This is a genomic window from Falsiroseomonas ponticola, assembly GCF_016805305.1.
Classification (GTDB): Bacteria; Pseudomonadota; Alphaproteobacteria; order Acetobacterales; family Acetobacteraceae; genus Falsiroseomonas; species Falsiroseomonas ponticola.
The window spans coordinates 165,697-221,846 of sequence record NZ_JAERQN010000008.1 but is presented as its reverse complement, the minus strand read 5'-3'; the positions used below and the strand labels follow the sequence as shown (position 1 = coordinate 221,846).

At 71.7% G+C, this 56,150-nt stretch carries 50 protein-coding genes, 1 tRNA gene, 1 pseudogene and 1 riboswitch (2 of these 53 only partly in view); of the genes and pseudogenes, 24 read left to right on the top strand and 28 right to left on the bottom strand.

The genetic code is table 11. The features are described 5' to 3' along the window. The 5 genes in view from JJI54_RS22045 to JJI54_RS22025 are tightly spaced (at most 32 nt apart) and all read left to right on the top strand, a layout consistent with a single transcriptional unit that may run on beyond the window. A protein-coding gene (locus JJI54_RS22045) for a Gfo/Idh/MocA family protein (RefSeq protein ID WP_203075215.1) crosses the window boundary here: on the top strand, window positions 1–863 show its 3' portion. It extends 292 nt beyond the left edge of the window; only the last 863 of its 1,155 coding nucleotides appear in the window; its start codon lies off the left edge, out of view; the stop codon is at window positions 861–863. 4 nt (window positions 864–867) lie between these two features. Beyond that, window positions 868–2,028, top strand: coding sequence for a dihydrodipicolinate synthase family protein (locus JJI54_RS22040; RefSeq protein ID WP_203075214.1), 1,161 nt, complete (start codon window positions 868–870; stop codon window positions 2,026–2,028). Further along, the gene (locus JJI54_RS22035) at window positions 2,028–2,837 is read left to right on the top strand and encodes a sugar phosphate isomerase/epimerase family protein (RefSeq protein WP_203075213.1); all 810 of its coding nucleotides are present in this window, start codon (window positions 2,028–2,030) and stop codon (window positions 2,835–2,837) included. Before JJI54_RS22040 ends, JJI54_RS22035 begins: the two co-directional genes overlap by 1 nt. 32 nt (window positions 2,838–2,869) lie before the next feature. Next, on the top strand, window positions 2,870–3,850 hold the full coding sequence (locus JJI54_RS22030) for a Bug family tripartite tricarboxylate transporter substrate binding protein (protein WP_203075212.1): 981 nt from the start codon (window positions 2,870–2,872) through the stop codon (window positions 3,848–3,850). Between the two features lie 8 nt (window positions 3,851–3,858). Next, complete coding sequence (locus JJI54_RS22025; RefSeq protein WP_203075211.1) at window positions 3,859–4,422, top strand: DUF2585 domain-containing protein; 564 nt, start codon at window positions 3,859–3,861, stop codon at window positions 4,420–4,422. Window position 4,423: 1 nt separating this feature from the next. Here the strand turns inward: JJI54_RS22025 and JJI54_RS22020 are convergent, their stop codons facing one another. From JJI54_RS22020 to JJI54_RS22010, 3 genes are read right to left on the bottom strand one after another with little or no spacing between them, the layout of a single operon-like run. Beyond that, entirely contained in the window at window positions 4,424–5,005 is a 582-nt protein-coding gene (locus JJI54_RS22020; RefSeq protein WP_203075210.1) for a hypothetical protein, read from the bottom strand. After that, complete coding sequence (locus JJI54_RS22015; RefSeq protein ID WP_203075209.1) at window positions 5,002–6,429, bottom strand: enolase-like domain-containing protein; 1,428 nt, start codon at window positions 6,427–6,429, stop codon at window positions 5,002–5,004. Before JJI54_RS22015 ends, JJI54_RS22020 begins: the two co-directional genes overlap by 4 nt. After that, complete coding sequence (locus JJI54_RS22010; protein WP_203075208.1) at window positions 6,426–7,247, bottom strand: sugar phosphate isomerase/epimerase family protein; 822 nt, start codon at window positions 7,245–7,247, stop codon at window positions 6,426–6,428. The genes JJI54_RS22015 and JJI54_RS22010 overlap by 4 nt, the downstream gene beginning before the upstream one ends. A 98-nt stretch (window positions 7,248–7,345) precedes the next feature. On the opposite strand from JJI54_RS22010, the gene JJI54_RS22005 reads away from it, so the two are divergent. The 4 genes from JJI54_RS22005 to JJI54_RS21990 all read left to right on the top strand — a co-directional run bounded on the left by JJI54_RS22005 (window position 7,346) and on the right by JJI54_RS21990 (window position 11,476). Beyond that, window positions 7,346–8,164: a GNAT family N-acetyltransferase gene (locus JJI54_RS22005; protein WP_203075207.1), complete on the top strand. Its 819-nt coding sequence runs from the start codon at window positions 7,346–7,348 to the stop codon at window positions 8,162–8,164. Window positions 8,165–8,240: 76 nt separating this feature from the next. Further along, window positions 8,241–9,254 (top strand): Bug family tripartite tricarboxylate transporter substrate binding protein, encoded by a 1,014-nt coding sequence (locus JJI54_RS22000; protein WP_203075206.1) that lies wholly within the window; start codon window positions 8,241–8,243, stop codon window positions 9,252–9,254. 148 nt (window positions 9,255–9,402) lie between these two features. Next, window positions 9,403–9,957 (top strand): tripartite tricarboxylate transporter TctB family protein, encoded by a 555-nt coding sequence (locus JJI54_RS21995; protein WP_203075205.1) that lies wholly within the window; start codon window positions 9,403–9,405, stop codon window positions 9,955–9,957. 10 nt (window positions 9,958–9,967) lie between these two features. After that, the gene (locus JJI54_RS21990; protein ID WP_318987554.1) at window positions 9,968–11,476 is read left to right on the top strand and encodes a tripartite tricarboxylate transporter permease; all 1,509 of its coding nucleotides are present in this window, start codon (window positions 9,968–9,970) and stop codon (window positions 11,474–11,476) included. Window positions 11,477–11,545: 69 nt separating this feature from the next. Here the strand turns inward: JJI54_RS21990 and JJI54_RS21985 are convergent, their stop codons facing one another. From JJI54_RS21985 to JJI54_RS21970, 4 genes are all read right to left on the bottom strand, one after another. Further along, window positions 11,546–12,526: a Bug family tripartite tricarboxylate transporter substrate binding protein gene (locus tag JJI54_RS21985; protein WP_203075204.1), complete on the bottom strand. Its 981-nt coding sequence runs from the start codon at window positions 12,524–12,526 to the stop codon at window positions 11,546–11,548. A gap of 68 nt (window positions 12,527–12,594) precedes the next feature. Continuing rightward, complete coding sequence (locus JJI54_RS21980) at window positions 12,595–13,629, bottom strand: alpha/beta fold hydrolase (RefSeq protein ID WP_203075203.1); 1,035 nt, start codon at window positions 13,627–13,629, stop codon at window positions 12,595–12,597. A 54-nt stretch (window positions 13,630–13,683) separates the two neighbouring features. Continuing rightward, window positions 13,684–14,706: an alpha/beta fold hydrolase gene (locus tag JJI54_RS21975; protein WP_203075202.1), complete on the bottom strand. Its 1,023-nt coding sequence runs from the start codon at window positions 14,704–14,706 to the stop codon at window positions 13,684–13,686. Between the two features lie 61 nt (window positions 14,707–14,767). Then, window positions 14,768–15,817, bottom strand: coding sequence for an alpha/beta fold hydrolase (locus JJI54_RS21970; protein ID WP_203075201.1), 1,050 nt, complete (start codon window positions 15,815–15,817; stop codon window positions 14,768–14,770). Between the two features lie 178 nt (window positions 15,818–15,995). Between JJI54_RS21970 and JJI54_RS21965 the strand changes: the two genes are divergently transcribed. Further along, window positions 15,996–17,231: an argininosuccinate synthase gene (locus tag JJI54_RS21965; protein ID WP_203075200.1), complete on the top strand. Its 1,236-nt coding sequence runs from the start codon at window positions 15,996–15,998 to the stop codon at window positions 17,229–17,231. Window positions 17,232–17,480: 249 nt separating this feature from the next. Then, a complete protein-coding gene (locus tag JJI54_RS21960; protein ID WP_226381982.1) occupies window positions 17,481–19,154 on the top strand; it encodes a leucine-rich repeat domain-containing protein in 1,674 nt (557 codons plus the stop codon). Window positions 19,155–19,855: 701 nt separating this feature from the next. On the opposite strand, the gene JJI54_RS21955 is transcribed toward JJI54_RS21960, so the two are convergent. The 14 genes from JJI54_RS21955 to JJI54_RS21890 all read right to left on the bottom strand — a co-directional run bounded on the left by JJI54_RS21955 (window position 19,856) and on the right by JJI54_RS21890 (window position 35,831). Next, window positions 19,856–20,758: a lipid A biosynthesis lauroyl acyltransferase gene (locus tag JJI54_RS21955; protein ID WP_318987553.1), complete on the bottom strand. Its 903-nt coding sequence runs from the start codon at window positions 20,756–20,758 to the stop codon at window positions 19,856–19,858. Then, window positions 20,755–21,777 (bottom strand): zinc-binding dehydrogenase, encoded by a 1,023-nt coding sequence (locus JJI54_RS21950; protein ID WP_203075199.1) that lies wholly within the window; start codon window positions 21,775–21,777, stop codon window positions 20,755–20,757. Before JJI54_RS21950 ends, JJI54_RS21955 begins: the two co-directional genes overlap by 4 nt. After that, window positions 21,777–23,057, bottom strand: coding sequence for a beta-ketoacyl-ACP synthase (locus JJI54_RS21945; protein WP_226381981.1), 1,281 nt, complete (start codon window positions 23,055–23,057; stop codon window positions 21,777–21,779). Before JJI54_RS21945 ends, JJI54_RS21950 begins: the two co-directional genes overlap by 1 nt. Further along, window positions 23,054–24,256, bottom strand: a complete 1,203-nt coding sequence (locus tag JJI54_RS21940; RefSeq protein WP_203075198.1) for a beta-ketoacyl-ACP synthase — start codon at window positions 24,254–24,256, stop codon at window positions 23,054–23,056. Before JJI54_RS21940 ends, JJI54_RS21945 begins: the two co-directional genes overlap by 4 nt. 1 nt (window position 24,257) lies before the next feature. After that, window positions 24,258–24,713: a 3-hydroxyacyl-ACP dehydratase FabZ family protein gene (locus JJI54_RS21935; RefSeq protein ID WP_203075197.1), complete on the bottom strand. Its 456-nt coding sequence runs from the start codon at window positions 24,711–24,713 to the stop codon at window positions 24,258–24,260. A gap of 30 nt (window positions 24,714–24,743) precedes the next feature. Next, entirely contained in the window at window positions 24,744–25,034 is a 291-nt protein-coding gene (locus JJI54_RS21930) for an acyl carrier protein (protein ID WP_203075196.1), read from the bottom strand. Window positions 25,035–25,212: 178 nt separating this feature from the next. Then, on the bottom strand, window positions 25,213–26,544 hold the full coding sequence (locus JJI54_RS21925; RefSeq protein WP_203075195.1) for an LLM class flavin-dependent oxidoreductase: 1,332 nt from the start codon (window positions 26,542–26,544) through the stop codon (window positions 25,213–25,215). Window positions 26,545–26,549: 5 nt separating this feature from the next. Further along, window positions 26,550–28,577, bottom strand: coding sequence for a hydantoinase/oxoprolinase family protein (locus tag JJI54_RS21920; protein ID WP_203075194.1), 2,028 nt, complete (start codon window positions 28,575–28,577; stop codon window positions 26,550–26,552). Next, window positions 28,564–30,330, bottom strand: a complete 1,767-nt coding sequence (locus tag JJI54_RS21915) for a hydantoinase B/oxoprolinase family protein (RefSeq protein WP_203075193.1) — start codon at window positions 30,328–30,330, stop codon at window positions 28,564–28,566. Before JJI54_RS21915 ends, JJI54_RS21920 begins: the two co-directional genes overlap by 14 nt. Before the next feature lie 5 nt (window positions 30,331–30,335). Continuing rightward, window positions 30,336–31,310 (bottom strand): ABC transporter ATP-binding protein, encoded by a 975-nt coding sequence (locus JJI54_RS21910; RefSeq protein WP_203075192.1) that lies wholly within the window; start codon window positions 31,308–31,310, stop codon window positions 30,336–30,338. Then, a complete protein-coding gene (locus JJI54_RS21905) occupies window positions 31,307–32,320 on the bottom strand; it encodes an ABC transporter ATP-binding protein (protein ID WP_203075191.1) in 1,014 nt (337 codons plus the stop codon). Before JJI54_RS21905 ends, JJI54_RS21910 begins: the two co-directional genes overlap by 4 nt. Further along, window positions 32,320–33,180 (bottom strand): ABC transporter permease, encoded by an 861-nt coding sequence (locus JJI54_RS33005; RefSeq protein ID WP_203075190.1) that lies wholly within the window; start codon window positions 33,178–33,180, stop codon window positions 32,320–32,322. Before JJI54_RS33005 ends, JJI54_RS21905 begins: the two co-directional genes overlap by 1 nt. Further along, window positions 33,167–34,144, bottom strand: coding sequence for an ABC transporter permease (locus JJI54_RS21895; protein ID WP_164697220.1), 978 nt, complete (start codon window positions 34,142–34,144; stop codon window positions 33,167–33,169). The genes JJI54_RS33005 and JJI54_RS21895 overlap by 14 nt, the downstream gene beginning before the upstream one ends. Window positions 34,145–34,151: 7 nt before the next feature. Beyond that, window positions 34,152–35,831 (bottom strand): ABC transporter substrate-binding protein, encoded by a 1,680-nt coding sequence (locus tag JJI54_RS21890; RefSeq protein WP_203075189.1) that lies wholly within the window; start codon window positions 35,829–35,831, stop codon window positions 34,152–34,154. 184 nt (window positions 35,832–36,015) lie between these two features. Here JJI54_RS21890 and JJI54_RS21885 point away from each other — a divergent pair, with 184 nt between their 5' ends. Both JJI54_RS21885 and JJI54_RS21880 read left to right on the top strand, forming a co-directional pair. Beyond that, window positions 36,016–37,755, top strand: a complete 1,740-nt coding sequence (locus tag JJI54_RS21885) for a M28 family metallopeptidase (protein WP_203075188.1) — start codon at window positions 36,016–36,018, stop codon at window positions 37,753–37,755. Further along, on the top strand, window positions 37,752–39,143 hold the full coding sequence (locus JJI54_RS21880) for a M20 family metallopeptidase (protein WP_203075187.1): 1,392 nt from the start codon (window positions 37,752–37,754) through the stop codon (window positions 39,141–39,143). Before JJI54_RS21885 ends, JJI54_RS21880 begins: the two co-directional genes overlap by 4 nt. A 3-nt stretch (window positions 39,144–39,146) precedes the next feature. Here JJI54_RS21880 and JJI54_RS21875 read toward each other — a convergent pair whose 3' ends face one another. Beyond that, the gene (locus JJI54_RS21875; protein ID WP_203075186.1) at window positions 39,147–39,734 is read right to left on the bottom strand and encodes a carboxymuconolactone decarboxylase family protein; all 588 of its coding nucleotides are present in this window, start codon (window positions 39,732–39,734) and stop codon (window positions 39,147–39,149) included. Between the two features lie 121 nt (window positions 39,735–39,855). On the opposite strand from JJI54_RS21875, the gene JJI54_RS21870 reads away from it, so the two are divergent. From JJI54_RS21870 to JJI54_RS21860, 3 genes and pseudogenes are all read left to right on the top strand, one after another. Next, window positions 39,856–40,758, top strand: a complete 903-nt coding sequence (locus tag JJI54_RS21870; protein ID WP_203075185.1) for a dienelactone hydrolase family protein — start codon at window positions 39,856–39,858, stop codon at window positions 40,756–40,758. A 123-nt stretch (window positions 40,759–40,881) separates the two neighbouring features. Then, window positions 40,882–41,847 (top strand): annotated as a pseudogene (locus tag JJI54_RS21865) (GGDEF domain-containing protein); the annotation flags it as partial. 116 nt (window positions 41,848–41,963) lie between these two features. Next, window positions 41,964–42,731, top strand: a complete 768-nt coding sequence (locus tag JJI54_RS21860; RefSeq protein WP_318987552.1) for an EAL domain-containing protein — start codon at window positions 41,964–41,966, stop codon at window positions 42,729–42,731. A gap of 21 nt (window positions 42,732–42,752) precedes the next feature. Here the strand turns inward: JJI54_RS21860 and yghU are convergent, their stop codons facing one another. Beyond that, on the bottom strand, window positions 42,753–43,628 hold the full coding sequence (gene yghU, locus JJI54_RS21855; RefSeq protein WP_203075183.1) for a glutathione-dependent disulfide-bond oxidoreductase: 876 nt from the start codon (window positions 43,626–43,628) through the stop codon (window positions 42,753–42,755). Between the two features lie 125 nt (window positions 43,629–43,753). Here yghU and mbfA point away from each other — a divergent pair, with 125 nt between their 5' ends. From mbfA to JJI54_RS21825, 6 genes are all read left to right on the top strand, one after another. Beyond that, window positions 43,754–44,743, top strand: a complete 990-nt coding sequence (mbfA, locus tag JJI54_RS21850) for an iron exporter MbfA (protein ID WP_203075182.1) — start codon at window positions 43,754–43,756, stop codon at window positions 44,741–44,743. A gap of 61 nt (window positions 44,744–44,804) precedes the next feature. Continuing rightward, a tRNA-Leu gene (locus JJI54_RS21845) sits at window positions 44,805–44,890 on the top strand. 174 nt (window positions 44,891–45,064) lie between these two features. Beyond that, a complete protein-coding gene (locus tag JJI54_RS21840; protein ID WP_203075181.1) occupies window positions 45,065–45,286 on the top strand; it encodes a hypothetical protein in 222 nt (73 codons plus the stop codon). A 75-nt stretch (window positions 45,287–45,361) separates the two neighbouring features. Then, window positions 45,362–46,081 carry a trehalose-phosphatase gene (otsB, locus tag JJI54_RS21835; RefSeq protein WP_203075180.1) on the top strand — a complete coding sequence of 240 codons (720 nt, stop codon included), beginning with the start codon at window positions 45,362–45,364 and terminating at the stop codon, window positions 46,079–46,081. Then, window positions 46,078–47,487 carry an alpha,alpha-trehalose-phosphate synthase (UDP-forming) gene (locus tag JJI54_RS21830; protein WP_203075179.1) on the top strand — a complete coding sequence of 470 codons (1,410 nt, stop codon included), beginning with the start codon at window positions 46,078–46,080 and terminating at the stop codon, window positions 47,485–47,487. Before otsB ends, JJI54_RS21830 begins: the two co-directional genes overlap by 4 nt. A gap of 51 nt (window positions 47,488–47,538) precedes the next feature. Then, on the top strand, window positions 47,539–48,768 hold the full coding sequence (locus tag JJI54_RS21825; RefSeq protein WP_203075178.1) for an MFS transporter: 1,230 nt from the start codon (window positions 47,539–47,541) through the stop codon (window positions 48,766–48,768). A 21-nt stretch (window positions 48,769–48,789) separates the two neighbouring features. On the opposite strand, the gene JJI54_RS21820 is transcribed toward JJI54_RS21825, so the two are convergent. From JJI54_RS21820 to JJI54_RS21800, 5 genes are all read right to left on the bottom strand, one after another. After that, on the bottom strand, window positions 48,790–50,775 hold the full coding sequence (locus JJI54_RS21820; protein WP_203075177.1) for a TonB-dependent receptor plug domain-containing protein: 1,986 nt from the start codon (window positions 50,773–50,775) through the stop codon (window positions 48,790–48,792). A 157-nt stretch (window positions 50,776–50,932) separates the two neighbouring features. Continuing rightward, window positions 50,933–51,166: riboswitch (cobalamin riboswitch) on the bottom strand. Window positions 51,167–51,218: 52 nt separating this feature from the next. Further along, complete coding sequence (locus JJI54_RS21815; RefSeq protein ID WP_203075176.1) at window positions 51,219–51,842, bottom strand: exopolysaccharide biosynthesis protein; 624 nt, start codon at window positions 51,840–51,842, stop codon at window positions 51,219–51,221. Window positions 51,843–51,924: 82 nt separating this feature from the next. Continuing rightward, window positions 51,925–52,533 (bottom strand): exopolysaccharide biosynthesis protein, encoded by a 609-nt coding sequence (locus JJI54_RS21810; protein ID WP_203075175.1) that lies wholly within the window; start codon window positions 52,531–52,533, stop codon window positions 51,925–51,927. Window positions 52,534–52,706: 173 nt separating this feature from the next. Beyond that, entirely contained in the window at window positions 52,707–53,522 is an 816-nt protein-coding gene (locus JJI54_RS21805) for an enoyl-CoA hydratase (protein WP_203075174.1), read from the bottom strand. A 78-nt stretch (window positions 53,523–53,600) separates the two neighbouring features. Further along, on the bottom strand, window positions 53,601–54,581 hold the full coding sequence (locus JJI54_RS21800; protein WP_203075173.1) for a Bug family tripartite tricarboxylate transporter substrate binding protein: 981 nt from the start codon (window positions 54,579–54,581) through the stop codon (window positions 53,601–53,603). 89 nt (window positions 54,582–54,670) lie between these two features. On the opposite strand from JJI54_RS21800, the gene JJI54_RS21795 reads away from it, so the two are divergent. Next, window positions 54,671–55,294, top strand: coding sequence for a DUF1194 domain-containing protein (locus tag JJI54_RS21795; protein WP_203075172.1), 624 nt, complete (start codon window positions 54,671–54,673; stop codon window positions 55,292–55,294). A gap of 54 nt (window positions 55,295–55,348) precedes the next feature. Continuing rightward, a protein-coding gene (locus JJI54_RS21790; protein ID WP_203075171.1) for a 2-aminoethylphosphonate--pyruvate transaminase crosses the window boundary here: on the top strand, window positions 55,349–56,150 show its 5' portion. Its footprint extends 314 nt past the window's final position; 802 of the gene's 1,116 nt are visible here — the first part of the coding sequence; its start codon is at window positions 55,349–55,351; the stop codon falls past the right edge of the window.

Below are 56,150 nucleotides of genomic sequence, written 5' to 3'. Positions count from 1 at the left end.
TGCTGACCCGCGCGATCGAGGCCGGCAAGGACATCTATTGCGAGAAGCCGACCGCGGACAATTTGGCCGACGCCATGGCCGTCGCGCGCTTGGCGAAGGCGAAGGGCATCAAGGCCGGCGTGGTGCAGGACAAGCTGTTCCTGCCGGGCCTGCGCAAGCTGAAGATGGTGATCGACAGCGGCTTCCTCGGCCGCATCTGCTCCGTGAAGGGCGAGTTCGGCTATTGGGTGTTCGAGGGTGACCTCCAGCCCACGCAGCGCCCCTCCTGGAACTACAAGAAGGCCGAGGGCGGCGGCATCATCCTCGACATGCTCTGCCACTGGCGCTACGTGCTGGACAACCTCTTCGGTGAGGTCGAGGCCGTCTCCTGCCTCGGCGCCACGCATATCCCGACGCGCATCGACGAAAGCGGCAAGCCCTATACCGCCGACACCGACGATGCCGCCTACGCCACCTTCCAGCTTGCCGGCGGCGTCGTCGCGCACATCAATTCCAGCTGGGTGACGCGCGTGCGCCGCGACGACCTCGTGACCTTCCAGGTCGATGGCACGCATGGCTCCGCCGTGGCCGGGTTGCAGAAGTGCTGGACGCAGAGCCGCGTGAACACGCCGAAGCCCGTCTGGAACCCCGACATCCCGCAGCCCATCAATTTCTACGAGGGCTGGCAGGAAGTCCCCGACGTCGAGCCCTATCCCAATGGCTTCCGCGTGCAGTGGGAGCTGTTCTTCAAGTACCTGGCGGGCGAGGTCGCGACCTATCCCTGGGATCTGCTGGCCGGCGCCAAGGGCGTGCAGCTGGCGGAAGCCGGGCTGCAATCCTGGGCCGAACGCCGCTGGATCGACCTGCCGAAGCTGGAGGTCTGAGACCATGCCGACCATAACGCTTCCCGATGAGAAGGGCGGCCTGAGCCCCTTCACCCTCAGCGCCCCGCGCGATTTCCCCAAGGCCACGCCGCCCTTCCCGCGCGTGGCCCTCGCCGCCGCGCATGTCGTCGCCGATACGCGCGCGGAGCAGGACCCCTGGCTCGACGCCAAGATCGACTGGGACCGCACCATCGCCTTCCGCAAGCATCTCTGGTCGCTCGGCCTCGGCGTGGCGGAGGCGATGGACACCGCCCAGCGCGGCATGGGCCTGGACTGGGTCGCCGCGCAGGAACTCATCCGCCGCTCGCTCGACGCGATGAAGGATGTGCCGGGCGCGGTGATGGCGAGTGGCGCCGGCACCGACCACCTCGCCCCCGGCCCCGACGTCACGGTGGACGACGTCATCCGCGCCTATGAGGAACAATGCGAGGCGGTGGAGGCCATGGGCGGCCGCATCATCCTCATGGCGTCTCGCGCGCTGGCCAAGGCCGCGAAGTCCCCCGCCGACTATGAACGCGTCTATGCCCGCGTGCTGTCGCAGGTCCGGCAGCCCGTCATCATCCATTGGCTGGGGGAGATGTTCGACCCCGCCCTCGAAGGCTATTGGGGCAACCACGACCACATGCAGGCGATGGAGACGGCGCTCGCCGTCATCCACGCCCATGCCGACAAGGTCGATGGCGTGAAGATCTCGCTCCTGGACGACAGGAAGGAGATCACCATGCGCCGCCGCCTCCCCAAGGGCGTGCGCATGTACACCGGCGACGACTTCAACTACGCCGAACTCATCGCGGGCGATGACCAGGGCTATTCCGACGCGCTGCTCGGCATCTTCGACCCTATCGCCCCCGCGGTCGGCGGCGCGCTGGCCTCCCTGTCCCGCAACGACCTCGCCACCTTCCACGACATCCTGGCGCCGACCGTCCCGCTGTCGCGCCACATCTTCAAGGCACCGACACGCTTCTACAAGACGGGCGTCGTCTTCATGGCCTGGCTGAACGGCCACCAGGACCATTTCGTCATGGTCGGCGGCCAGCAATCCACGCGCTCCATCCGCCATTTCTCCGAACTCTTCCGCCTGGCCGACAAGGCCGGCCTGCTGCGGGACCCGGAAATGGCGGCTGCCCGCATGCGCACGCTGCTCGCCCTGCACGGTGTCGCGTGATGGAACTCTCGCTCAACACCGTCACGGTGAAGGAGAAATGGGGCCTCGCCGACTGCATCGAGGGCTGCGCCCGCCACGGCATCCCCGGCATCGCCCCCTGGCGTGACGTGCTGCACGCCATGGGCGTGGAGGCCGCCGCGCGCCAGATCCGCGATGCGGGCCTGACGGTCACGGGCCTCTGCCGCGGCGGCATGTTCCCCGCCGCCGATGCCGCCGGCCGCGCCGCCGCCATCGAGGACAACCGCCGCGCCATCGCCGAAGCACACGCGCTCGGCGCGCGCTGCCTCGTCATGGTCTGCGGCGGCCTGCCGCCGGGATCGAAGGACCTGCCCGGCGCCCGCGCCCAGGTGCGGGATGGGCTGCACGCCATCATGGCCGATGCCCGCGCCGCCGGCGTCACCATCGCGCTGGAGCCGCTGCACCCCATGACCTGCGCCGATCGCAGCGTGCTCTCCACCCTCGGCCAGGCGCTCGACCTCTGCGACGAATTGGGCGAGGGCACGGGCGTCGCGCTCGATGTCTATCATGTCTGGTGGGACCCCGACCTGGCGCGCCAGGTCGCCCGCGCCGGCAGCCGCATCGCCGCCTTCCATGTCTGCGACTGGAAGGCGCCGACCACCGACCTGGTCTTCGACCGCGGCATCCCCGGCGAGGGCGTGATCGACATCCCCGCCATCCGCGCCATGGTCGTGGAGGCCGGCTACAGCGGCAACTACGCGGAGGTCGAGATCCTCTCCAAGGTCTGGTGGGCCAGGGACCCGGAAGAGGTCCTGCCCCTGCTGAAGGAGCGCAACCTCAGCGCCGTCTGACCACCAACGAAAACCCGGGAGAAGAAACAGCCATGAACCGCCTCACGCGCCGCCACATCCTGGCCGCCAGCCTCGCCGCGCCCCTCATCCCGGGCGCGGCGCGCGCCCAGGCCTGGGCGCCCACGCGCCCGGTCCGCTTCGTGGTTCCCTTCCCCCCGGGCGGCGCGACCGATGTCGTCGCGCGCGTGCTGGGCGAGCGTCTGCAGGACCGCCTCGGCCAGCCCGTGACGGTGGAGAACCGCACCGGCGCCGGCGGCAACCTCGGCGTGGAGAATGTGGTGCGCAGCGCGCCCGATGGCCTCACCATCCTGATGGGCACCACGGGCACGCTGACCATCAACCCCCACCTCTACAGCAACATGGCCTTCAACCCCGCGACGGATCTGGCGCCCATCGCCATGGCCTTCGCGACGGACCATGTGCTGATCGTCCATCCCTCCGTCCCCGCCCAGACCGCGCAGGAATTCATCGCGCTGCTGCGCGCGCGGCCCAACGCGCTCTCCTACGGCTCCGGCGGCAGCGGCAGCTCCACGCATCTCGTGCCGGAGCTCTTCAAGCTGGTCGCGCGCGTGGAGATGCAGCACGTCCCCTATCGCGGCAGCGCACCCGCGCTGAACGACACCGTCGCGGGCACGGTGCAGGTGATGCTGGACCAGCTTCCCTCCGCGCTCGGCATGATCCAGGGCGGCCGCGTCCGCGCCCTCGCCGTGACCGGCCCGCGCCGTTCCTCCCTGCTGCCCGATGTGCCGACGCTGGCGGAAATCGGCCTGCCGGAGGCGCAGGCCACGAGCTGGGGCGCCGTCATGGCCCCCGCCGGCACGCCCGCCCCGATCGTCGATCGCTACAACAGCGCGCTGCGGGAGATCCTGGCCGACGCCACCGTGCAGCAGCGCCTGGCCGCCGCCGGGGCGGATGCCGTCTTCTCCACGCCCGCCGACCTGGCCGCCACCATGCGGGCTGAGTCGGAGAAATGGAGCCGCGTGATCCGCGAGGCCCGGATCACGGTGAACTGAGCCGGCCCATGCAAGCGCGCCCCTGGCCCTGGATCATTGCCCTGGCCGCCATCGTCGCGGCCACGGCGGGCATCCTGCTGGCCATGGGGCGCGTGCCCATCTGCACCTGCGGCACGGTGAAGCTGTGGCACGGCGTCGTCGTCAGCAGCGAGAATTCGCAGCACATCACGGATTGGTACACGCCGTCCCACATCGTGCACGGCATCCTGTTCTACGGCGCGACGCACCTGCTGATGCGCCGCGCGGGCCTGCTGCCGCGCCTTGTCCTCTCCACCATCGTGGAGGCGGCGTGGGAGATCGCGGAGAACACGGAGACGGTGATCCAGCGCTACCGCGAGGCCACCATCGCGCTCGACTATTTCGGCGACAGCGTCATCAACTCCGTCAGCGACATCGGCGCGATGTGGCTCGGCTTCCTGGTCGCGTCGCGCCTGCCCGTGCCCGCCACCATCGCCCTGGCCCTGGCCTTCGAGATCGGCGTGGCGCTCGTCATCCGCGACAACCTGACGCTCAACGTGCTGATGCTGCTCTGGCCGCTAGAGAGTGTGAAGGCCTGGCAGGCCGGCGCCTGACTCACGTCCGCGTCGCGTTGTCCCGCCGCACCGTGGCCAGCAGGATCAGCGCCGGCCGCGTGGCATGCGGCAGATTCGTGCGGATGCTGACATCGATCACCAGCGGCCCGTTGCGCGGGCGGATCTGGTAGCGGTCCTCCCGCGCGCCATCGGCCAGCGGCTCGGCAGCCGGCGCCACCAGCGGCGCCACCGGCGCGCCCTCATCCACCAGGCGCTGCATGGCCTGGCCCAGCAGCGCCATCGCATGCGCCGTATCCGCCCGCGGCGCCACCACCGAGCAGCCGCCGCCGCCCTCGATGACGGAGACGATGAAGGGCCGGGCCGCCCCGCGCCAGATCTCCTGCCGGAAGGGCGCGGGGGGTTGATTGGCCTCCGGCACCGGGGCGAAGCCATCGGCCTTCAGCCGCTCCACCATCAAGGCCGGCCGGCCGACGGCGCCCAGGCAGTATTGCGCGAAGCCGCTGATCGCCAGGTCGGTCACGGCGCGCAGCACCACCGTCTCCGGCACGGTCACGACCTCCGGCTTCGGCGGCGGCGTGGCGCAGCCTGCCAGCAGCAGCGCCGCGGCCAGCGCCCCCCTCACGGCCAGGCTGCCTTCGGCATCGCCTCCATCGCCGCCGTGTCGGGCTCCAGCCTCGCGCCCAGCCCCGGTGTCTCCAGGCTCGCCAGGTCCAGCATCCCGTCGCGGATCGCAAGCCGCGGCCCGCGCGGCGTATCGGCATAGAGCGTCGGATGCGCCTCCATGAACCGATACGCCTCCGCCTTCGGCCTTCCGTTGAAGCCATCGATGAAGTGGTGGCCGTTGCGCTCCACATGCGGCAGGCCGAGCAGCGAGATCAGCGCCAGATCCTGCTGCACGCAGATACCGGCGAGCGTGGTCAGGTCCTCCGCCGACATGAAGTAGCGCTCGCGCCCTTCCCCCGCGTTCCAGGCGCGGCAACGCGCCAGGTTGACCAGGGACCGCCACACGCCCTTGCAGGCCTTGCTGGACACGCCCGCATAGCCCAGCGCGCGGCCCGTGACGAAGGCATCCAGCGGCCCGTCGCTCTCGTCGATGATGACGGGCCGCTCGGCGGCCAGCGCGCCCATCCCCGTCTCCAGCGCCCGCGCGCGCTTCACCGGCTGCTCGATGAAGATGACGGAAGCGCAGAGCTTCCTCAGCCGCGGCTCCGCCTGCATCGCCCGCCACAGCGCCAGCGCGCCCTCCGCATCCTCATACTGCTCGTTGCCGTCCAGGCTGGCGTGGTAGCCGCCATGCAGCCGGTCCAGCACGGCGGCGATGCGCGACAGGCGCTCCACATCCGCCGCGACATTCCCGCCGACCTTCAGCTTCCAGTAGCGGTGCCGGTAGCCCGCCGCGATTTCCTCCAGCGTTTCCGGCAACCCGTCATCCACCCGGCTGTCCTGGTCCGCCGCCGTGATCGGGTCCACCAGCCCCACCGTATGCCGGGCGTGCACGCGCCGAAGCGGCTCCAGGCCAGACAGCAGCTGGGAAAAATTGAAGCCGGCGAGATCCGGCACCACGCCATGCGCCGCCATCCCGCCGATATTCGCCCGCATGCCGGTCCAGAAGGACACGCCCTTCGCCTTCAGTACGGCATCCAGCATGGCGCGGTCCAGCAGCGCGCGGCCATAGCTCGCCACCAGCGGGTTCAGCGATTCCCCGCCCGCCGCCTTCGTCACATCAGCGTAGCTGTCGGCGAAATGGCCGAAGGCGGTATTGGCGTCGGCGGCCAGCGTCGCCGCCGTCGCGATCTCGATCGCGCGGCGCAGCTGGTTCTCGTTCTGCGCATCACTCAGCGCGGGATTCTTGTCGAACCACTTGGCGGCCAGCGTCTCCGCGGCCACGCCCCAGGCCTCCGTCCCGTTCTCCAGCCGGATGCGGGCGCGGATCACGGCCTGGCGCCCCTGCGTCACGGTGATGACGCCGAAGCGGAAGGGCAGGCGCAGCGTGAAGGGCCATTCGAAGCGCTGCGTCTCCAGCAGCGTGAAGCGGGGCGCGGTCATGCCATCGTCTCCTCGATGCCGCGCAGGTAGCCGATGGCGCGGGCGGCGCTGGTGGGGCCGTCGGGATGGTAGTCGAAGGGCTCCACCGCGCAGAAGCCGGCATAGCGCGCCTCCCGCAGCGCGCGCAGCACGGGGGCGAAGCGATCCTCGCCCTGGCCGGGCCCGCGCCGGTTGCGGTCGTTCAGATGGACATGCGCGATCCAGCCGGTGGGCACCAGGCGCCGCAGCAGCGCGGCCGCGGGCTCGGCCTCCCCATTCCCGGCCGCGCTCACATCGAGCATCGTCTTCAGCCCCGGCTGGCCGATGCGGGCGACGATGTCGATCGCCTCCGTCACCGTCCGCGCCCAGTTGGTCTGCCCCGCATTCAGCGGTTCCAGGCAATAGGTCAGCCCATGCTGCGCGGCCCAGGCGCCGGCCCTGGCCATCGCCTCCTCCGCCCGCTGCGCATCGCCATCGGCGCCGACATGGCGCTGCTTCGGCGACCCGTGCACCAGCAGCGTCGCGCCGAGATCCGCCGCCAGCTCCACCAGCCCCTGCATCACATCCAGCGTGCGCGCCCGCACCTCGCGATCCGCCGTGGTGATGGAAAGCCCCGCCGGCGCCACCAGCAGCCAGTGGAGCGAAGTGATGGGCGCGCCCGCCTCCTCCGCCATCCGCCGCAGTTCCGCGCGGCGCGCGGGGGCGATGCGGTGCGGCGCCTCCGCATCCAGCGTGAAGGGCGCGACCTCCAGCCCATCATAGCCGAGGGCGGCGGCCAGCCTCGCCTGCTCGGCGAAAGGCAGCGCGGCGACGACTTCGTTGCAGAGCGAGATGCGCATCGACCATCCAATCCCCACCACCCCATCCTCATGCGCGGAACGCCGCGCGGCGTCCAGTCCGCTTGACCCCGCGCGGCCTGCGCGCGAGCCTTCGCGCCATGCCCGCCTTCCGCGCCGCGACGGATGCCGACCTGCCCCGCGCCGCGGCGCTTTCCGCCCGCATCGGCTGGAACCAGCTGGAGGCCGATTGGCGCGTCTTCCTCGACCAGGGCGCGGTGCGGGTGCTGGATGATGGCGATGCCGATTGCCTGGCCGCCAGCGCCGCGACGCTGCCGCATGGCGCGGGCCTCGCCTGGGTCTCCATGGTGCTGGTCCGCCCGGACCGCCGGCGGCAGGGCCTGGCGACGCAGTTGATGCGCTGGGCGATCGGGGAAGCCCCCGCGCCCTGCCTGGCGCTGGATGCGACGCCGGCGGGGCGGGAGGTCTATCGCCAGCTCGGCTTCGCGGATCTCTTCGGCTTCGCCCGCTGGTCGCTGCCCCGCGCCCTGCCGGCGGGCACCGGCATCCGCCCGATGGAGGAGGTCGATTGGGACTGGGTGCTGGCGCGGGACCACGCGGCCTTCGGCGCGCCGCGCCCCGCCCTGCTGCGCGGCCTGGCGCGGCGCATGCCGCACGCCGCCTTCGTCACGCAGGATCGCGAAGGCTTCGTGCTGGCGCGGGACGGGCTGCGCGCGCCGCAGATCGGCCCCGTCGTCGCGCGGGGGGAAGCGCAGGCCATCGCCCTGATCGCCGCCGCGCAGGCCGCGATCGGCGCGCCGGTGGTGATCGACCTTGCCGATGCCGCGACACGCATCGCGGCATCGATCACGGCTTCCGGCGGCGAACGGCTTCGCCCCTTCACCCGCATGGCGCGTGGCGCGATGCCCGCCGCGAATCCTGAACAAAACTTCGTCTTCGCCGGGCCGGAGTTCGGTTGACGTCCCGCGCCAAGCGGCCTCACCATCCCTGGTAACCGGTGGGTTACCCATGAGAACCGGAGGGGAGAACGGACCAATGACGATCAGTCGCAGGACGCTTCTGGCCACCACGGGCGGCGTGCTCGCCACGCCCGCGCTTGTCAGCGCGCAAAGCGCCGGCTGGCGCCCCGACCGGCCGGTGACGCTCATCGTCCCCTGGGCCGCGGGCGGCAGCACGGACCAGATGGCGCGCATCGTCGCGGCGGAACTCGAAGCCGCGCTCGGCCAGCGCTTCGTCGTCGTGAACCAGCCCGGCGCCTCCGGCTCCATCGGCACGCGCAACGCGCTGGAAGCGGCGAAGGATGGCATGACCTGGGCGGCGGGCGCCGCCGTCGATGTCGGCTGCTACAAGGTGCTCGGCCTGCTGGACACGCAGCTGCAGGACTGGAACCTGTTCTTCGCGGTGGCCAATGTGAACGTGCTGGTCGCCAACCCCCGCGCGGGCATCGCCGATTTCGGCGCGGCGATGGAGGCCTTCCGCGCCCGCGGCGCCTCCCTGGCCGTGGCCACCGCCGGCGTCTCCTCCGCCGGCCACAACCTGATGTCCGCCATCAAGGCCGCGACGCGGATCGACTATCGCCACGCCACCTATGATGGCGGCAACCCCGCCATGATCGCGACCGTGAGCGGCGAGACGCCGATGGGCGCCGTGCTGCTGGTGGAAGCGGCCGAGATGATCCGCGCGCGCCGCCTCATCCCGCTGGCCGTGCAGGCGGAACAGGGCGTCACCTTGCAGGGTGTCGGCGAACTGCCCTCCATCCGCCGCTGGCTGCCGGACATTCCCGCGCCGCTCAACTATTTCGGCATCTGGTGCCCGAAGGGCGTGCCGCAGAATGTCGTGGATACCGTCGGCCAGGTGTGGCGGGAGAAGATCCGCGACAGCCAGCGCCTGAAGGACTACGCCGCGCAGCGCGCCGCCGTCTTCACGCCGATCGCCGGCCAGGAAGCGCATGACGAGGCCTGGAAGATGGTCCGCCAGACCGCCTGGCTCTACTTCGATGGCGGCACCGCGCGCGTCAGCCCCGACACGCTCGGGATCCAGCGGCTTTGAGCGGCGGAGCCATGCGGCACGCGGTTTTTCCGCCGCGTGCCGAGGCCGCGATAGCGGCCCGCGCACAGACCGGCCGTGAGACGCGCGCGACAGCGGCCTGCGCGAAGGCAAGCGCGCGGAGCGCGCGCCCGCCAATTGAGGGCATGGCATGATGCCGGAGCCGCCGCAGGCGGCGGAGGCTGCCGAGTCGCCGTTCGCCGGCGACCGCGCGCCGCTGCCGCCGCGGGTGGATCTCTACACCGCGGCGGTGCTGCTGGCCTTCGGCCTCGCCGTCATCGCGCTGTCCTGGTCCATGCCGACCTTCAAGGAACAGTCGCATAGCGGCCTGACGGCGCCCGGCATCGTGCCGGGCTTCCATGGGCTGGTGATCACCTTCCTCGCCGTGCTGCTCGCGCTGCGGGCGGTGCGGCGGGGCGCGCTGGCGCCCTCCGTCACGCAGGGCCGCGCGCTGGCGCCGGGCGATGCGCGGCAGCTCGGCACCGCGGCCTTCCTCGGCGTGCTCTATGCGGGTTTCATGATCGGCACGCTGCCCTTCTGGCTGGCCGCCGCGCTCTTCGTCTTCGCCTTCACCGCCGCCTTCGAATGGGATGCGGGGCCCATCGGCCGCGCGCGGCGCCTGGTGGAGGCCGCGGCCCTCGGCATCGGCACCGGCATCGCGGTCACGCTGGTCTTCGAACGCGTCTTCCTCGTGCGCCTGCCCTGAGGAGACGCCCGTGAACAATCCCCTCGTCATGCTCGGCGACGGCTTCGCCCATGTGCTGCAGGGCGGCGCCATCTTCCATGCCTTCTGGGCGGTGCTGATCGGCATCGTCATCGGCGCGCTGCCCGGGCTGACGGCGACGATGGGCGTCGCGCTGCTCACCACGCTGACCTTCACCATGGGCCCGAACGTGGCGATGCTGGTGCTGGTCTGCGTCTATGTCGGCGCGATCTATGGCGGCAGCCGCTCCGCCATCCTGCTCAACATCCCGGGCACGCCCGCTTCCGCCGCCTCCACGCTGGATGGCTTCCCGCTGGCGCGGAAGGGCATGGCCGGGCGCGCGATGGGCATCTCCACCCTCGGCTCCTGGCTCGGCACGCTGTTCGGCACGCTGATCCTGGCGATGTTCGCGCCGAGCTTCGGCGAATTCGCGCTGGAATTCGGCAGCTATGAGATGTTCTGGGTCGCGCTCTTCGGCATCGTCATCGCGGGCAGCCTCTCCGGCGGCGATGCGCTGAAGGGCTACATCGCGGGCTTCCTCGGCCTGCTGGTCGCGACCGTGGGGCAGGAGACGAACCACGCCTATCCGCGCTTCGCCTTCGGCAATGCGGACCTGGCCGGCGGGCTCGGCCTGCTGCCCGTCCTTGTCGGCGTCTTCGGCGTGGCGGAGGTGCTGAACTCCATGCGCGGCCCCGCGGTGAAGGCGGTGTCGTCCAAGATCGACAGCGTGATCCCGCGCGTGAAGGACGTGGCGCAGTACTGGCGCACCATCTTCCGCTCCGGCGCCATCGGCACCTTCATCGGCGCCATGCCGGGCCTCGGCGAGGATATCGCCGCCTGGACCAGCTACGCCGCCGCCAAGCGCGCGAGCGCGGAGCGCGAGCAATTCGGCCGCGGCAGCGTGGAGGGCCTGATGGCCGCCGAGACGGGCGAGAGCGCCTGCGTCCCCGGCGCCATCATCCCGGTGCTGACGCTGGCCGTCCCGGGTTCCGCGCCGGCCGCCGTCCTGATGGCGGCGATGATGATCCACGGGCTCAACCCGGGCCCGATGCTGGCGATCACCGCGCCGGAATTCATCTACCAGATCGTCGCCATGCTGGTGATCGCGGATATGGTGAAGCTGGTCTATGGCCTGGTGCTGGTGAAGCCGCTGCTCTGGGTGCTGCTGATCCCGCGCTCGCGCCTGATGCCCGTGGTCTTCGTGCTGTGCACGGTCGGCGCCTTCGCCATCACCTCCCGCCTCTTCGACATCTGGGTGATGCTGGGGGCGGGCCTGGTCGGCTTCATCCTGCGGGAGCTGCGCTTCCCGATGGCGCCGCTGGTGCTGGGGATCGTGCTGGGCGACCTGCTCGACAAGAATCTGCTGCGCGGCCTGGTGCTGAGCGGGGGCGACGTCTCCCCCTTCTTCACCCGCCCCATCAGCGCGGGTCTCTGCGCGCTGACGGTGCTGGCCGCCCTCTGGGCCGTGCCCGGCTTCATGGACCGCGTCACGGCCCTGTTCCGACGTCGCCAGCCCGTCTGATGACGGTCCAGGGGCGTCTCGCCCCTGGCGGATGGGGTCCGGGGAAGGCAGCGCCTTCCCCGGTTCGTCCTATTCCAGCTTCAGATCCAGCTCCCGGATCTTCCTTCCCCAGAACCCATGCTCCTCCCGCACCGCGTTGAACCACTCCGCCCGCGGCCGCACCGGTGAGGGTTCGAGCCCGTCCTGTTCCAGCCTTCCGGCGAAGCGCTGCGTCGCCGCCGCCTGGCGCGCCGCGCGTTCCAGCCGGTCCAGCTGCTCGGGCGCCACGCCCGCCGGCGCGAAGATGCCGTGCCAGCCGGTGATGGAGACGCCGGGCAGACCCGCCTGGGCGAGGGTCGGGATTTCCGGCAGCGTGCCGATGCGGTTGTCGCCCGTCACCGCGATGGCGCGCAGCCGCCCCTCCCGCGCCAGCTGGATGGCCGGCGGCGGGGAGGAGAAGTTCATCGTGATGCGCCCCGCCACCACGTCCAGCAGCGCCGGGCCGGTGCCGCGATAGGGCACGTGCTCCATCTCGATCTTCACGGCGTCGCTGAACAGCACGCCCGCCAGGTGGTTGGCGTTGCCGACGCCGCCGGAGGAATAGGTCAGGTCGCCCCGCGGCCGCGCGCGGGCATAGGCGATCAGCTCCTGCAGCGTGTTCACCGGCAGGCGCGGGTCGATCACCAGCACGTACTGGTAGGAGGTGATCTGCGCCACCGGCGCCAGCGCCGTCAGCAGGTCCACGCCATCCCGCTGCATATGCGGGTTGACGACGAGGTTGGTGGAGACGGCGAAGAGCAGCGTGTTCCCATCGGGGCGCGACCGCGCGACGCTGACGGAGCCGATATGGCCCGCCGCGCCGCCGCGGTTCTCGATGATCACGGTCTGGCCGCCCAGCGCCTCGCTGAAGGTCTGGGCGAATTCGCGCGCCGTCAGGTCCGTGCCGCCGCCGGGGGCATAGGGCACCACCAGCACGATCGGGCGGGTGGCCTGGGCGCGGGCGGTGCCTGCATTCACGAAGGGCAGGGCGAGCGCGCCGGCGGCGATCGCACGGCGTCGGGTCAGGGTCACGGCAGGGGCCTCCCGGGTTGTTTCTGCCCCTTCACTACGCGGCGCGCCCCGGCTTCGCCAAGCGGGCATCACCCGCAGCCGCGCACGCGCCCCTCGGCGAAATCCAGCAGGCAGGTGGCGTAGCGCAGCGTGAAGCGCCAATCCGCGCCCGCGCCATGCCCCGTCAGCCCCGGCGGCCGGTCCAGCAGCAGCAGCGCCGCGCCGCGCCCGGCGAAGGCGCCGAAGATGGCGGCGCGGCCTTCCGGGTCCGGGTCGAACTCATCGCCGGCGAAGTTGGCGATGGCGATCCGCGTGCCCGGGGACCGCGTGGCCGCCACCACGCGGCGGAGGTCATCCAGCGCCCAGCCATGGGCGACGCTGCCCGTCGGCCCATGCGCGGCCGGCGCGATGGCGATGACGGCATCCGCCCGCCCCGGCGCATCCAGCGCCTGCAGCGCGTTCCAGGCGCCGCGGGACTGGCCCGCCGCCACCACGCGCCGGTAGCCCCGCGCGCGCAGCTCCGCCAGCGCCAGGCGCATCCAGGCCGCGCCGGCCTCCGTCTCATCCGTCGCGGGGTCGCGGTCCAGCCGCACCACGTCATAGCCCGCATTGTTGAAGGCGCGGGCATGCGGCTGCGGCTGCGTGCCCCGGCTATCCGCGCCCCCGGCCGAGCGCCCATGCGCCCAGAGATAGACGCCCCGCGCCTGCGCCGCGCCCTGCCAGAGGAACCGCCCATCCGCCTGCACCCGCCAGCCCGCGCCGCCGGCCAGCGGCGCGGCGGGGGCGGGCGGGGCCGCTTCCTCCCGCCCCGGCCAGACCACGTCGAGGTCCCGCGCATAGACCCGGCAGCCCCGGCCGCCCCAGGCGGCGCAGTTCTGCACCGCGCGGGTTTCCGTCGCCACGGGGTCGTCATCGATCGCCGCCGCCCAGCCCCAGGCGCCATCGGCGGAGAGCGCGAAGGCCCGCGGCACGGCCTGCAGCAGGAAGCGCTGGTAATCGGCCCGCCCCTCCGCCCCCAGATGCGGCACCCGCGTGGCGTCCAGCAGGGCGGGCGGTTCCGCCTTCGCGGCCAGGGGGCCGAGAAGGGCGCAGGCGATCACGATACGGAAGATCGTATTCAACATGCCGTGAGGCATGAAACCAGACCGCCCGCGCCGAGTCCAGCGGGATTCGGCGCCTCAGCAGGCGCGCGGCGGCGGCGTCGCCGTGGCCAGGCGCAGCAGGCAGGCGCCGTAGCGGTCCGCGAAGCCGTTGGAGGCCCCGGCCCCGTGGCCCGGCAGCCCCTCCGGCCGGTCGAGGAAGATGAAGCCGCCCGCCCGCGCGCCCAGCTCGTTGAACAGCACCGCGCGGGCATCCGGCTGCGCGTCGAAGGGGTCGTCGCGGAAATTGGCGATCGCCAGCCGCGCGCGGGGCGCCCCCGCGGCGGCGGCCACGATCTGCCGCAGGTCATCGAGCTGCCGCGCATGGCTCGGCCCGCCCTCGAACCCATGGGCGGCGGGCGCGATGGCGATGTGGGCTTCCGCCAGGCCCGGCGTGTCCAGCGCCATCAGCGTGTTCCAGCCGCCGCGGGACTGGCCGGCCAGCACCACCATGCGGTAGCCGCGCGCCCGCAGCGCCTGCAGGTCCGCCTTCAGCCAGCCGGCGGCGCGCGGGGCCTCGTCCACATTGGGGTGGCGGTCGAAGCGCCAGACATCGAAGCCCGCATTGTTGAAGTGCCGCGTCCAGGCCTGGGGCTGCCCGCCGCGGCTGTCCCCGCCGCGCGGCGCCCGCCCATGGGCGAAGACCAGCACGCCGGCCGCCCGCTGCGGCCCCCACCAGAGGAAGCGGGGATCCGGCACCGTCTCATGGTTCATGTCGCTGATCGCCTGGCCCGCCGGCGCCACCGGCGCGGGCGCGGGGCGTTCCGGCGCCACCACCGCCAGGTCCCGCGCGATGATGCGGCAGGCCACGCCGCCCCGGCCGCAGCTCTCCAGCGCCTTCTGCTCCGCCTCCCCCTCCGGCCCGCCGGATTGCCAGGCGAAGCGGCCTTCGGGGCCGAGGGCGAAGGCGCGGGGCAGGTTGCGCGTCAGCATCCGCGCGGCCTCGCCCCGCGCGCGCTCGCTCAACCCCGGGAAGGCGGGCAGGTCCAGGATGCCGGGGCGCTCCTGCGCCAGCGCCGGCCCGGCCAGGACCAGGCCGAGCCACAGGGTCACCAGGCGCATCGGGCGTCTCCGCGGTTGTTGCGGGAATGCCACCACGCGGCGCGCCCGGCTGGCAACGCCCTCAGCAGGACGAAGGCGGGGAATCCTCGACCACGAAGCGCAGCAGGCAGGGGCCGTAGCGCTGCGCGAAGGCGGTGCTGGCGCCCGCCGCATGGCCGGCCAGCCCCTCCGGCCGGTCGATCAGCAGGAAGGCGCGGAGCGCCGGCGCCAGGGCGCGCAGCGCCGCCGCCCGTTCCTCCGGCAGGCCATCGAAGGGGTCGTCCCGGAAATTCGCCACCGCCACCCGCGCCTGGCCCGGCACCGCCCCCGCCAGCACCGCCCGCAGCGCCGCCATCTGCCGCGCCTGCCCGGCCTCATCCATCGAGGCCAGCGCCGCCGGCGCGATGGCGATCGTCACCTCCGCCAGGCCCGGCGTGTCCAGCGCCTGCAGCGCGTTCCATCCGCCGCGGGACTGCCCCGCCGCCACCACCCGCCGGTAGCCCTGCGCCCGCAGCGCCGCCAGATCCGCCCGCATCCAGCCGGCGGCGCGGCGCACCGTATCGGCCTCCGGCTCCCGGTCGAAGCGCCAGATGTCGAAGCCCGCATGGTTGAGGTGCCGCAGCCAGGCCTGGGGCTGGCGGCCGCGGCTATCCTCCCCGGACGGGCCGCGCCCATGCGCCCAGAGCACCACGCCCCGCGCCCGCCCCGGCCCCCACCAGAGGAAGCGCGGATCGGGCACCGTCTCCCGCAACGGCTCCCGCCAGCCGGCATCGGCCGGGGGAGGGGCCGGGGCCCATTCCCGGCCGGGGAAGACGATCTCCAGGTCCCGGAGCCAGAGCTGGCAGGGCGAGCGGCCCGGCGTATGGGCCTGGCAGGCCTCCAGCGCCGCCTGGGCCACCACGGCCGGCGCGGCGTTCCCGGCCCGGCTGGCATAGGCGCCGCCGGGCCCGATGGCGAAGGCGCGGGGCAGGTTGCGCAGCAGGGTGCGCGCCAATTCCGCCTGCCCGTTCCGCCCGAGCCCCGGCACCGCGGCCGTGTCCAGGAGCGCTTCCGCCGCGGGATTCACCAGCGGCAGGGTTTCCGCCCGCAGCGGCGCCGCCAGCAGCAGCAGCAGGAAGGCGAGGCGCAGCATTGGCGGCCCGGATTGTTGCGCCCGGAGACTGCCGGAAGGCCCGCCGCGGCGGCAAGCGCCCGCCGTTTCACGACTGGTCCAAACCCCTGGCCTTGCCGTCACGCGCCCGGGACGGCATCTTCCGCCCCCTTTGCGGGCGCCCCCTTCGGGGCGTTCCCGGCCTGCCAGGGGACCCCCGATGCGTGTGAAGGACGTGAAGAAGGTCGTGCTCGCCTATTCCGGCGGGCTCGACACCAGCGTGATCCTGAAGTGGCTCCAGACCACCTATCAGTGCGAGGTGGTGACCTTCACCGCCGATCTCGGCCAGGGCGAGGAGCTGGGCCCGGCGCGCGACAAGGCCCTGCTGCTCGGCATCAAGCCGGAGAACATCTTCATCGACGACCTGCGCGAGACCTTCGTGAAGGATTTCGTCTTCCCGATGTTCCGCGCCAATGCGCTGTATGAGGGGATGTACCTGCTGGGCACCTCCATCGCCCGCCCCCTGATCGCGCAGCGCCAGATCGAGATCGCGGAGCAGGTCGGCGCCGATGCCGTCGCCCATGGCGCCACCGGCAAGGGCAACGACCAGGTCCGCTTCGAGATCGGCTACTACGCGCTGAAGCCCGACGTGAAGGTCATCGCCCCCTGGCGCGAATGGGACCTGACCAGCCGCACCGCGCTGATCGCCTTCGCGGAAGCGCACCAGATCCCCATCGCCAAGGACAAGCGCGGCGAGGCGCCCTTTTCCGTCGATGCCAACCTTCTGCATTCCTCGAGCGAGGGGAAAATCCTGGAGGAACCCTGGGACGCGGCCGACGAGATGGTCTGGCAGCGCACCATCAGCCCGACCGAGGCGCCGGACCGGGTGACGGAGATCACCATCGAGTTCGAGCGTGGCGACGCCGTCGGCATCAATGGCGAACGCCTGTCGCCGGCGACGCTGCTGACCAGGCTGAATGCGCTGGGCAAGGAGAACGGGATCGGCCGGCTCGACCTGGTCGAGAACCGCTTCGTCGGCATGAAGTCCCGCGGCTGCTACGAGACGCCCGGCGGCACCATCCTCTACGTTGCCCACCGCGCGATGGAGTCGATCACGCTGGACCGTGAGGCCGCGCACCTCAAGGACAGCCTGATGCCGCGCTACGCGGAGATCATCTACAACGGCTTCTGGTTCAGCCCGGAACGCCGGATGCTGCAGGCGCTGATCGATGAGAGCCAGAAGAGCGTGACGGGCACGGTCCGCCTGAAGCTCTACAAGGGCAACACCATCGTCAGCGGCCGCCAGTCGCCGAACAGCCTCTATTCGATGAAGCATGTGACCTTCGAGGACGACCAGGGCGCCTACGACCAGTTCGACGCCCAGGGCTTCATCAAGCTCAACGCGCTGCGTCTGCGCCTCGGCGCCATGGCCGGCCGCAAGGGCGGCGCGCTGTAGCACCGCAGGGGGGCTTTGCCCCCCTGCACCCCCTACCAGGAGCCTGAGGCTCCTGGACCTCCCTTTATGGGACGCCTTCGGCATTCAGCGTCGATGTTGAGGAGCTGCGGGCGGTTTCGGCGAGAGGGCGCGCGGCGTCCTTGATCGTGGCAAGCGCCAGCGGCATCGTGTATGCCTCTACGGCAAGCAAGCCACAGGTCGCGCCGCCGGATTCGAATCGCGGCATGGTCAGATCGCCCGGAACCTCCGATGCCGCTTTCCTACGGACCGCCGGACGAAACGCTGGGCCGCGAGCTACGCGAGGTCGCGGAGGCGGCGCGTGGGGTGATCGCGACGCTGGTCAAGCTGAACGTCATCCCGCCGGATTTCCCGAAGGCTGCGCTCCACGATCTCTGCACGGCGCTGACCGCCTTGCCGGAAGGCACGGCGGAGAATTGCCGCCCGCAGCTCGAACTGGCTCGCAACGTCCTGCCAAAGCTTCGGCGGGAGCATTTCGGCATCGAGGGCGAAGCCGCCGCCACCACGCCCGAGGAGAACGAGCAGCCCCGCTTCACTCGCGGCATGCTGCTCGATCAGCAGGTGAACGGCCTGCTGGCTGCCGTGACGACCGCGCTCGACGAATACCGGGCGCAAGCCGGGCTGGTCGTCGAGGATGTGGTGCAGCCCGATGATGTGGCGGTGCCCACGGCCACGGCGAGGCTTGGCGGTGTCGAAGCCCAGACCGATCAGGTGGTGGGCCGCCTGCGCCAGGGTGTCGAGCACCTCGATGCGCGTGGCGTTTCCGCGACGGAGCCTGGCGATGTGCTGCGCCGGCGCCTGCGCGACAGCGAGAACCTGGCCCTGGCCGCTCGGTCCCAACTGCGGCAGCGGAGCACAGTCGCGCGCTGGTTCGAAGGCGTTTCCGCCGCCTTCCGCCGTACCCCGGACCTGATCGAGGTCGCCGGCCTTGGTTTGAGCAAGACCGCCAACGCCGCGGAACCCCTCGGCCGATGGCTGGTGGACTACCTGACGGAATGGGTCGGTACGACGGTCCGCCAACTGCGGGGCCTAGGCGATGCCTTGCAGGAATCAGCGCGGCGCCTGCGGGAAGCCTCGCCTGCCCGTCCCTCGCCGAGCCCGTCGCCTCCGGAGTTGGAGGCCGAGGACCGCGCCGAACTGGCGCGGCTCGGCCTGCCGGTAAGCGACGACCCGCTGCGCCGGGGTGGCCTTGCGATCGAGGCGACCGCTGCCTTCTCACCCGAGAGCTTTGCGCTCGCCGATGGTCCGTGGACCCGGGTCGCCCCCCGTATCACTGACGCGCGCTTCATATACCACCTTGACTTCGTTGACCTGGCGCCGCTCGCCAGCCTCACCGCCCTGCAGCGCCTGTACCTGTCGCGCACCCCGGTCGCTGATCTGGCGCCGCTCGCCAGCCTCACCGCCCTGCAGAGCCTGGTCCTGGCGGGCACCCAGGTCGCTGATGTGGCGCCGCTCGCCAGCCTCACCGCCCTGCAGAGCCTACGCCTGTCGAGCACCCGGGTCGCCGATCTGGCGCCGCTCGCCAGCCTCACCGCCCTGCAGAGCCTGGACCTGTCGTTCACCCGGGTCGCCGATCTGGCGCCGCTCGCCAGCCTCACCGCCCTGCAGAGCCTACGCCTGTCGAGCACCCGGGTCGCCGATCTGGCGCCGCTCGCCAGCCTCACCGCCCTGCAGAGCCTGGACCTGTCGTTCACCCAGGTCGCCGATCTGGCGCCGCTCGCCAGCCTCACCGCCCTGCGCAGCCTGAACCTGTCGGGCACCCAGGTCACCGATCTGGCGCCGCTCGCCAACCTCACCGCCCTGCAGAGCCTGGACCTGTCGGGCACCCAGGTTGCCCCTGAAGCGCGCGCGGCCTTCATCGCCGCCCGGCGCGCGCGCGGCCTGCCGCCGCTGCTGCACGAATGAAGGCCGCGCCGGCCAGCGCGCCTGGGCCGTACCGCATGACCATGGTCGCGCGGCACATCAGCCGCGACCGTGCGCTGGGCCGCCCGCCAGGCCGGTGATGCGGCGCCGGGCCGGAACGGTCGATAAGGGCCTGCCCTGGGCGCCCGAGCGCCGCACCGCCAGGGGCTGGAAGCTTCGAGCCAGGCCGGCGCAACCGGGGCGTCCCTAGCGAGGCGCCGCAAGGGCAAGCTGCTCGTGACCGGCCAGCACGCCCCGCATCGCCTCACCTGCGTGGTGCACCGGACCTCCGAGGTCCAGGGCACCTCTGCCCCCTTGGACGCGCTCGGCGTCATGCAGCCCGGCGCGCTGCGTCTGTGCCTCGGTGCCATGGCCGGCCGCAAGCGCGGCGCCCTCCGACCACCCGCGATTCCCTCCCCCGCGCTTGCGCGGGGGGTTGCGGCGCTGCTGCAACGCGGAAGGCTGGTCGGGGTGGGGGTCTGCGCGACCACCGATTTCCCTGGCGCCCCGCCCTCCGTTCGCGCTACGTTCCTGCCGCCGCCACCCGACCCGCGCCCACCACCATGCATCGCCCGCATGCCGCGCCGCGTGCCCCCGCGCATCTGGAATTGCCCCGCCGCCGGAGCCCCCGCGAAAACGGTGCTAAACGCACCTAATCGGCATAATCGGCTAAATCCGCAGTAGTCCTAAAAATTGTGGCAGCCTCAGTCCCGCCACCGCCGGTGCTGCCACAGCCACTGCCCCGGATGCTCCCGGAGCCACCCCGCGACGATGTCGTTCACCGCCTGGGTCGCCGCCTGGATGTCCACCTGGCCCTTCGCATCCCGCGGCAGCTCGATCGCCTCCGTCAGTTCCAGCCGGAAGCGCCCGTTAGGCAGCCGGATGGACCGCGCCCCATGCACCGGGCAGTCGAAGCGCCGCGCGAGCCTGGCCAGCAGCGGGTTGGCCGCCGCGGTGCGGCCGAGGAACTGGATCTTCGGCCCGCGCCCGAAGCGCTGGTCCACCAGCATGCCGAGGTGAAGGCCCTGGTCCAGCGCCTCCATCATGGCGACGGGGGCGGAAAGCCCGGCCGGGATCAGCCGCCCCATGACGCCGGCGCGCATCGCCAGGATGTCCCGCGCGATGGCCGCGTTGTTGGGCGTGCGGTAGAGCGCGGCGGAAGCCAGGCCGTGGCGTTCCGCGGCCACGGCCGGCATCTCCCAGTTGCCGGTATGGGCGGCGAAGATGATGGCGGGCTTGCCGTCATCCCGCAGCCGCACGAAGCGCTCGATGCTCTCCGGCGGCAGCTCGATCCGCCCCGCGCCGGGGTTGTCGATGTCGAAGTCCCAGAGGTCGGCGAGATGGACGTATTCGCTCGCGGTGCGGCCGAGATTCTCCCAGCTCTCCCGCAGGATCGCCGCGCGCTCCGCGGCACTCTTCTCCGGGAAGGCCGCGTCGATGTTCTCCCGCGCGATGCGGTGCGCGGAGGTCAGCGGGCCGAGCACCCGTGCCGCCGCCGCGCCGATCGCGCCGGCGCGGTCCGGCCCCAGCGCCTTCACCACGGCGAAGCCGCCGCGGATCAGCGCGGCCAGCGCCTCGTCGCCCAGGCGGCGAAGCGCGCCACTCACAGCGTGACGACGATCTTCCCGAAGACCCGGCGCGATTCCAGCCGTTCCAGCCCTTCGGTGAAGCGCTCCAGCGGCACGACGGTGTCCAGCACGGGGCGGATGCCCTGCGCCATCCTGGCCAGGCCGTCCGACACGTTGCGGATGGCGCAGCCGAAGCTGCCGAAGATGTGGAGCTGGCGCTGGAAGATCATCATCAGGTTGGTCTCGGCCGAGACGCCCGACGTGCTGCCGCAGGTCACCAGCCGCCCGCCCATGCGGAGGCTCAGCAGCGACCCCGCCCAGGTGGTCGCGCCCACATGCTCGAACACCACATCCACGCCGCGCTTGCCCGTGACGCGCCGCGCGACGGTGGAGAAGTTCTTCTCCGTGTAGTTCACGGCATGATCGGCGCCGAGCGCCAGCGCCTTGGCGCATTTCTCGTCATCGCCCGCCGTGGCGATGACGGTGCAGCCGATCGACTTGGCCACGCGGATGGCGACGGAGCCGATGCCCGACCCGGCCGCCTGCACCAGGATCGTCTCGCCGGGCTGCAGCTTGGCATTGTCGAACAGCATGTGCTCGACCGTGCCGAAGGTGACGGTGGCGCAGGCCGCATCCTCGAAGCTGACGCCATCGGGCACGCGGACCAGCAGGCGGGCGGGGACATTGGCTTCCTCCCGCGCGAAGCCATCGACATGGAAGCCCGCCACGCCCTGAACGTTCTCGCAGAGGTTGTCGCGGCCCTCCCGGCAGGCCTGGCAGGTGCCGCAGGTGCGCGCGCCATAGGGCACGATGCGGTCGCCCGGCTTCCAGCCCGCCACACCGGGGCCGACGGCGATCACCTCGCCAGAGGCTTCGGCGCCCACGGCCAGCGGCAGCTTGCGCTGCGCGAAGGCCATGCCGCGCCAGCCCCAGACATCGATGTGGTTCAGCGAGATGGCGCGCAGCCGGATGCGCACCTCGCCCTCGCCGGGCGGCGGCGGCGGCTCGATCTCCTCCAGCCGCAGGTCACGGTCGCCATGCAGGCGCAGCGCACGCATCAGGCAGGGGCCCCACTCAGCACGAGACACACATTCTGCCCGCCGAAGCCGAAGCTGTTGGAGAGCACGTTCACCACCTTCGCGGGCCGCGCCACATTCGGCACCACGTCGAGCGTGATGGCCGGGTCGGGCTCCACATGGTTGATGGTCGGCGGCAGCATCTGGTCGCGGATCGCGAGCAGGCTGAACGCCGCCTCGATGGCGCCGGAGGCCGAGAGGGTATGGCCGATCATCGACTTGTTGGAGGAGATCGGCGGCGCGTCATTGCCGAAGACGGCGCGCATGCCGAAGGTCTCCATCTTGTCGTTCTCCGGCGTCCCCGTGCCATGGGCGTTGACGTAGGAGATGTCGGAAGGCGTGAGCCCCGCATCCTCGATCGCGTTGCGCATGGCGCGGATCACCGCGCCGCCATCGGGGTTGGATCGCGTGCGGTGGAAGCTGTCCGACTTCTCCCCGCAGCCGCGCAGCACGCCGAGGATCTTGGCCCCGCGCGCCGTCGCATGCGCCAGGCTTTCCAGCACCAGGCAGGCCGCGCCCTCGCTCATCACGAAGCCGCCGCGCGACTTCTCGAAGGGGCGGGATGCCGCGGTCGGGTCCTCGTTGCGGGTGGACAGCGCGGAGAGGAGCGAGAAGCGGATCAGCGCCTCCGGCTGCACCGTGCCATCCGCGCCGATGGCGATCGCGGCCTCGGTCTCGCCGCGCTGGATCGCCTCGACACCCAGCTGGATGGCGGAGGCGCCGGTAGCACAGGCCGTGGAGATGGCGATCGGCGCGCCGCGGGTGCCGAAGCGCGCGGCCAGCTGTTCGCCGATGCCGGCGAAGGCGGTGGTGCGGTACAGGTCGTCGCGCCCCGCGGCCGCTTCCGTCAGCGCGGCGTAGCTCGGCGCGGCCTGGCCGGTCTCCGCCGCCAGGCGGAAGCGCCCGGGCCATTCCAGCTCGACCGGCGGCATGCCGAGCATCAGCGGGCCGGGGAAGGGCGCGGGCAGGCCGGATTGCGCCAGGGCCTCCGCCGCCGCGCGCTCCGCCATCAGCCGCACGCGCTCGGAGGAGGTCAGCACCTCGCCCCCCTCCTCCTCCGGCAGGTCCACCGTGCCGGCGATGGTGGTGCGCAGGTGGTCGGTCGGGAAGCGGGTGATGCGGCGGATGCCGGACTGGCCGGCGAGCAGCGCGGCCCAGTTCGCCTCCACCCCGAAGCCGAGCGGCGTGACCAGCCCGATGCCGGTGACGGCGACGATGGGGCGGCCCCTGTGATCAGTCAGGGTGAGGTCGGTGGCGTTCATGGCTGATCCTCCGCCGGGATCGCCTGGAGATGGGCCAGCGCTTCCCCGCGCCAACCCGCGAAGCCCGTGACCAGGATATCCGTCAGGGGCGCGTCGAAGGCGTCCTCGCCCGGGCCCATGGCGGCCGGCAGTTGGCCATCGGCCAGCGCCAGGGCGGCCAGCGCCACGCTGCCCGGGAAGGTCGCCTCCACCCCCCAGCCGAGGCGGTTGCCCGCGGCCCGCACCGCGACGGGCCGGCCGAGGCCGCCCAGGAAGGCACGCTCCGCCGCGACGGGGCCGGCGACGCCGGTGGCGCCCGAGATCACGGCCAAGGGCCCGCCGGGCAGGCGGAGCCGGCCGAGCGCGCGGGTGGCGGCGGCGGCGCTGTCGGCGGGCGTGTCGCGCCGCCCCTGCTCGCAGGCCACGCCCCGGATGCGCGCCAGGCCCCGGGCGCCGCGGGCGCGGGCGGCTTCCGCCGTCTCCAGCACCAGGAAGGCGCCGAGCGTGCCGGGGATGGCCCCGGGCGCCCCCGCGCGGTCCAGCACCGGCGCCCAGCCCGGCGCGCGCCGCAGCAGCCCGCCGGCGTGGTACAGGATCATCAGGTCCCAGCGGGAGGCGACGAAGCCGCCGCCCACCAGCGCCGCCTGGCCGCGCCCCTCGGCCAGCCGCGCGGCGCCGATCCGCACCGCATCCGCGCCCGCCTGTTCCTCCCCCATGAAGGTGCGGGAGGCGCCGGTGACGCCATGGACGATGGAGATGTTGCCCGCCAGCAGGTTCGACAGCTGCGCCAGGAACAGGGTCGGCCGCAGGCCGCCGGCCAGCATCTCGTTCAGCTTCGGCGCCGCTTCATCGGGCGGCAGGGCGGCCAGGGCGGCGACCACGCTCTCATCCAGCGCCATGTCGCGCTCGCCCCCGCCGGCGGCGACGATCAGGTCCATCTCCGCCACCAGGCCGCGGGCGCCGGCATCGTCCAGCGCCAGGCCGGCGGCATAGGTGCCGAGCCGCTGCCAGGGCTCCATCTGCCGCTGGTCGCCCTTCTTGGGGATCTGCCGGTCCAGCTCCAGCGCCGGGCCGGGATGGATGGCGAAGGGGGCGTAGGTGGTGTCGTCCAGCGCGGGCGGGGCGCCGGCCAGCATGGCGGCGCGATGCGCGTCCCGCCCTTCGCCGGCCGCGGAAACCAGGCCGACGCCGGTGACCCAGATGGGGGAGGCTTGCGTCATCTCAGCTATGGCCGGGCAGGCCGATCCGCTTCGCCGTGGCGGTCATCGCCTCGCGCAGCGCCTCGGCGGGGAAGGGCATGATGCGGTAGGTGATCTCGGCATCCGCGATGCGCTTGCCGCCGGACAGGATGCGCGCTTCCGCCACCGCGAAGCCCGATCCGTCATGCGTGCGCTTCGCCTCCACCACCAGGGGTGATCCCGGGCCGACGAAGCCGCGGAACTTGGCTTCCTTGACGGTGGAGAGGAAGGGCATGCGCTGCATCCCCTCCAACGCCAGGATCAGCCAGCCGCCGGCCTGGGCCATCGTCTCCACCAGCAGCACGCCCGGCACGATGGGGTAGCCGGGGAAGTGCCCCTCGAAGACCGGGCTGGCGTCGGGGACGCGGCTTTCCACCGTGATCGATTCGGGACCGAGCGAGACCACCCGGTCCACCATCTGGAAGTATTCGAGGAGCATGGCGTCCTGTCCGCGGGCCGGGCCCGGAGTTCAGGCCTTGGCCTGCTTGGCCGCGACCAGTTCCTCGATCCGCACCGCCAGGTTGCCCATGACGAAATACTGCTCGGCCGGCGCGGTGCCGGCGTTCACTTCCTGCGTCCAGGCTTCCACCGGCACCTTGATGCCGAAGGCCTTGTCGATGGCGAAGACGATGTCGAGGAAGTCCAGGCTGTCGATGCCGAGGTCGTTGATGACATGCGCCTCCGGCGTGATGGAGTCGCGGGCGACCTCGCTGTTCTCCGCGATGATGTCGGCGATGCGATCGAACACCGGGGAAGTCATGGGGCGTGCTCCGGGCGGCGGGGCGCCAAAGAAGGGGGTCTCAGGGATTTGGGCGCGGTTTGGCGCGATCCGGCGGGCTTGTCCAGCATCGGCGCGGGCCGGGGCCGGAACCGGGCCGCGCTGCCTGAGCGAAAACAAGGGCTTGCGCCGATGGGCCCGCGCAACGCCAGCGGGGGCGTTACATCTCGTAGCGGTTGGGCGGCACCGGCAGGCCCAGATGGTCCCGCAGCGTGGTGCCGGCATACTCCGTCCGGAACAGGCCGCGCCGCTGCAATTCCGGCACCACCTGGCCGACGAAGCGCTCCAGCGGCGCCGGGTAGTAGGGGGAGAGGAGGGTGAAGCCGTCGCAGGCGCCCGCCTTCACCCATTCCTCCATCGTGTCCGCGATCCGGGCCGGCGTGCCGACCAGCAGGTGGTGGCCGAGGGAGGTCGCCAGGTAGCGCGCCACCTGGATGATGGAGAGGTTCTCCCGCTTCGCCTTCTCCACCAGGTGGCGCTGCCGTGCCTGGGCGGCGTTGGAGAGCGGCAAGGGCGGCAGCGGCGCATCCGGCGGATAGGCGAAGATGTCGAGGTCCCCGCACAGCCGGGCCAGCAGGCGCATGGAATTCTCATCCGCCAGCAGGCCCTGCAGCTCGCGGTAGCGGGCCTGCGCTTCCTCCTCCGTCGCGCCGATGATGGTCATGAGGCCCGGCATGATCTTCACATGGTCCGGGTTGCGCCCGTGCTTCGCGGCCCGGGCCTTGAGGTCCGCGTAGAAGGCCTGCGCCTCCGCGAGGTCGGACTGCGCGGTGAAGACCAGGTCCGCCGTGCGGGCCGCGAGCTCCATGCCCGGGCCGGAGGAGCCCGCCTGCGTCACGATCGGCCGCCCTTGCGGGCAGCGGGCGATGTTGAGCGGCCCACGCACCGCGAAATGCTTGCCGCGGTGGTTCTGCAGATGGACCTTGGCGGTGTCCACATAGATGCCGCTGTCCTTGTCCCGGATCAGCGCGCCATCGCCGAAGCTGTCCCACAGCGCGGCCATGACGTCGAAGAACTCCTCCGCCCGTTCGTAGCGCTCGGCATGGGCCATGTGGTGGTCGGCGCCGAAATTGCCGGCCTCGTCCTCGATCTGGGAAGTGACGAGGTTCCACCCCGCCCTTCCATTGCTGATGTGGTCGATGGAGGCGAAGCGGCGGGCGAGGTTGTAGGGCTCGTTATAGGTCGTCGTCGCCGTCGCGATCAGCCCGATGCGCTGCGTGACGATGGCGAGGGCGGAGAGCAGTGTCGTGGGCTCCAGGTAGGCGGTGCGCCCCTGCCGCGGGCGATAGGGCCCGGCACCGTCGAGGGACGCGCTGCCATTCACCGCTACCGTGTCCTGGAAGAATACCGCATCGAGCTTCCCGCTCTCCGCCACCTGCGCGATGTGGGCGTACTGCCGGAAATCCATGTCGCATTCCGGCACGGCTTCCGGGTGGCGCCAGCCCGCGGAATGGCTGCCCGGCGTGAACATGAAGGCGGCGAGGTGCATCATGGCTTTCAATCCCGTCGCAGCAGCAGGGCGCCGCTGGGCAGTGCCTCCGCCGTCCAGCCGGGCGGCAGCAGGGTGGTGGCATCGAGCTGGGTGATGATGGCGGGGCCGGCGATGCGGTCCCCGGCGCCGAGCGCGGCGCGGTCGTAGAGCGCGGCCTCCGCGGTGCCGCCGGGCAGGTGGACGGGATGCGTGCCGATCGGCGTGGCGCCGGTGCCGGGCGGCAGGGACTGCGCGGCGGGGGGCGGCAGGGTGCCGACGGCTTCGAGCCGCAGCGTCACGATCTCGGCCCGGCCCTCCGGCAGGTCGAAGCCGTAGAGGGCGCGGTGCGCCGCGGCGAAATCGCCGGCGGCGTGGGGCAGGCCGCGCCAGGGCACGGGCAGTTCCGTCCCCTGGCCGGCATAGCGCATCAGCGCGACAGGCGCGGTGCCGCGCGCCTCGGGCGGGATCGCCTCCTCCTCGAACCAGGCGGCGGCTTCCTGCGCCAGCGCCGCGAAGGTGGCGGCGAGGGCGCCTTCATCCTCCGCCTGGCCGGGCAGGACAGAGCGGCTGAACTCCGCCCGCATATCGGCATGCAGCAAGCCCTGCGCGCAGAGCACGCCGGGTGAGGGCGGCACGAGCACGCGCGAAATGCCGAGCATCGCGGCCAGCGCGCAGCCATGCAGAGGCCCCGCGCCGCCGAAGGGCACGAGCGTGAAGTCGCGCGGATCATGCCCACGCTCGACGGAAACGACGCGCAGCGCGCCGACCATGTTGGAATCGACGACGGCGAGGATGCCGCGCGCGGCTTCGTGCAGCGACAGGCCCAGCGGCTCCGCGACGCCCTTGCGCACGGCGTCTTCCGCCGCCACCACATCCAGCGTCATCCGCCCGCCGAGCAGCGAGGGCGGCAGATGGCCGAGCACGACATGCGCATCCGTCACGGTCGCGAGGGTGCCGCCCCGGCCATAGCAGGCCGGGCCCGGCTGCGCGCCCGCACTTTCCGGCCCCACGGCCAGTGCGCCGTCCCGCGTGACGCGGGCGATGGAGCCGCCGCCGGCGCCGATCGTCACCATGTCCAGCATGGGCAGCGGCAGCGGCCAGTCGCCGACCGCGCCGCGCTGCGTCAGCGCGATGGCGCCGTCCTTCATCAGGCAGATATCGGCGCTGGTGCCGCCGATATCGACCGTCAGGATGTTCGGGATCCCCGCCGCCGCCGCCACCGCCCGCGCGCCGACCACGCCCGCGGCCGGCCCCGACAGCGCGGTGACGGCCGGCGCGCGGCGGATGGAAGCCGCGCCGGCCACGCCGCCATTCGACTTCATCAGCAGCAGCGGCGCCGCGATGCCGTCCTCGGCGAGGCGCCGTTCCAGCCTTTCGACATAGGTGGAGACGGCCGGCATCACCTGCGCATTGAGGATGGCGGCCAGCGAGCGTTCATATTCGCGCACCACGGGCAGCACATCGACGGAAGCCGTGATGGCGACGCCGGGCAGGGCATCCCGCAGCATCGCCGCCACGCGGCGTTCATGCGCGGCATTGGTGAAGGCGTGCAGCAGGCAGATGGCGATGGCGGTGACGCCGGCTTCGCGGCAGGCCGCCGCGGCGCGCGTCACGCTGGCCTCCTCGAGCGGCGTGAGCACGCTGCCATCGGCGGCGATGCGCTCCGTCACCTCGAAGACGCGCGACGGCGGCACGGGGCGCTTCGGCTTCACCCAGGCATGCAGGTTGGCGCGGCGGGGAATGTCCTGCCGGCCGATCTCCAGCACATGCCGGAACCCCGCGGTGGTGATGAGGGCGGTGCGCGCGCCCTTGCCTTCCAGGATCAGGTTGGTGGCGATGGTCGTGCCATGCAGCACGCGGCCAATGCGCGCGGCCTCCTCGCGCGCCGTCTCCAGCGCCAGGCGCACGCCGGCCTGGAAGGCTTCCGACGGGTCATGCGGAGTCGAGGGCGTCTTGGCCGTCCAGGCGCGGCCCGTGGCGGCATCCTGCAGGGTGACGTCGGTGAAGGTGCCGCCGATATCGACCGCGACCGAGAGCGGGTCAGTCGAGGGCATCGGCATAGCTCCCGCGATGGAAGGCGCGCGTGGCGGGGCGGTTGGCGCGCAGCGCCTCGGTCGCCGCTTCGTCGATGGCGCGGCCGGTGATGACGACGCCGTAATCCGCGCGGGCGGAAGCGGCGCTGACCAGGCCGCCCAGCACATCCTCCAGCACCGACTCCGCCGGCCGGTCGAAGGGATGGCCGCGGCCGCCGCCGCCGCCGGTCTCGATGCGCAGGATGTCGCCGCGCACCACGCGGTTGCCATCCGACAGCGGCTTCAGCACGCGTTCATTGGGCAGGCCGGGATTCAGCACCACGCGGCCCGGCCGCCCGGATTGCCCGCCGGCCGCGCCCCAGGGCGGATTCTCCACGCCATCGAGGCGCACGGCGAGGATCGATTCCTCCGCCATCACCTCATATTCGCGCACGATGCCGCAGCCGCCGCGCCAGCGCCCGGGCCCGCCGCTGTCGATGTTGAGGCCGTATTCCCGCAGGCGGACGGGGTACTCGGTCTCCAGGAACTCGACCGGGTAGTTCTCCTGCGCCACGAAATAGACGCCGTCGATCCCATCCGCGAAGCCGCGCGCGCCATAGCCGACGCCGAGGCCATCGCTCATGAGAAAATGCCTGCCGCCGATGGTGCCGCGCAGCAGCATGATCACATAGGCCGCATGCGCGGCGGGGGCTTCTCCGCCGGCGACGGAGACCAGGCCGTTCAGCGCCGCCAGCATGCGCATCATGGTCAGGCCGCGCATGCCGAGCGCCGCGGGGAAGCGCGGCTGCAGCAGCGAGCCTTCGCGCAGGATCACCTCATCCAGCGATCGCGGCCCGCCGGCATTCACCACCTGCGTCGGATCGCCGCCGAGGAAATAGAGGCCGAGGGCCATGCCCGGCACATCGGGGTTCATCAGGAAGTTCACGGGGCCGGCGGATTGGTCATCCGTCTCCGACGCATCGAGCACGAAGCGGTCATCGGGGCTGCGCGTCAGCGCGAAGCGGAGGCGGAGCGCGCCGCTGCCATGGCCATCGCCGTCGATGCGATCGGTGAAGCGATGCGTGCCGACCGGGAAGGTTTCCATCAATCGCCCGCGCACCGTATCCCGCGTGCGGGCCAGCAGCTGTGCCAGGGCATCGGCCAGCACATCGGCGCCGAAATTCGCCGCGATCTCGCGCATGCGCGCCACACCGAGCTCCACGCTCGCCATCAGCGCGCGGGTGTCGCCCTGCGCGGTGCGCGGATAGCGGGAGTTGCGGTAGAAGATGGAGAGCGCGGCCTGGTTCACCACGCCGTCCCGGATCAGCAGCGTCGGCGGGATGATGACGCCCTCATGGAAGATCTCCGTGGCATCCGGGCTGATGGAGCCCGGGCGGAGCCCGCCGATATCGGCGAAATGCGCCCAGCCCATGACGAAGGCGACGCGCTGGCCCGCCACGAAGACCGGCGCCAGGAAGACCTGGTCGTTGGAATGGCTGACGGCGCCGCGCGATCCGTAGCAGTCATTGTACCAGTAGAGGTCGCCGTCGCGGATCGTTTCGATCGGGAAGTCGCGGAAGACGGGGCCGCAGATGTCGCCGAAGACGGGGACGTTCGATCCCACCGCCATGACGCCATCGGCATCGAAGAGGGCGGTGTAGAAATCCTTCTTCTCCCGGATGAAGGCGGACATGGCGGTGCGCTCGATCAGTGCCTCCATCTCCGCCTGCGCGGCGCGGATGGCGCCGCGGATGATCTCGAGCGTGACGGGGTTGCAGGGGCGTGGCGTGGTCATGGTCCTCACACCAAATGGCAGGCGGCCATGCGGCCGGGCGCGATGCTGCGGAGCGCGGGTGCTTCCTCCGCGCAGCGGGGCATGGCGAGGGGGCAACGGTCGCGGAAGGCACAGCCGCTGGGCTGGTTCACCTGGTCCGGCAGCCCGCCCTGGATGGGCAGCGCGCCGCGATCCTGATCGACGCGCGGCACCGGCACGGCGGCGACCAGGGCGCGGGTGTAGGGATGCGCCGGCGCGGCGATGATCTCCGCCGTCGGGCCGGATTCCACCACGCGGCCGAGATACATCACCGCCACCTCCTCGCAGACATAGCGGATCAGGGCGAGGTCGTGGCTGATGTAGATGGCGGCGAGCTGCAATTCGTCCCGCGCGCGGCGCAGCACGTTCAGCACGCCGGCGCGGACGGAGACATCGAGCATCGAGACCGGCTCATCCGCGATGATGGCGCGGGGATGCGCGACGAGGGCGCGGGCCAGCACCACGCGCTGCAACTGCCCGCCGGAGAGTTCATGCGGATGGCGGTCGAGATAGGCCTCGGCGGGGTCGAGGCGCACGCGCGCCATGGCCTCGCGGATGCGGGCATCCTGCTGGTCCGGCGGGATGCCGAAGTTGCGCAGTGGCTCCGTCAGCGTGCGGCGGATGGTGAAGCGGGGGTTCAGCGCATCGAAGGGGTTCTGGAACACCAGCTGCACGCTGGACCAGAAGGGCAGCAGCGCCTTGCCGCGCAGCGCCGTCACGTCCTGGCCATCGAAGAGCACGCTGCCCGACGTCACCTCCTCCAGCCGCAGCAGCAGTCGCGCCGTGGTGGTCTTGCCGCAGCCGCTTTCGCCGACGATGCCGAGCGCGCGGCCCGCGCCAACGCCGAGCGTGACGCCATTGACGGCGCGCACCATGGGCCGGTGGCCGCGCAACAGGTCGGAGAGGCGGCGCGAGGCCGGGAAGGCCTTCGTCAGATCATTCGCGGCGATGACGGGCGTCATGCGACGACACCCGCCCAGGTCTCGGCGCGCGCGGCTTGCGGGCGCAGCGAAGCGGCCTCCGCGCTGCGCCAGCAGGCTGCATGGTGGTCCGGCGCGTCCTCGACCAGGGGCGGGTCATCCGCACAGCGCGCCACCGCGAAGGGGCAGCGGGCGGCGAAGCGGCAGCCCTGGGGCGGGTTGAGCAGGGAGGGGGGAGAACCCTCGATGGGGACGAGTTCGCCGCCCGCGCGTTCCAGGTCCGGGAAGGCGTTCATCAGCCCCATGGTGTAGGGGTGCAGCGGCGCTTCCAGCACGGCCCGGACGGGGCCGGATTCGACCACGCGGCCGGCATACATCACCACGACGCGGTCGCAGGCATAGGCAACGACGGCGACATCATGCGTCACCAGAATCATCGCCAGGCCGAGCCGCGCCTGGAGATCCTTCATCACGTCCAGCACCTGGCGCTGCACGATGACGTCCAGCGCCGTCACCGGCTCATCCGCGATCATCAGCGCGGGGTCGAGGGCGAGGGCCAGGGCAATGGAGGCGCGCTGGCGCATGCCGCCGGAGAACTGGTGCGGCCAGTCGCGCAGGCGCTTGGGATCGAGGCCGACGAGGGTGAACAGCGCCTCCGCCCGCGAGGCCGCCGCGGCGCGCAACAGGCCGCCGCGTTCGGTGAGCACTTCCATCAGCTGCGAGCCGACGCGCTGCACCGGGTCCAGCGCATTCATCGCGGTCTGCGGCACGAAGGAGAGGCGGCGCCAGAGCAGTTCCTTCCGTGCCTTGTCAGGCAGCGTCACCAGGTCCTGGCCCTCGAACATCGCCGACCCCGCGGCGATGCGGGCGCTGCGCGGCATCACGCCCATCAGCGCGCGGCCCAGGGTGGACTTCCCGCAGCCGCTTTCGCCGACGAGGCCCACGATGGAGCGCGGTGGCACATCGAAGCTGGCGCCATCCACGGCGCGCACCGGGCCGGCCGCGGTGGCGTAGTGGACGGCGAGGTCGCGGACGGAGAGGAGGCTCGCCATCAATCCCCCAGCTTCGGAAAGAGCAGCTTCTCCGACCCCCGGCTGACCAGGAAGCCGGCGAGGACCAGTGCCACGATGCAGAGGCCCGGCGGGATGAACCAGTTCCAGGCCTCCCGCGACAGGGCCTGGTTGGCGAAGGCATCCTGCAGCATCAGGCCCCAGGAGATGGCGGCGGGATCGCCGAAGCCGAGGAAGGAGGCCGAGGCCTCCGTCAGGATCGCCCAGCCCACCGCGATGGAGCCGTAGAGCGCCGCCAGCGGCGCCACCTGCGGCGCGATATGGACGAAGATGATGCGCATCGGCGAACAGCCCGTGACGCGCGCGGCCTCCACCCATCCGCGTTCGCGCAGCGACAGGACCTGGGACCGGATGACGCGGGCCGTGTTGGGCCAGAGCATCAGCGCGACGGAGGCGACCAGCGTGACGGTGCCTGGCCGGGTCAGCGCCGAGATGACGAGGACGAACGGAAGAAAGGGCAGGCCGAGCACGATGTCGGAGAGCCGCATGATGATGCGGTCTACCCAGCCGCCGAGATAGCCGGCCAGCAGCCCCATCAGCGAACCCAGGAACACCACGCAGAAGGCCGCGGTGACGCCGACCGTCAGCGCGGAGCGCGTACCATGGACGAGCTGGGAGAAGATGTCCCGCCCGCCCGCCGTGGTGCCAAGGTAATGGGTGGCCGAGGGCGGGAGGTAGCGCGCCACGCGATAGGCGCCGCTGAACAGGATCTGCCGCGGATCATGGGTCGCGATCTGGTCGGCGAAGATCGCGAGCACGATGAACAGCGCATAGATGCTGATGCCCACCAGCGCGAAGGGCTGGCTGCGCAGGAAGGCGAGGGTTGCCCTAGCGGCGCGCACCGACCGACACCCTCGGATCGAGCCAGGCATAAAGCAGGTCGGCCACCATGTTCATCGTCACCAGCACCGCCGCGATCAGGATGAAGGCTCCCTGCGCCAGCGGGTAGTCCGCCCCCTGCACCGCGGAGACCAGCACGCGGCCGAGCCCGGGCCAGGAGAACACCGTCTCGATCACCACATTGCCCCCGAAGGAACTGCCGAGGCCGAGCGCGAAGGCGGTCGCCACCGGCAGCAGCGCGTTGCGCGCCGCGTGGCGCATCACGATCGCCCAGCGGGAGAGGCCCTTCATGCGGGCCATGACGATGAACTCGTCATTCAGCACTTCCAGCATCGTGGCGCGCATCAGCAGCAGGGGCAGCCCTTGCAGGTAGAGCGCCAGGGTCAGCGCCGGCAGCACGAGGTGCCAGAGGAAATCGGCGGAAGTCAGCCGCGCCCATTCGGAGGTGAATTCCGACCCGGCCTCGTTCGCGCCGGACGAGGGAAAGATGCCCCAGGCGAAGGAGAGCCAGGCCAGCAGGATCATGCCGAGCCAGAATTCCGGCGCGGCGCGCGTGATCAGCGCGGCGGGGATGGCGATGCCTTCCGTGACGGAACCGCGGGCGAAGGCCAGGAAGGCGCCGGCGATGATGCCGAAGGCATAGGCGATGACCAGCGCCGTCACCGTCAGCGCCACCGTGTTCGGCAGCGCATCCAGCAGGATGTCCAGCACCGGCTTCTTCTGCAGGAAGGAGACGCCGAGGTCGCCCCGCAGCAGGCTGCCGAGGTAGAGGACGTATTGCTCCGGCAGCGGGCGATCGAGCCCGAAGGAGGTCAGCAGGGCCGCGCGCATCTCCTCGCTGAATGATTCCGAGAGGAAGTTCAGCGTGGGATCGCCCGGCATCAGCCGGAACATGACGAAGGTCAGGGACGCCACCGCCCAGAGGACGAAGATGGCGTGCCCCAGCCGCCCGAGGACGCGCTTCAATGCAGGATCACTGGTAGGGCGTCGTCGTTTCGCGCACGCCGCTGGGATAGTGCAGGCGGTTGCCGACCATGCGGTAGCCCGCTTCCTGCAGCAGCCGCCGCGCGCCCTCCAGATTGCCGCCGGGCACGCGGCCCTCGATCCCGCGGTCGTGCCAGGCGGCGAGCGCCGGGGAGACCATGGAGTTGGAGGGAACCGCCTGGCCGTTCCAGGCGGCGCCGGCCATCATCTCCCGGTTCACCGCAGCCGACAGCGCGCGGCGGAAGGCGGCATCGCTGAAGGGCGGGCGGCGGAGATTCATGCCGACGAACTGGAAGCCGATATCGACCTCCTCCCGCACCGCGATCATGTTGGGCAGCTGCCGCGCCATGGTCTTCACCAGGTCGGGGTCGCCGAAATAGTCGGCCAGCACGTTGATCTCGCCACGGCGGAGCGCGCCGAGCGTTGCTTCCGTGTTGAGGATGATGCGCATGATCCAGCGATCGGCCTTGGGGCGCGCCCAATGGTTCGGGTTCGCCTCCAGCACCACTTCCTCATTCACGCGGGAGCGGACGAAGCGGTAGGGGCCGGAGCCCACGGGCCGTTCCTCAACATAGGATTCGAGGTTCTGCGGACGGTTCAGGTAGTACTGCACCACCGGCGCCCAGATGCGCTTGGAGACGATGTTGAGCTTGGCCAGCACGGCGATGCGGAAGGCAGCGTCCGGGCGCTTCAGCACGAAGCGCACGGTGCGGGCATCGGTGGCGGTGACGGAGGCGATGTTCTGCACGAAGGGCTTGTACATCGGCGATTCGTCGCCCATGCCCGGTACCTCGTAGGAGAAGACGACATCCTCCGTCGTCACCGGCGTGCCGTCGTGATGCGTCATGCCCTGGCGGATGACGCAGTCGATGGTGAGCGGATCCACCTGCGTCACGCGCTCCGCCGCCCAGGGCTGCGGCAGGCCATCGGGGCCGACGCGCATCAGGCGATCCCAGACCAGGTCCGTTACCCAACTGTCCGGCGCGCCGCTGACATAGAAGGGGTTGGTCGCCTTCACCGGTTCCGTGGAGTTGACGATGATGTCGCGCTGGCGGCCGGTAGGCTGCAGGCTGATCCAGTTCCAGAAGTTGCGGATGCCGAGCCCCGCCTGGTTCACCGCGCTGCCTTCCGCGAAGACCTGCTTGTTGAAGGCCTGAAGGTTCACGGGGTGCACGAGGAAGGCATAGGGCTGGTCGCGGTTCACGACCTCCTGCACCTCCCGCACGATGGCAGCGCGGCGGGTCTGGTCCATCTCGCTCCGCTGCGCTTCCGCCAGGCGGTCATAGTCGGGATTGCTGTAGCCGACGAAATTGTAGCCGGTGGCGATGTTGGCGGAGTGCAGGAGGTTGTAGACCATCTCATCGGGGTCGCCGCGCTCCGGCCGGCCGACCATCTGCCACATGGTGAAGTCCCAGCGCTGGCGTTCGTACCAGACCACCTGGCTCATCTGCTGGTTGGGCAGGGGGCGCAGTTCCACCTGCAGGCCGAGCTTGCGCCATTCCTGGGCGATCAGCTCCGCCGCCTGGTAGGCCGCCGGCGCCGCGGCCTGCGGGCGGGTGATGAGGACGAGGGGCCGGATCGGGTCGCCGGGCGCGCCCTGGGCCAGGGCGGGCAGGCGCGGCAGGGCGGTCAGCGCGGTGGCGGCGAGCAGGACGGAGCGGCGGTTCATGGGCGGCATCCTCTGACGTCGCGGGGAGTGCAGCACATTCCGTGCCGCCTCGGCCATGGGGTATGCGCGGTGATTCGCACATCGGTCGCGCCGATCACTGCCTTGCCGCGCCGTCATCACGCGCGGGCACGGCTTGCGCGACCCGCGGCGCGGTGCTGCCATCGGCGGAGCAGGAGGCCGCACCATGCCGATCACCGCCGACGAACAGGGTTTCCTCGATGCCGTCACGCTCGACGCGCCCTGGGACCTGGTCACGACCTTCGCGGGCATGCATCGCTGGAAGCCCGATGACGTGAACAAGGCGGCCGCGGTCATCGTGGACCGGCTGCGCCGCCACGGCATCCCGGTGGAGGTGCACCAGCCGGAGATCTGCCTCTCGATTCCGCATGATGCCTCCGTCACGGCCAATGGCGTGCGCTACCGCGCCAAGCCGCCTTCCTCCGCGCTGCATGTGCCGGAGGGGCGGACGGCGAAGCTGGTCAAGCTGAAGGCCAACCCGAAGGCGTTGCGGTCCTACAGCCGCGACATCGGGCTGCTCTTCGGCGGATCGATCGGATCGGTGGAGGAGGTGCGCCGGAAGATCGGCGGCTGCATCGTGGTGATGGAGGGCTTCGGCAATCCCGCGCTGACCAGCCTGATCGAGGAATGGGGCGGCGTCGGCCTGATCGCCGTCAATCCCGGCATCGACATCCATTGGGGCACCTGCACCACCATCTGGGGCAGCCCGGACCTGCACGACCTGCCGCGCAAGCCGAAGATCCCCGTGGTGGCGGTGAACAACCCCGATGGCCAGGCGCTGATGGCGCTGGCGGAGGCGGGCGGGGAGGCGACGATCCGCACGGTGATGGAGGAAGGCTGGTTCCCGCAATCCATCCCCGTCGTCACCATCCCCGGCACCGAGGAGCCGGAGAAGTTCGTCCTGCTGCACGGCCACTATGACAGCTGGGAAGTGGGTGTCGGCGACAACGCCACGGGCGATGCGACGATGCTGGAGATCGCGCGCGTGCTCTGGGCGAAGCGCGGATCGCTGAAGCGCAGCGTGAGGATCGCCTGGTGGCCGGGGCATTCGACCGGCCGCTATGCGGGCTCCACCTGGTTCACCGATGCCTTCGCGCAGGATCTCGATGAGAACTGCCTGGCGCAGATCAATTGCGACAGCCCGGGCTGCCGATGGGCGACCTCCTACCACCAGACCCGCGCCTTCACGGAAAGCGCCGCGCTGGCCGCGGGCGCGATCCGGGACGTGGTGCCGGATGCCGACATCAGATGCATCCGCCCGCCCCAGGCCGGCGACTACTCCTTCAACAATATCGGCCTGCCGAGCTTCTTCATGCTGTCCAGCACGATGCCGGAGGCGCTGCGGCGGGAGAAGAACTACTACGAGGTCTCCGGCTGCGGGGCGAACATCGCCTGGCATACGGAGAACGACACGCTGGAGATCGCGGATCGCGACATCCTGCTGGTGGACATGAAGATCTACCTGCTGTCGGTGCTGCGCATCGCGAATGCCGAGGTGCTGCCCTTCGACTGGTCCGCGACCTGCGACGAGTTCGACGCGACCATCGCGCAGTATGAGGGTGCCTCCAGGGGCATGGCGGACCTCTCGCCGGCCAAGGCGGCGGTCGCGGGGCTGCGGGAGGCGCTGGCCGGGCTGGGCGGCGCGCCCGTCCCGGTGCGCAACGCGGCGCTGCAGGACCTGTCGCGCATCCTCGTGCCCATCAACTATACGCGGGAGGCGCGCTTCGCGCATGATCCCGCCTATACGGTGCCGCCCCTGCCGACGCTGGCCGTGGCGGCGGAGCTGCCGGCGCTGGACGCGGCGCTGGCGAAGCCCGCCATGGTGGAGCTGATGCGCGGCCAGAACCGCTTCGTGGCCGCGCTGCGGGCCGCCACGCGCCGCGTGCGCCAGGCGACGGGCGCATGAGCCGCGACGCCGCCATCGCCGCCGCGCGGGCGATGTTCGAGGATGGCAGCTTCCTCGCGATGCTGGAGCGCCGCATCGCCTGCCCGACCGCGAGCCAGGAGCCCGGCGCCGGCCCGCATCTGCTGCGCTACCTCGAGCAGGAGATGGCGCCGGACCTCACGCGCATCGGCTTCACCTGCACGGTGCATCCGAACCCCGCGGGCAAGGGCGGCCCCTTCATGATCGCGCGCCGCGTGGAGGATGCCGGGCTGCCGACCTTGCTGACCTACGGCCATGGCGACACGGTTCAGGGGCTCGACAAGGAATGGCATGAGGGGCTCTCGCCCTGGACCATCACGCCGCGCGGCGACCGGCTCTATGGCCGCGGCATCGTGGACAACAAGGGCCAGCACAGCGCGAACCTGGCGGCGCTGGAGGCCGTGCTGAAGACCCGGGGAAAACTCGGCTTCAACGTGACCTTGCTGCTGGAGATGAGCGAGGAGGTGGGATCGCCGGGCATCGACGAATTCGCCCGCGCGCATCGCGATGACCTCCAGGCCGATGTGCTGATCGCCTCGGACGGGCCGCGGCTGGTGCCGGATGTGCCGGCGCTGGTGCTGGGCACGCGGGGCGCGCTGGCGCTCGATTTGCGCGTGAAGTACCGGGAGGGCGGGCACCATTCCGGGAACTGGGGTGGGCTGCTCGCGAATCCCGGTATCCGCCTGGCCCATGCCATCGCCAGCATCATCGATCGCGATGGCAAGGTGCTGGTGCGGGATCTGGTGCCGGAGCGCATCCCGAACAGCGTGCGCGCCGCGCTCGCTTCCTGCCGCGTCGATGGCGGGGAGGATGGGCCGGAGATCAATCACTGGTGGGGCGAGCCCGGGCTGACCGCGGCGGAGAAGGTCTTCGGCTGGAATACCTTCGAGGTGCTGGCCTTCGAATGCGGCCATCCTCGGGCGCCGGTGAATGCCGTGCCGCCGGAGGCCTTCGCCCGCTGCCAGATCCGCTACACCGTGGATCGCCACCCCTCCACCTTCATCCCCGCCATCCGAAAGCACCTGACGGAAGCGGGCTTCGACGACGTGACGGTGGAGGCGGTGAAGCAGGGCGCGGAATGGGCGGCGACGCGGATGGATCCGGACGGGCCCTGGCCGCAGATGGTCGCGGCTTCCGTGCGCCAGACCACGGGCAAGGTGCCGATGATCGTGCCGAATGCCGGCGGGTCGCTGCCGAACGACACCTTCGCGGTCACGCTGGGGCTGCCGACGGTCTACCTGCCGCATTCCTACACCGGCTGTTCGCAGCACGCGCCGAACGAACACGCGCTGCGGCCGCTGATGCGGGAGGGGATGGAGATCATGGCCGGGCTGTTCTGGGACCTCGGCGAACAGCCCTGGCCGGCGTGATGCTCAGGCCGCCGGCGGCATGTCGCTGAAGCCGGGATCGGCGGGGAAGGGGGCTTCGACACCCGCGGGCAGCGGGATGCGATGCGCATTCAGCGCGATGCAGACCATGGTGTAGAAGCCGATCATCGCGGTCAGCTCCACCACGCCCCTTTCGCCCCAGCGCGCGGTGATGGCGGCGTGGCTTGCATCATCCGGCGCGCCATTCACCTGGATCTGGCGGGCGTATTCGTAGACCTCCCGCGCCGCCTCATCCCGGAAGGCGGGCGGCGCGCCGATGCGGATCGCCTCCACGACGGCGGGATCGATGCCGGCGCGGATCGCGGCGGCGCCGTGGAAGGCGAATTCCAGCTGGCTGTTCCAGCGCCGTCCCGCGACGATGATGGCGAGTTCCAGCAGCGGCTTCGGGACCACGGTGCGCAGCCGCAGCATGTCGCCCAGCTTCCACCAGGCCTCCGCCAGTTCGGGGCTGTGGATGTTGGCGCGCTGCGGGCCGACCATGCTGCCGGTGCCGCTCGCCATGATCCGGTCGCGGAGCGCGCGCTGCACCTCGTCCATCGCCTCGGGCTCGGGCAGCGTGATGCGCGGGGTCATGGCGTCGGTTCCTCCTTCGTGTTGCGGCGATCCAACACCGGATCGGCGCCGCCGGAAATCCCTGCGGACAGCCCGCGCGCGGCCCGTTATCCTGCGCGCCGCGAGCAGGAGGGAAACGGACATGCCCGACGGACAGGACGGCTTCGTGCCGCTGACCCAGGACCAGATCGACCAGCGCGTCTTCGACCTCTATGACGAATACTGCCATGGCCGGATGGATCGCCGGTCCTTCCTCGCGGCCTCCGCCGCCGTCACCGCGGGCGGGCTGCTGATGGCGCAGTCGCTGCTGCCGCGCTACGCGCAGGCGCAGACCATCTCCTTCACCGATCCGCGCATCAAGGCGACCTACGTCACCTATCCCTCGCCCGGCGGCAATTCGGGCACGATGCGCGGCTACCTGGTGCAGCCCACCGGCACGGGGCCCTTCCCGGCCGTGCTGGTCATCCACGAGAATCGCGGGCTCAACCCCTATATCGAGGATGTGGCGCGGCGCGCGGCGGCGGAGGGCTTTCTCGCCCTTGCCCCGGACGGGTTGTTCCCCGCCGGCGGCTATCCCGGCAATGACGATGACGGCCGCGCGCTGCAGGCGGGGCTGGACCAGGCGAAGCTGCGGCAGGACATGCTGAACAGCGCGCGCTTCCTGAAGGCGCACGCCCTGTCAGCCGGCAAGCTCGGCGTCACCGGCTTCTGCTGGGGCGGCAGCACGACGAACTGGCTGGCCGCGACCATGGGGGCGGAGATGCAGGCCGGCGCGCCCTTCTACGGCGCCGCGCAGCCGGCGGAGGCGGTGGCGCGCATCAAGGCGCCGCTGCTGATCCACTACGCGGAGAACGACGCCAACATCAACAACCTCTGGCCCGCCTTCGAGGTCGCGCTGAAGGCGAATGCCGTGCCGCATGAGGCGCATGTCTACCCGGGCACGCAGCACGGCTTCCACAACAACTCCACCCCCCGCTACCAGGAAGCGGCGGCGAAGCTGGCCTGGGACCGCACCCTGGCCTGGTTCAGGCGATACCTGGCGTGACGGGGCGCCCCGCCGAAGACGGGGCGCGATAACAGTTCCGCAATGTGGCGCGCGTAGGATGGGACGGACTACCCCGGTCCCTTCCGGCTTTGCCCTTCGCCCGCCGAGCATTCCGGAGTCCCGATGCCGCCTGCCCCCCTCCCCGCCGATGAGGCGGCGCGCCTTGCCGCGCTGCGCTCCTACGACGTGCTCGACACGGATGCCGACAGGGCACTCGACCAGATCGTCACGCTGGCGGCGGACCTGACGGGCAATCCGATCGCGCTCGTCTCCCTGGTCGATGAGGCGCGGCAATGGTTCAAGGCGGGGGTCGGCCTGCCGGTGCGGCAGACGCATCGCGACCACGCCTTCTGCGCCCATGCCATCCTGGCGCCGGCGGAGGCGATGGTGGTCGCGGATGCCACGCAGGATCCGCGCCTGCAGGACAACCCGCTGGTCACGGGCCCGCCCGGGCTGCGTTCCTATCTCGGCGTGCCACTCGTCGATGCGGAGGGCTTCGCCCTCGGCACGCTCTGCGTCCTCGACCAGGTGCCGAAGACGCCGGATGACCGGGCGGTGATGCTGATCCGCACGCTGGCGCAGGCCGTGGTCGCGAATCTCGAACTGCATCGCGCGCTGCGCCGGTCGGAAGCGGCGGCCCTGACGGATGAGGTGACGGGGCTGCCGAACCGCCGCGGCGTCACCGCCGCGCTGCATGCGGCGCTGGAGGACCGGCGCCCGGCGACGGTGATCGCGATCGACCTCGACCACTTCAAGGAAGCGAATGATTCCGCCGGCCATGCCGCCGGCGATGCGGTGCTGCGGGAAGTGGCGCAGCGGCTGCGCGGCAGCGTGCGGGGCAGCGATGTCGTGGGCCGGATCGGCGGCGACGAATTCGCCGTGCTGATGCTGGGCCTGGCGGATCGCGCGGCGGCGGCGGAGGCGGTGCGGCGCATCAGCGCCATCCTGCACAAGCCCGTGGCCTATGCCGGCATGACGCTGCGGCTGGGCGCGACATTGGGCGCCGCGATGGTGCCGGCCGATGCGGATGGCGCGGAAGCCGGGCTGCGCATGGCGGATGAGGCGATGGTGCAGGCTAAGCGGGCCGGCCGCGGCAGCATCGGCTGGGCCTGCCGGGCGGATGCGGAACGGGTGCAGCGGGTGGCCGCCATCGTGCGGGCCTTCGATGCCGATCTCGGCGGCGCCACCGTGCTGCCCGGGCCACGGTGCATCTGCAGCCCATCGTCGCGCTGCATGGCGCGCCGGGCGCGGTGGCGATCGAGGCGCTGGCCCGCTGGAGCCACCCGCAGCTGGGCGCCGTGCCGCCGGCGGAACTGTTCGGCGCCATCGGCCCGCTGCGCGCCTCCCGCCTCGGCGAGGCGGTGCGCGACCAGGCGCTGGCGGCACTCGCCGTGCTGCGCGGCAGCGGGCTGACCACCGCGCGGATCGCGCTCAACCTCTCGGCGGCGGAGGTCGCGCGCGCCGATATCGTGGAGCATATCGCGGACCAAGTGGAGCGCGCGGGCCTTGGGCTCGATGCCGTGGAGGTGGAGATCACGGAGGAGGTGCTGCTCGACCGCGTCAGCAACCGGACGCTGGACCAGCTGGCGGCGCTGCGCGGACGCGGCGCGAAGCTGGCGCTGGATGATTTCGGCACCGGCCATTCGGGCCTGGCGCAGCTGCTGCGGCTGCCGCTGGATGCCGTGAAGCTGGACAAGCGCTTCGTGCAGCGGCTTGGCACCGACCGGCGCGCGGAGGAGATCATCCGCGCCACCGTCTCCCTCGCCCATGGGCTCGGCATGACGGTGGTGGCGGAGGGCGTGGAGACGGCGCAGCAGGCGGCCATGGCGACCGCCCTGGGCTGCGACCGGGCGCAGGGTTTCCTCTATGCGCGGCCGATGGACCGGCAGGCGCTGTCCGATTGGCTGGCGGAACGCCTGCCCGCCGGGGGCGATGCCCCGGTGCCGCTGCGGCCGCGACGCGCGGCGGGCTGAGCGCCCACCGCGCGCCGGCATTCAGCCCTTCGCGGCCAGCTTGTCCTGCGTCTTCGTCTCGAAGTCGCTGGCGTCGTGGCGTTCATGCAGCTGGCTGGAAGGTTCGCCCTGCACGCGGTTCACCATGCGGCCGCGCCGCACCGCCGGGCGTTCCAGCAGCTGGTCGGCCCAGCGCTGCACATGCTTGTAGCTGGCCACGTCGAGGAATTCCGCCGCGCCATAGAGCCACCCCTTCGCCAGCCCGCCATACCAGGGGAAGATGGCCATGTCGGCGATGGTGTAGTCGGGGCCCGCGATGTATTCGGATTCCGCCAGGCGGCGATCCAGCACATCGAGCTGCCGCTTGGTCTCCATCGAGAAGCGGTCGATCGGGTACTGCATCTTCGTCGGCGCATAGGCATAGAAATGGCCGAAGCCGCCGCCGAGATAGGGCGCGCTGCCCATCTGCCAGAACAGCCAGGAGAAGGCTTCCGCCCGCGCGGTGCCGTCCTGCGGCAGGAAGGCGCCGAACTTCTCCGCCAGGTAGGTCAGGATCGCCCCCGATTCGAAGACGCGCACCGGCGTGGGCCCGCTGCGGTCCACCAGCGCGGGGATCTTCGAATTCGGGTTCACGGCCACGAAGCCGCTGCCGAACTGGTCGCCTTCCCCGATCCGGATCAGCCAGGCATCGTATTCGGCGCCGCCATGGCCGGCGGCCAGCAGCTCCTCCAGCATGATCGTCACCTTCACGCCATTCGGCGTGCCGAGCGAATAGAGCTGCAGCGGATGCCGCCCGACGGGCAATTCCTTGTCATGGGTCGGCCCCGCGATGGGGCGGTTGATGTTGGCGAAGCGCCCGCCATTGGCCTTGTCCCAGGTCCAGACCCGGGGCGGCGTGTAGTCAGCCTGATCAGTCATGAATCGCACTCCCGTCCTCGCGCTGCATGTGAGGCCGCGTGTAGTCTTGCGCCAGGGGCCCGCACCGCCAAGCGCGCCCCTTCCATCCGCGTCCAGGCTACGCACCAGCCCGAGGCTTTCGCCGCATGCGATCGATCCTGCCGTTCTTCTCCAGCGGTTCCCGCCGCTTCGACAGCCTGTCGTCGCGGGAGATCCTCTCCCTCGCCATCGGGGCGGAGGAGGAGGACAGCGCGATCTACGCCCTTTATGCCAGCCGGCTGCGGGACGAATACCCGGCCTCCGCCGCGGTGTTCGAGGCGATGGCCGCGGAGGAGAACGAGCATCGCCGCAAGCTGATCGACCTCTACCGCGCGCGCTTCGGCGACCTGATCCTGCCGATCCGGCGGGAACACATCGCCGATTTCTACGTGCGCAAGCCGGTCTGGCTGGTGGAGAATCTCGGCCTGGACCGGATCCGGGAGGAGGTGCGCGCCATGGAGCAGCAGGCGCTGGCCTTCTACCGCGCCGCCGCCGCGCGCACGACGGATGCGGAGGTCCGCAAGCTGCTGGGCGACCTGGCGGCGGCGGAGGCGCAGCATGACGACGACGCCGCGAAACTGTCGGCCGACCTGCTCGGCCGCGACGAGGCGGAGAAGGAGGAAGCGACCGCCAAGCGGCAATTCGTGCTGACCTGGGTGCAGCCCGGCCTGGCGGGGCTGATGGATGGCTCCGTCTCCACCCTCGCCCCCATCTTCGCCACCGCCTTCGCCACGCAGAACCCCTGGACCACCTTCCTGGTCGGGCTCTCCGCCTCCCTCGGCGCCGGCATCTCCATGGGCTTCACGGAAGCGGCGCATGACGATGGCAAGCTGTCCGGCCGCGGGGCGCCGTGGAAGCGGGGCATCGCCTCCGGCGTCATGACGGCGCTGGGCGGGCTGGGCCATGCGCTGCCCTACCTGATCCCGCATTTCTGGACCGCGACGGCGATCGCGCTGGCGGTGGTGTTCCTGGAACTCTGGGCGATCGTCTGGATCCAGCACCGCTACATGGAGACGCCGATCGGGCGGGCGATGTTCCAGATCCTGCTGGGCGGCGGGCTGGTGCTGGCGGCGGGCATCCTGATCGGCGGCGCCTGAGCGGGATGCTTGGCGCCTTGCGGGGCCTCTGCTAACTCGAACACCTGCCGCGACGGGCCTTGCGGGCGTGGCGAAATGGTAGACGCGACGGACTCAAAATCCGTTTCTGGCGACAGAGTGTCGGTTCGAGCCCGACCGCCCGCACCAACCCCGGACCCCCATTCTCCCATCATCGATGCCAGGCGACAGCGCCGGGGCCCGCCCCACCATGCTCGCGGTTTCGTGTGGACGCGGTCAATCTTTCGTGTATTGTATATGAAGTGCGGCCATGGAGGCCGCCCCGCGACCCCGAAACCGGCTTCGAGAACGGGCCCTCGTCCCATGAAGAACGCCTTCGTCAGCCGCCTTCGCCTGGGCCTGCGTGCCGGCAGCGCGGCGCTCGCCATCGCCATCATCTGGCTGCTCGTCGTGCAATTCGTGGCTGTCCTGGCCTGGGATGCCGGGTTCCTGACCCGCAAGGCGGCGCTGCTGCACTGGCTGGTGGTGGGCGTGCTGCCGCCGGCGCTGGCGATGTGGCAGACGAGGCTGCCCGAGGGCGCCTGAACCCCGCCAGGCCGCCCCTCACAAGCGCGTGGGGGGTGGCAAACCGGATCGGTGTTGCGGGGTTGGCCCCCCGCCATGGACCTCCCCCCGATCGCGCCAGACAGGATGGCGCTCTTCCTCGATTTCGACGGCACGCTGGTGGACATCGCCGAGCGGCCGGAAGCGATCGACGTGCCGCCGGGCCTGCCGGGGCTGCTGCTGCGCCTGTCGGCGCGGCTCGACGGCGCGCTGGCCGTGGTCTCCGGCCGGCCGATCCCGCAGCTCGATGCGCATCTGCCGGTGCCGATCGCCAAGGTCGGCGACCATGGCGGCGCGCTGCGCCTCGACCCCGCCGGGCCGGTGGAGGGCCCGCCCCTGGCGGCGCCGCCGGCTTCCTGGATCGGCCGCGCGCGGCTGCTGGCGGCAACCTTCCCCGGCGCCTTCATCGAGCCGAAGGACCACGGCTTCGTGCTGCATTACCGCCAGGCGCCGGAGGCCGCGGGCATGGCGCAGGGGCTGCTGGAGGCGCTGGTGGCGGAGGACCCCGACCGCTTCACGCTGATGCCCGCCCGCATGGCGTGGGAGGTGAAGCCCCGCGCCGTCTCCAAGGGCACCGCCGTCGCGGCGCTGCTGGCGCGCGCGCCCTTCGCGGGGCGGCTGCCGGTCTTCATCGGCGATGACGTGACGGATGAGGCCGGCATGGCCGCCGCGCGCGCCGCGGGCGGGCTCGGCCTTCGGCTGCAGGACAGCTTCGGCACGCCCTCCGTGCTGCGCGGCTGGCTGGCCCGCATGGCGGAGCCGGGTGACGCCCCATGAGCAGGCTTGTCATCGTGGCGAACCGGGTCCCGGACCCGAAGGAGACGGGCGCCGTCGCCGGCGGCCTGGCCGTGGCGCTGAAGGATGCGCTGGCGAAGCGGGATGCGCTGTGGTTCGGCTGGTCCGGCAGGACGGCGGCGGATACCGCCACCACGCCGCAGGAGGCGACGGTCGGCCAGACCGCCTATGCGCGCATCGACCTCGGCCATGACGACTACCGCCACTACTACCAGGGCTTCTCGAACGCCGCGCTGTGGCCGGTGCTGCATTACCGGCTGGGCGTGGCGCGCTTCGACCGGCTGGACTGGATCGGCTACCAGCGTGTCAACGCCGCCTTCGCCGCCGCGCTCGCGCCGCTGCTGCGGCCGGACGACACGATCTGGATCCACGACTTCCACCTGTTCCTGATCGCGAAGGAATTGCGCGCGCTGGGCTGCAGGCAGCGCATCGGCTTCTTCCTGCACGTGCCCTTCCCGCCGCGCGCCGTCTTCACCGGCCTGCCGCATGCGCATGACGTGCTGGCGGCCATGGACGCCATCGACGCCATCGGCATGCAGACGGAAGACGATGCGGAGAACCTGCGCGGCGCGCTGATCTCCCACGGCCATGCGGGGGCCGCGCTGCGCGTCGGCGCCTTCCCGATCGGCATCGATGCCACCGGCTTCGCCAACCTGGCGGCGCGGCTGGCCACGCAGAAGGAAGTCACGCGCCTGCGCGATTCGCTGGCGGGGCGGTCGCTGGCGATCGGCGTCGACCGGCTGGACTACACCAAGGGCCTGCCGCAGCGAATCGCGGGCTTCGGCGCGCTGCTGACGCGCTTTCCGAAGCATCGCGGCAAGATCACCTTCCTGCAGGTGGCGCCCGTCAGCCGCGGCGACGTGGCGCAGTACCGCGCGCTGCGGCGGGAACTGGATGAAAGCGTGGGTCGCATCAACGGCCAGATGGCGGAGCCCGACTGGGCGCCGATCCGCTACATCACGCGCGCGGTGGCGCGGCCGACGCTGGCGGGCTTCATGCGCATGGCGCGGATCGGCATCGTCACGCCGCTGCGGGATGGCATGAACCTGGTGGCCAAGGAATTCGTCGCGGCGCAGGACCCGGCCGACCCCGGCGTGCTGGTGCTGTCCCGCTTCGCCGGCGCGGCGCTGGAACTGGATGGCGCGCTGCTGGTCAATCCGCTCGATCCCGATGACATCGCGGAGGCGCTGGACGTCGCGATGGACATGCCGGCGGATGAACGGCTGGACCGCTGGACCCGCATGGCCGCGACGGTGCGCGCCAATACCGCCGCCGTCTGGTGCCGGCGCTTCCTGGCGGCGCTGGAGGGGGAGGAAGCGGTGGCGGAGGCCGGGCGCGCCGGCGGCACGCGGCTGAAGCGCCCCGCGAAGGCGCGCCGCGGGAGTTGACCGCCGGCCGCCTCCGGCCCCCACACTCCGGGGGACGGAACGGGGTGACCGATGCGGCTGCTGCAACCCCTTCGCGTTCCGGCGCTGGCCCTGCTCTGGGGCGGGCTGAGCCTCTCCGCCATCGGCGACCAGCTCTATGCCGTGGCGCTGAGCTGGATCGCGACGGATGTCTTCGGCCCCGCGGCCGGCTACCTGGGCGCGCTGCAGGCGCTGACGGTGCTGCTGGTGGCGATCCTGGCCGGGGGCATGGCGGACCGGTGGGACGCGCTGCGCTGCATGCTGGGCGCGGACCTGCTGCGCGCCGCGGCGCTGCTGGTGCCCATCGCGCTCGGCCTGGCGACGGGATCGCCGACGGCCATCGGGCTCGGCCTGGCGGTGGTGCTGCTGGCGGTGGGGCAGGCGCTGTTCCAGCCGGCGCTGCAGGCCATGCTGCCGCGGCTGGCGCGGGACAAGGCGCTGCTGCCGGCGGCCAATGCGCTGTTCGACGGCACGGAACGCAGCGCCCGGCTGGTGGGGCCCGGGCTGCTGGCCCTGCTGGCCGGGCTGCTGCCGATGATCCACTTCCTGACCATCAATGCCGCCAGCTTCCTGCTTTCCGCGGCGGCGCTGCTGGTCATCATGCGCCGCCACCGGCCGGACCCCGTGCCGCCGCGCGAAGCGCCGCGCGGCATCGGCATCCTGCGCGGCATCCGGGCGATGCGGCGGCATCCGCTGCTCGGCTATGTGCTGGCCGGCGCCGGGCCGCTGAACGGCGCCTGGTATGCGGTGTTCTTCCTGGGCCTGCCCCTGCTGCTGCAGCGGGACGGGCAGGGGATCGGCAGCTATGGCGTGCTGATCGCCACCTATGGCGCGGCCAACCTGCTATCCAACATCGTCTGCGGCAGCCTGGCCATGCCGGCGCGGCCGCAATTCCGCATGTTCGCCAGCAGCATGCTGGTGGGCGCGGGCATGGCCTGCTTCGCCGGCATCGGCGCGCTGCCGCCGGCCTGGCAATGGCCCGCCTGGCTGGCCGCCGCCTTCGCCAGCGGGCTGGCGGGGCCGCTGAAGGACATCCCCGTGGCGGTGCTGCGGCAGAGCCGCATCCCGGCGCCCGACATCCCCGCCGCCACCCGCGCGCAGATGGTGGCGAACAATGGCGGCACGCTGGTGGCGATGCTCGCCATGCCGTCGCTGATGCAGGGGGACCGGCTGGGCCCCGCCGTGCTGGGCTGCGGCGTCGTGGCCTTCGCCGTCGGCGCCATCGGCTTCATCCGCTTCGCGCGGTGGCGGGAGGCCGCGTGAAGGCCCCCCGCCGGCGCGCCGTCAGAAGGTGAAGCGCGTCCCCACCAGCAGGCTGCGGCCATAGGTGGTGAAGCCGTTGGCGGGCTCGTACCGGCTGTTGGTCAGGTTGCGGCCCTCCGCGAAGGCGGTGATGCTGTCCGTCACCCGGTAGCTGCCCGTCAGGTTCGCGACCGTGCCGGACTTGTTGTAGGTCAGCCCGCCGATGAAGGCGCCGCTGTTGCTGTAGGCCGCGGTTTCCGGCGAGGGGCCGGTGAACAGCACCTCCGGCGCGATGGTCAGGCGATCGGTCGGCGAGACGCGGGCGCTGACGGCCACGACGTTCTTCGGGCGCCGGGCGAGCGGCGCGCCCGTCACCTCGTCCCGCGTCTCCGTCGCCGTCCAGGCCACGCGGCCGTCGATCCAGGGGGCGGGCCGCATCGTCACGCCGATTTCGACGCCGCGCGACATGGCGCGTTCCACATTCGCGAGGCTGGTGAAGGTGGCGTTGAAGTTGATGAGGTTGCGGTACTGCGTGTCGAAATAGGTGACGTTGACCGTCGCCCCGTCCTCCCGCCCGAACAGGCCGAGATCCGTCTCCACCCCCGCTTCCCAGGAGAAGGAGGTCTCCGGCCGCAGGTCCGGATTGCCCTGGAAGGTCGTGCCGATGCGGCCGAAGCGCTGGTAGAGGGAGGGCGCCTTGAAGGCCGTGCCCGCCGCCAGGACCAGGCGCGAATTCACCTCCGGCACCGCCAGCACCGCGCCGGTGCGCCAGGAGAGGAAGCCGTCATAGTCATCCGCCAGGTCCTGGCGCAGCCCGGCCGAGAGGTCGAGCCGCCCGCCGACCTGGCCCTGGATGCCCGCATGCAGCGCGGTGGAGCGCGCGGTAGCGTTGGTGGTGGTGCGGAAGCTCGGCGAGCCTGAACGCTGGTCCACATCCTCCCGCTCATGCGTCACGCCGAAGGCCAGCGCCGATTGCGCGAAGGGGCCGACATCGCCCAGGCGGATGCGGTTGCCCCAGTCCAGCACCTGGCGTTCGCCGCGGAACAGGTCGTCCGTGCTGGCGGTGCTGCGGGCATCGGGCAGGTTGAGGTAGCGGCGGCGATCCTCGGTCAGCGCCAGGCGCAGCCCGGTGGTCCAGGCGCCGTCCAGCAGCGCCGTCTCCCCCCGCAGCTGGCCGTACCAGCGCCGGTCATTGCCCGTGTAGTTCGGGTCGTCGTTCGGGATGTTGTCGAGTTCGGTGCGGTTCTCGCGCCAGCGCAGCAGGCCTTCCACCCGCGTGCCGGCGGCCGGGTTCCAGCCGAAGCGGGCGGTGCCGGCGGCGGCGCGGAAATCCTCCGTCTCCCGCGTGTCGCGGGTGAAGCGGCGGGCGGTGGCGTCGGTGCCCTGCGTGGTCAGGCCCTGGCCCGCCACCATGTAGTCCCAGTCGCGCAGGCTGCCCGCGACGCCGAGCGTGCCGCGCGCCGTGCCCTGCGTGCCGCCCGCGATCTCGCCGAAGCCCTGGATCGGCGTATTGGCCGGCGCGCGGCGGGAGATCAGGTTGATGACGCCGCTGATGGCGCCCGATCCGTAGAGGGAGGAGCCGGGGCCGCGCACGACCTCGATCCGCTCGATGTCGCCCAGCAGCTCATTGCCGAAGTTGAAGGCGCCGTTGGGCTCCGACGGGTCGTTCACCGGCACGCCATCCAGCAGCACCAGCACGTGGCGGGAGGCACCGCCGCGGATGAAGGCGCTGGCCTGCTGGCCGATGCCGCCGGTCTGCACCAGGCGCAGCCCCGGCACGGTGGCCAGCGCTTCCGCCAGCGACTGGTAGCCGCGTTCCTCGATGTCCTGCCGCGTGATGACGGTGATGGCGGCGGGCACGCGGGTGGCGGGGGTGGGGATGCGGGTCGCGGTGACGATCGTCTCCGGCATCACGACGGTGGCCGGGCCGGTGGCCGGGGCGGCGGCTGGCGGCGTTGTCTGCGCGAGCGCGGGCAGGGTCAGGCCCAGCACCAGCGGTGCGGCCAGGTGGTTGATATAGCTTCGCATCGGGTCCCTCCGAGCGACTGGACGACATGCCCCGTCACGCCGCGAGGCATGCCGGGGCGGTTGGCGTCGTCGCCGCAGGCGGAGACGAGCGGCCGCGGGCCGGTCGGGGCCCGTTGCCTGTCGTTCCGTTGCGCCGGTGCACCCCGCCCGGCACGCGCGTGACGTCTCTGCGCCGGCCGGTCTCCTGGCTCACGGAGTGCCGGGGGAAGAACATCCCCGGTGCCCCCGCCGCCTTCTCAGGCCCCGTGGACCCAATGGCATGTGGCAGGGGCGCTCCGCCTACAGTTGCGGGGGCAGCCGCGGACTGGGCCGGCGCCCCGCCTTCGCGGGGGCTGGCCTTCGCGCGTTCCCGTTTCAGCCCTTGCGGGCCACCGGCGCATGACGGGACGCTAGCACCCCCCGCCGCGCCGCGACAATCCGCCGGGCCCGGTGGGCGATCCCGGTCAGAAGATCCAGCCGGCCGCCTTGATGGCGAACCAGACCATGGCGCCCAGCACCACGGTGGCGAAGGCGCAGCCCGCGATGGTCAGCGCCACGCCCCAGCCCGTGACCTTGCTGTCATGCTCGATCAGGCCGAGCGCCATGACGATGTTGCCGAAGGCCGGCGGGCCGTTGGTGCCCGGGCCCGGCAGGATCAGCATGATGGCGACATAGGCGGTCAGCCAGCCGATGATCCGTTCGCCGATCGCGCTGGTGAAGAAGCCGGGCCGCGGCCTGACATAGCGTTCGATCCGCCCGAGCCCCTTGGAGGAGGCGGAGGCGAGGCGCAGCAGGTCCGACCGCTTGATGGTCTGCCGCGCCAGGATCCCCGGCAGCTTCGGCACCCGCAGGCCGAGGCCCATCTGCACGCCCAGGATCAGCAGCGGCGTGCCGAAGACGCTGGCCATGCCGGGCAGCAGGCCGGGCAGCAGCAGCAGCAGCAGCAGCATGCCGAAGGCACGGTCGCCGAAGGCCGTCGCCATCTCGCCGAGGCTGATGCGCTCACCCGGGAAGGCGGCCGCGACTTCCGCGACGATGCGGGAGATCGGCGCGCTGTCGGCGGCCTGCGGCAGGTCCTCCGCCGTCATCGCGCACGGTCCCGGCCGGCATGCCGGGCAGGGGGGCGGGCGGGGGTGGCGGTACCGGGCGGCCCGCCGGTCGCGGCATGGGTCATGGCGATCCGATCAGGTGGTTGACGCCGGCGAGGAGGGCCCAGCCGAGCGTGACGAGGAGGGTGAGGCTGAGTGCCGCGGCCAGCAGGCCGAGCACCGCGCCGGCGGTGATGGTGACCGTGTCGTTCTCCATCACGCCCATGGCCATGATGAGGCAGGCCAGTGCCGGCGGGCCGTTGGTGAGGGGGGTGGGCAGGATGACGACCAGGCCCAGCAGCAGCACCCAGAGCCCGACCAGCCTTTCCCCGTTCCGGCTGGTGAGGGCGGAGGGGCGGGGGCGGACCATGCGCTCCACGCGCAGCATCCAGGGCATGGCGCGCGCCGTGACCTGGCGCAGCGCATCGCGGCTGAGGCGCCGCCGCGCCACGAAGCCGGGCAGGGCGGGGCGCGGGCGCCCGGCGGCCAGCTGGGCTGCCACCAGCATCATCGGCAGGCCCGCCACGGTGCTGAGCCCCGGCAGGTAGAAGGGCAGCAGGTTGGGAAGGGCGAAGATCACGATCAGCACGCCGAAGCCGCGCTGCCCCAGCGCCGCGGCGAGGTCGCCGAGCGTCAGGGTCTCCGTCGGCCAGTCCCTGGCGAGGGAGTCCAGCAGCGCGGAGACGGGCACGCCATGCGCAACCGCTGGCGATATGCCCTGGTGGTGGTCGATGACGCGGCAACTCCTATCCCGGACCCGGCCTCAGGCTCTTGCGGCCTTCCCTGTGGCGCGGCGATTAGCACGCCGCGCGGGGCGCCGACAGCACCGAAGACGGGCCTTCGGGCGCGAAAGGGCAACGATCCTCAGCGGCCGGTGAAGCGGGGCTTGCGCTTCTCCATGAAGGCCCGCCGGCCCTCCCGGTAGTCGGCGCTGTCGAAGCAGGCGGCGAAGGCGGCCTGCACGCCCTGCATGTCCCGCAGCGCCGGGTCCTGCGCCGCCGCGGCGATGGACAGCTTGGCGGCGCGCAGCGTCAGCGGGGCATTCGCCGCGATGGTCGCGGCCAGCTTCGCCACCGTGCCGTCCAGCAGTTCCACGGGCACGACATCATTCACCAGGCCGATGCGCTCGGCCTCCCACGCATCGATGCGGTCCCCGGTATAGAGCAGCATGCGCGCATGGGCCGGGCCGACCAGGCTGGTCAGCAGCTGCACCGTCCCGAAGCCGTAGGCGAGGCCGAGCCGCGCCGCCGGGATGCCGAATTGCGCATCCTCCGCCGCGATGCGGAGGTCCGCCTGCATGGCGAGGCCGAGCCCGCCGCCCAGGCAGAAGCCGCGGATCTTGGCGATGACGGGCTTGGGGAAGGCGGCCAGGGTCGCCCGCCCCGCCGCCGTCAGCTTCTCGTAGGCGCGCTGGGCATCCGCATCGGCGCGCTGGGCCTCGAACTGGCTGATATCGGCGCCGGAGACGAAGGCCTTGTCGCCGGCGCCTTCCAGCACGACCACCTGCACCGCCGGGTCCGCGGCGAAATGGTCCAGCGCCTGGCCCAGCCCCTCCCACATCGCCACCGACATGGCGTTGCGCTTTTCCGGCTGGTTGAACACCACCCGGCCGACCCCCTGGGCGCTGTCGGCCAGGATCCGGGACCCCGCGAGTTCAAGGGTCGTCCGAGCGTCGTCCATGCCACCCCTCCTCCGCGGATCATGCGCCGTCAGATGATCCTGGAGGGACAATTTGTCGTCGGGGTGGCAACGGAAACGTTACTCAGGCTGGAAATTGGCGATCCGCAGCAGCTCCGCGTTGCGGGCGACGTCGGCCACGATGAAGCGCTCGGCCTCCGCCACCGTCTCCGCCAGCGGTTCGAAGCCGAGGCCCGTCAGCCGCTCCACCACCGCGGTCTCCCGCATCCCCTCCACCAGCGCGGCGTTCATCCGCGCCACCAGCTCCGCCGGCACGGCGCGGGATGCCCAGACGCCGTACCAGGAATAGAATTCGAAGCCCGGCAGCCCGGCCTCCGCCAGGGTGGGCAATTCCGGCGCCAGCGGCGTGCGGGCGGCGGTGGCGATGCCGAGGCCGCGGAGCTGCCCGCCGCGGATCATCGGCAGGGTGGCCAGCACGGGGTCGAACATCAGGTGGGCGTTGCCCGCCGCCACGTCGGTCAGCGCCGGCGCGGTGCCGCGATAGCCCACGATCTCGATATTGGCGCCGGTCACGCGGTTGAACTCGATGGTGCCGAGATGGCCGGCGGAGCCGAGGGAGGAGGTCGCGAAGGACCATTGCGCGGGGTTGCGCTTCGCGGCCTCCACGATCTCCGGGATCGTCCGCTGCGGGCGGGAGGGCGACATGACCAGCACCAGCGGCCCGCGGGCGGTGCGCGCCACCGGGACGAAATCCGCGACGGGGTCGTAGGGCACGTTGCGCATGACGTGCCGCGCCATGACGTGGATCGAGGCCGAGCCCAGGATGGTGTAGCCATCCGCCGGGGCCTGCAGCATGGCCTGGCTGCCGACCTGGCCATTGGCGCCGGAGCGGTTCTCCACCACCACGGAAACGCCCAGCTTCTCCCCGATCTTCTGCGCGGCGAGGCGGGACATGGCGTCCGTCGCGCCGCCGGGGGGGTAGGGGACGATCATGCGGATGTTGCGGTTGGGCCAGGCGCCCTGGGCGTGCACCGCGGGGGCGGCCAGGGGCACGGCCAACAGGCCGCTGGTTGCCATCAGGATGCCACGCCTGCCGATCATTGCCCTGTCCCCTGTTCCCGGTGCGGGCGCAATCTGGCACCGGTGGCGCGGGCGTGCAAATCCGGTCGTGGATCAGGGCAATATCACCCATGGATAGCGTGGATATCGCCCTCTGCCTGGCCATGGACGTCTCCGCCAGCGTCAGCTTCGAGGAGTTCGGCCTGATGGCCGGCGGCACCGCGGCGGCCTTCCGCGACGCCTCCGTGCTGGCGGCGGCGACCGGCGGGCCGCGGCGCGCGGCGGCGGTGGCGCTGCTGCTCTGGTCCGGCCCCGGGCAGCAGGACCTGGCGATCGGCTGGACGCGGGTGGCCGATGCGGCGGGGGCGGAGGCCCTGGCGGCGGCGATCGAGAACGCGCCCCGCCTGCCCCGCCCCGGCGCGACGGCGCTGGGGGAGGGGATGGCGGCTGGCCTCGCCACCCTGGCGCGCTGCCCCGCCGATGCCACGCGCTACGTCATGGATGTCTCCGGCGATGGTCGCCACAACCAGGGGCGGGACCCGGGGCCGGTGCGGGACCTGGCGGTGGCGGCCGGCATCACCATCAACGGCCTGGCCATCCTGAACGAGGAGCCGGACCTGCTGGACCATTACGAGGCCGAGGTCATCGGCGGCCCCGGGGCCTTCGCCATGGAATGCGCCGACTACATCGACTTCGCCGATGCCATCCTGCGCAAGCTGCGACGGGAACTCGGCGGGGGAAGCCTTGTGGTCTGACCCCAGCCGGGCCTAAGCCCAGCCGCACGAAGAACGCCCCACGGACCCTTTGCCATGCTTCTGCTCATCCCCGGCCCCGTCCAGACCCGCCCCGAGGTCCGCGCCTGCATGGCGGAGGACATCGCCCCCTGGGACGAGGATTTCCGCGACGAATACGCTGCCATGCGCCCGCGCATCGTGGCGGTCGCGGGCGGGAACTGGGGGGAGCATGTCTCCCTGCCCCTGCCGGGCTGCGGGCACATGATCATTGAATCCGCGCTGCGCACCTTCGTGCCGCCGGGCGGCACGGTGCTGGTGGTGCAGAATGGCGGCTATGCCGACCGCCTGGCGCGGCTGGCGAAGGAGGCGGGGCGCAACGTCGTCTCCCTGCCCGGCCCCGACAACCGCCCGATGGAGCCCGAGCGCCTGGCCGAGGCGCTGCGCGAGCATCCGGAATGCAGCCATGTCGCGCTGGTGGTGAGCGAGACGGGCACGGGCATCGTGAACGATCCGAACGTGCTCGGCCCCGTCATCGCGGCGGCCGGGCGGCGGATGATCTGCGATGCCGTCTCCGGCTTCGGCGCTCTGCCCTTCCGCATCGCGGACCACCCGGAATGCGATGTGGTGGTCTTCACCTCCAACAAGTGCCTGGAGGGCATGCCGGGCTTCGGCTTCGCCGTGGCGCCGGTGGCGCAGCTGGAGGCCTGCCGCGGCAATGCCGGGTCCTGGGTGATGGACCTGGTCGATGTGCATGACCATGCGCTGCGCAACGGCTGGGGCAGCTTCCGCTTCACCCCCGCCGTGCAGGCGCTGCGCGCCTTTGGCAAGGCGATGGAGATCTACGAGGCCGAGGGCGGCCAGGCGGGGCGGCTGGCGC

Excerpts from the sequence above, each read along its gene's own strand:
- JJI54_RS21995 (WP_203075205.1), top strand. The coding sequence starts at position 9,403 with ATGATGCCGGAGCCGCCGCAGGCGGCGGAGGCTGCCGAGTCGCCGTTC.
- JJI54_RS21960 (WP_226381982.1), top strand. The coding sequence starts at position 17,481 with ATGCCGCTTTCCTACGGACCGCCGGACGAAACGCTGGGCCGCGAGCTA.
- JJI54_RS21830 (WP_203075179.1), top strand. The coding sequence starts at position 46,078 with ATGAGCAGGCTTGTCATCGTGGCGAACCGGGTCCCGGACCCGAAGGAG.
- JJI54_RS21820 (WP_203075177.1), bottom strand. The coding sequence starts at position 50,775 with ATGCGAAGCTATATCAACCACCTGGCCGCACCGCTGGTGCTGGGCCTG.
- JJI54_RS21805 (WP_203075174.1), bottom strand. The coding sequence starts at position 53,522 with ATGGACGACGCTCGGACGACCCTTGAACTCGCGGGGTCCCGGATCCTG.
- JJI54_RS21875 (WP_203075186.1), bottom strand. The coding sequence starts at position 39,734 with ATGACCCCGCGCATCACGCTGCCCGAGCCCGAGGCGATGGACGAGGTG.
- JJI54_RS21795 (WP_203075172.1), top strand. The coding sequence starts at position 54,671 with ATGGATAGCGTGGATATCGCCCTCTGCCTGGCCATGGACGTCTCCGCC.
- JJI54_RS21910 (WP_203075192.1), bottom strand. The coding sequence starts at position 31,310 with ATGACGCCCGTCATCGCCGCGAATGATCTGACGAAGGCCTTCCCGGCC.
- yghU (WP_203075183.1), bottom strand. The coding sequence starts at position 43,628 with ATGACTGATCAGGCTGACTACACGCCGCCCCGGGTCTGGACCTGGGAC.
- JJI54_RS21975 (WP_203075202.1), bottom strand. The coding sequence starts at position 14,706 with ATGCGCCTGGTGACCCTGTGGCTCGGCCTGGTCCTGGCCGGGCCGGCG.
- JJI54_RS22005 (WP_203075207.1), top strand. The coding sequence starts at position 7,346 with ATGCCCGCCTTCCGCGCCGCGACGGATGCCGACCTGCCCCGCGCCGCG.
- JJI54_RS21880 (WP_203075187.1), top strand. The coding sequence starts at position 37,752 with ATGAGCCGCGACGCCGCCATCGCCGCCGCGCGGGCGATGTTCGAGGAT.
- JJI54_RS22030 (WP_203075212.1), top strand. The coding sequence starts at position 2,870 with ATGAACCGCCTCACGCGCCGCCACATCCTGGCCGCCAGCCTCGCCGCG.
- JJI54_RS21885 (WP_203075188.1), top strand. The coding sequence starts at position 36,016 with ATGCCGATCACCGCCGACGAACAGGGTTTCCTCGATGCCGTCACGCTC.
- JJI54_RS21920 (WP_203075194.1), bottom strand. The coding sequence starts at position 28,577 with ATGCCCTCGACTGACCCGCTCTCGGTCGCGGTCGATATCGGCGGCACC.
- otsB (WP_203075180.1), top strand. The coding sequence starts at position 45,362 with ATGGACCTCCCCCCGATCGCGCCAGACAGGATGGCGCTCTTCCTCGAT.
- JJI54_RS21915 (WP_203075193.1), bottom strand. The coding sequence starts at position 30,330 with ATGACCACGCCACGCCCCTGCAACCCCGTCACGCTCGAGATCATCCGC.
- JJI54_RS21930 (WP_203075196.1), bottom strand. The coding sequence starts at position 25,034 with ATGACTTCCCCGGTGTTCGATCGCATCGCCGACATCATCGCGGAGAAC.
- JJI54_RS21935 (WP_203075197.1), bottom strand. The coding sequence starts at position 24,713 with ATGCTCCTCGAATACTTCCAGATGGTGGACCGGGTGGTCTCGCTCGGT.
- JJI54_RS21800 (WP_203075173.1), bottom strand. The coding sequence starts at position 54,581 with ATGATCGGCAGGCGTGGCATCCTGATGGCAACCAGCGGCCTGTTGGCC.
- JJI54_RS21940 (WP_203075198.1), bottom strand. The coding sequence starts at position 24,256 with ATGACGCAAGCCTCCCCCATCTGGGTCACCGGCGTCGGCCTGGTTTCC.
- JJI54_RS22035 (WP_203075213.1), top strand. The coding sequence starts at position 2,028 with ATGGAACTCTCGCTCAACACCGTCACGGTGAAGGAGAAATGGGGCCTC.
- JJI54_RS21815 (WP_203075176.1), bottom strand. The coding sequence starts at position 51,842 with ATGACGGCGGAGGACCTGCCGCAGGCCGCCGACAGCGCGCCGATCTCC.
- JJI54_RS21825 (WP_203075178.1), top strand. The coding sequence starts at position 47,539 with ATGCGGCTGCTGCAACCCCTTCGCGTTCCGGCGCTGGCCCTGCTCTGG.
- JJI54_RS22015 (WP_203075209.1), bottom strand. The coding sequence starts at position 6,429 with ATGACCGCGCCCCGCTTCACGCTGCTGGAGACGCAGCGCTTCGAATGG.
- JJI54_RS21905 (WP_203075191.1), bottom strand. The coding sequence starts at position 32,320 with ATGGCGAGCCTCCTCTCCGTCCGCGACCTCGCCGTCCACTACGCCACC.
- JJI54_RS21840 (WP_203075181.1), top strand. The coding sequence starts at position 45,065 with ATGAAGAACGCCTTCGTCAGCCGCCTTCGCCTGGGCCTGCGTGCCGGC.
- JJI54_RS22025 (WP_203075211.1), top strand. The coding sequence starts at position 3,859 with ATGCAAGCGCGCCCCTGGCCCTGGATCATTGCCCTGGCCGCCATCGTC.
- JJI54_RS21965 (WP_203075200.1), top strand. The coding sequence starts at position 15,996 with ATGCGTGTGAAGGACGTGAAGAAGGTCGTGCTCGCCTATTCCGGCGGG.
- JJI54_RS21890 (WP_203075189.1), bottom strand. The coding sequence starts at position 35,831 with ATGAACCGCCGCTCCGTCCTGCTCGCCGCCACCGCGCTGACCGCCCTG.
- JJI54_RS21980 (WP_203075203.1), bottom strand. The coding sequence starts at position 13,629 with ATGTTGAATACGATCTTCCGTATCGTGATCGCCTGCGCCCTTCTCGGC.
- JJI54_RS21970 (WP_203075201.1), bottom strand. The coding sequence starts at position 15,817 with ATGCTGCGCCTCGCCTTCCTGCTGCTGCTGCTGGCGGCGCCGCTGCGG.
- JJI54_RS21870 (WP_203075185.1), top strand. The coding sequence starts at position 39,856 with ATGCCCGACGGACAGGACGGCTTCGTGCCGCTGACCCAGGACCAGATC.
- JJI54_RS21950 (WP_203075199.1), bottom strand. The coding sequence starts at position 21,777 with ATGCGTGCGCTGCGCCTGCATGGCGACCGTGACCTGCGGCTGGAGGAG.
- mbfA (WP_203075182.1), top strand. The coding sequence starts at position 43,754 with ATGCGATCGATCCTGCCGTTCTTCTCCAGCGGTTCCCGCCGCTTCGAC.
- JJI54_RS22010 (WP_203075208.1), bottom strand. The coding sequence starts at position 7,247 with ATGCGCATCTCGCTCTGCAACGAAGTCGTCGCCGCGCTGCCTTTCGCC.
- JJI54_RS21945 (WP_226381981.1), bottom strand. The coding sequence starts at position 23,057 with ATGAACGCCACCGACCTCACCCTGACTGATCACAGGGGCCGCCCCATC.
- JJI54_RS22040 (WP_203075214.1), top strand. The coding sequence starts at position 868 with ATGCCGACCATAACGCTTCCCGATGAGAAGGGCGGCCTGAGCCCCTTC.
- JJI54_RS22000 (WP_203075206.1), top strand. The coding sequence starts at position 8,241 with ATGACGATCAGTCGCAGGACGCTTCTGGCCACCACGGGCGGCGTGCTC.
- JJI54_RS21925 (WP_203075195.1), bottom strand. The coding sequence starts at position 26,544 with ATGATGCACCTCGCCGCCTTCATGTTCACGCCGGGCAGCCATTCCGCG.